The organism is Candidatus Poriferisodalis sp., assembly GCF_965215815.1.
In the GTDB taxonomy this organism is placed as follows: Bacteria; Actinomycetota; Acidimicrobiia; order Acidimicrobiales; family Poriferisodalaceae; genus Poriferisodalis.
In genome coordinates this window covers 1-56,448 of the sequence record NZ_CBDCEO010000012.1, presented here as the reverse complement: position 1 = coordinate 56,448, position 56,448 = coordinate 1, and the positions used below count along the sequence as shown (strand labels likewise).

The following is a 56,448-nucleotide window of genomic DNA, read 5'->3' as shown; positions in this document are numbered from 1 at the left end:
GGCCCGCTACCGCCGTGTGGCGGCTGATGTCGGCGAGCTGGTCAAGGTGGAGGTGTCGTTCACCGACAGCTTGGGCACCGTCGAGACTGTCACGAGCCTGCCGTTCGGCCCGCTTGCGGGAGTGCCGAGGCTGCCCTCGTCGACGCTGGTCGCCAACACGGCCCAGACGCACTCGGCCGACGCGACGATCACCGAGCAGTACGCGATGGGGTTCCGGCTGGGCGATCACGGTCAGGGCTATGAGATCTCGGGCGTGTCGATCGAGCTGGCCGCGGCGCCGTCGAGCCTGACCGTGTCGCTGTGGGCGGGCACCGCTCCCGGGCGGCCCGGCGTAGGCGCGGACACCAAGCTGTTCGATTTCGAGAACCCGGCGTCGCTCGCGGTCGGCCTGAACGACTTCACCGCCCCGGCGGGCACGTTCGCCTACCAGAACCACAATTACCACATCGTGCTGTCAGATTTCGGGTCGTCGCTGTCGATCAAGGAGACGACCTCCGATGCTGAGGACACCGGCGGCGAGACCGGAGCGACGCTCCAGGACAAGGGCACCCGCACCGGCGTGCTGCGCCTGGCCGTGAAGGGCTCGCAGCGCAAAAGCGGCATCCTGGTCTCGACCTACGCCCAAATCGGGGGCAACCAGGAAATCGTGTCGGTCGGCGACCAGAACGGTGTCGAGTTCACCGTCGGGACAGCGGACCGCTACCTCATCCGCGGCGTCACATTCAGCCTCGACGACACGACAACCCACAACGGGGGCTTCACCAACCCGTGGGAACTGCGCGACGGAGGCACCGAGCTGTTCCGGATGGTCAGCACACGCCAGATATTCGGCATCAACGAATTCACCGCCCCCCAAGGCGCGACCGTGACAGGAACCGACTCATACGAGCTCCTCCAAGACGTCGACTCCGTCGACCGGATGGGCGGCGTCACCCTGGGCCGCCACGCCTGCACCCCGTCCACTTCGGTGGACTCGCCGTCGGCGTCCGGGGTGACCCTCGACGGCAACAGCGGCAACGGCTTCACATGCGACCCGCCGCTGATGGCCATCTTCGGCGAACCGCTCACCGCAATGGTCCAGAACCTCGGCCAGACCCACAACAGCTACGCCTCCGCCGGGGGCACCAACAAAGTGCTCTCCCAAGGCTTCACCACCGGTTGCTGCGAAACCGACGATTCCGAGTCCGATGCCGCGTTGTACGGGTACCGGCTGCTGGGGATCGGCGTCGACATCGACGGCTCCGGCAGCCAGTTCCCCGACGGGCCGGTTTCGGTGTCGGTGGCGGTGCACGCCGATCTGGGCGGCAAGCCCGGCGCCAAGCTGTTCGACCTGCTCAGCCCCAGCGAATACGCGGCCGGCCACAGCTTTTTTGAGGCGCCGCCGGGAACGCATCTGGCTCCTGACACGCCCTATGTGCTGGTGTGGCGCCACCTCCGCGGCACCGTGCACCGGTTGGCGAAGACCTCCAGCAATTCCGAGGACTCGGGCGCTGTGTCGGGCGCCAGCGTGGCGGACGCGTTCTATCAGGGCGCGGGCCTGGCCAACATGGCGGTGGACTCGGGCGGCAATTCGCTGGAGCTCGCGGTGTACACCGTGGTCAACGACAAAGCCCCCTTCGTGGCCCGCGGTGTCCCGGTGACCACGAGCTGGCTCCACATCCCCGACGGTGCCGAGGTGGGGGACCAGTTCAGACTGGTGTTCGTCACCCAACGCGCAACGCTTCCCACGTCGGGGGACATAGAGGACTACAACAAATTCGTCCAGGAGGAGGCAGCGGGGACCCTTGTCCGGGGTAAACCTGTCCGGGGCAAACCAGCAGCCGAGCCGTACACCGATCCGGTCATCCACAGGGTCGCGTCGCAGTTCACAGCGGTGGTGTGCACCGCTGCGGTCGACGCGGTGACGAACACCAAGATCGCGGAAGCGGGCTCCATCGCGGTGCCGGTCCATTGGCTGGACGGCGGCTGGCAGGACCGTCCCACGCTGATTGTGGAGCAGTACTCCGATTTCTATGGCGACGAGTGGGTCAACACCGAATACGGCGCCTATGTCACCGGCAACTCCGCCCATTTCCACGAGAACGCGATGGTGTGGACCGGGTGCGACGCCTCTGGGGTCGCGGATCCGAAGTTTCCGATGGGTTCGAACAACATGGGGCTCGTCGCTGCGGGCTCGCCGAGAGACCCGGCCGACAACACCGCCCCTGTCGGCGCGGTCGATGTCACTGTGGGGCGCATCACGGGCAACGATGACGAGCACAGGCCGATCTACGCCATTTCGCCCATCTTCACGGTCGTCCCGTGAGCTGGGGTTGACGGGAGATGATGTCGATGAAGCGCATCCGCGTGAGCGGTCGTCGCAGGTTTGCAGATTTTCAAGTGTTTTCAATAAATGTCACAGGCTCGGCCGTGGCGGGTTTGGTACGGTTGCGACATGACGGCCGCGGCGCTCGCGCAGATCGCCACCATGGTGCTGGCCGCACTAGCAATCGTGTGGCACCAACAGCGCAGCACCGACAAGGTTCGTGCTGAGGTCGGCGCCGTGCGCATAGAGGTCGCTCTCAATGGGCAGCGACTCGCGCGCATTGAGGGCTATCTGGGGATCGGCATGCCCGCAGATGCTGCGGCCGGGGCCGCCGGTTCGGCAGGTTTGCCGCCGTCTCAGGCCGCGGAGCCTTCAACTGATCCATAGTGATCTGGAGTGCCTCGCCATCGGAACAGAGGCACTCCACGCACACACCGGCTGAGCTTGTGGTCCCAACGAACTACATCGCGCCGACAACTAGGAGACTGCTGATTTATTGGGCGCGATTTCCGCGTGCGGGGTGGGGGCGCGCGGGACAATGTCGGGGTGCAGGGCTCAGCGGTTCAGGATCGGGTGTTGTTGGACGCGGCGGCGGTGTGCGGGCATCTTGTGCCGCCGGGGTCGGTGTATGCGCTGTTGGCCGAGCATCGTGGCCGGCTGTTCGGTGACGAGTTGTTCGAGGATCTGTTCGGGTCGGGTCGGGGCCGTCCGTCGGTGCCGGGCGAGGTGATCGCTGCGGTGATGGTGCTGCAGGCTCTCGAGGGCCTGTCGGACCGTGAGGCGTGTCGGCGGTTGCAGACCGATGTGGCGTGGAAGGCCGCGGCAGGGCTGGCGCTGACCGAGGCGGCGTTCCATCCCACGGTTTTGACTCTGTGGCGCAACAAGCTGCGCGCGAGCGGCCGCCCGGATCGGGTGTTCGACGCGGTGCGGGAGCTGATTGCTGTGACGGGCGCTGTGGCTGGCAGTGCTCGGCGGGTGCTCGATTCCACGGTGCTCGACGACGCTGTGGCCCGTCAGGACACTGTGACGATGGTGACGAACCAGATCCGACGGGTCCGCAGGCTGGTTCCCGAACTGGGCGAGGTGCCGGTGCGCGAACGCAATCTGGACCCGGCGGGGCCGGTCGTGGACTGGTGCGATCCCGCCGACGCCGAGCGGCTGGTGTCCGAGCTGGTCGACGACGCTGTGGAACTGGCTGCGGCTGCGGCGGATCTCGATCTCGACGCTGCTCAGGCCGACGCGGTGGGCCTGTTGGGGCTGGTCGCGGGCCAGGACGTGGAGCCCGCCGGGGGGCCGGGACGGTGGCGGATCGCCCGCGGCACCGCGAAGGGCCGGGTGATCAGCGTGGTGGATCCCGAGTCGCGTCACACCCACAAGACCTCTCACAGCTACCGCGACGGCTACAAGGCCCACATCGCGGCCGAGCCCGACACCGGGCTGGTCACCGCTGCTGATCTCACCGGCGGCGACGCCGGCGACGCGGACGCAGCGATGGGGCTGCTCGACGGCGAGCCCGCCGGCACCACGGTGCTCGCCGACAGCGCTTATGGCACCGGGCAGCTTCGCGCCGATCTCGTCGAGCGCGCCATGGACGCGGTGATCAAGCCGCCGCCGCTGAGCGTCGCCGTCGAGGGCGGCTACAGCATCGACGACTTCGACATCGACTACAGCATCGACGCCGACACAGGCGAGTTCTCCGGCACCGTGGCCTGCCCCGAAGGCCACACCGTGCACATCACCCCCAAAGGCAACGCCCGCTTCGGCCGACACTGCGCCCGATGCCCCCAACGCGACCGCTGCACCACCGCGAAGAACGGACGCGTCATCAAGATCCACCCCCACCACGAACTGCTCAAAGCAGCACGCGTCCAAGCCCGCACCGACCGGTTCCAGCACCAATACCGCACCGTGCGGCCCATGGCCGAAAGAACCATCGCGTGGATCGTGCGCCGCAACCGAAGATGCCCCTACCTCGGCACCGCCAACAACCGGCACTGGCTGCGGCTGCGCGCCGCCGCGGTCAACCTCCAACGCCTCACCAGCCTCGGACTCCACCACAACGGCACCACCTGGGCCATCACCTGACCCAACCCCCACCGACAAGCCGAACCCGCAGCCCACAACCGAACCCCGCCGCGCCCCAACCCACGACCACAGCCCAACCAAGCCCAAAACACCGACACACCAACCGACTTACTCAGCAGTCTCCTAGTCTTTCAGGACCCCGGCGTCCGTTAGGAATCTGATGGTGAAGCCATTCCGCCTGTTGCTTGCAGGCCTGGCCGTAGCAACGATTGCCGTGACGCTCGCTGTTCCCGCCGGGGCGCAGGAGCCTGGTGTGTATCTCGACGGCGCTGAGCCGTGGGTTGCATCGGATTGCGATGGTGATGTGCCGATTGTGGTCGGCTCTGACGCGAGGGCGCAGTCGGACATCTACTCCGCTGTCACGCTTGCCGGGGTCGTCGACACAGACTGCATCGTTCTCGTCGGACCGCGCGACGGCCAGATGCCCGCCGCCCAGCTGGCACGGTTGGACGACGCTGCTGCGGGCGGTTATGTCCTGGGTGGTCTCGCAGCGGTACCAGCGGCGAAAGTCTCCAATCGAGGCATGACACGCATCGCCGGAGCGGACCGCTGGACGACTGCCCGCTTGGTAGGCAACGAAGCCCGCGCCCTCGCGGGGGGTGTATCCGGTACTGCCTCGCCTGGAAACTCGAGGTCAACACTTCCTGCCGATGTGCGTTCACCCGGGGTGTACCTCGACGGCGCTGAGCCGTGGATTGCTTCAGATTGCGTTGGCGACATCCCGATTGTGGTCGGCTCTGACGCGAAGGCGCAATCAGACATCTATTCGGCTGTCACGCTCGCGGGTGTCGTCGATACCGATTGCATTGTTCTTGCCGGGCCCCGCGACGGCCAGATGCCCACCACACAGCGTGCTCGTCTCGTTGCCGCAGCTGCGGGCGGGTGCGTGCTGGGAGGTCTTGCAGCGGTGCCAGCATCGAAGATCGCCGGTCGTGACATGACCCGCATCGCAGGAGCGGACCGCTGGACGACTGCCCGTTTGGTCGGCAACGAAGCCCGCGCCTTGACAACCTGCGAACCGCCGGACGACCCCGACCCCGACCCCGACCCATCTGACTCGTCAGCCAGCCTCGGATCCGACACCGTTTCACCGAGTTCGACCTCGCCTTGGTGGCGGCGTCCGAGAGGAGAATTGCAAGTCAAAGTACACATTTGCACTGAATCAGATTTCGATGAGTTCTTCACCCGGAAAACCAGAAGCAACCTTGTGGACGAGTTGAACGTACGAGTGGCTCCTTTCTATTCTTGGCAGTCATCGGAGATACTGAACATTCATTTTGAGGTTGGAGACGTAATCATCTCGGATACCTTGGCTGACGGATGGCATACTTCCACCGGCGACACCGTAGGTAGGCTTGGACCTAGTGATTGTCACCACACGACGCCGTCGGCTCACGTCGCAAACCATTACATCGTGTATGGAGACGATATCACTCCGTCCTTCCCAGACGGCGGTGCGCAATTCGCCAGCCACCTAAGCGCAACGATAGTACATCATGTTACTGGTTCTGATCCGGCGTCGCTCTTGCTTCGAGAACGCACACTATTCGTAGTCGGACACGAACTCGATCACAACATCGGCCTGGCCCACATAAACGGAACGCCTACCGGCAATACTCGACTTGGCCCCGATGCTCGATTGGGCCCCGAGAGGTTAGGATCGTTAGCCAACTACCCGGAAACAGTGCGGTCACTACGGGGACATGTGTATTATCCTTGTTACTACTTGACGCAACAGAGTTGGCCAGTGGGCGAGGAACACCCTGCATGCGCTCTCGTTCCTCTTCCAGCTCCAATCGAAGTATCCGCAGTCGCCACCACAGATGGGGCCGTTCGTTTGGTTTGGAAACCTCCTAACAATTTTGTCAATACCGAACCCGTAACTGGCTATGTGATCGAGCTGCGTGATCCGTGGCAAGGAGAAATTGTCGAATCCCATAGCGTTTCGGCTAGCACAACATCATTCACTCTGGCTCCTGCAACAGTTGCCTCCCTGAAGCGCGGTGTCGAATACGGCCTATACGTTGCGGCCAACTCAGCGGTTGGCATAGGAGATTGGGCAGATAGCGGGTCTATATCTCATCGGGACAATGACGTTCAGATCAGAGTTTCGCGGCGGCCGGGTACAGACCCGATCGTGTTTGGTTTGAGTTGGGAGCCTTATACCGGTGCCCGCAATTACAAGATCAGCGGCTTCCCCGGATGCACCAATCGCGAAAACTCAACGCAGTTCTGCTTCGAAACCACCCAAGACACATCGTTCGAGTTGCATGAATGGCGTGCGGGCCTTGTCCTCGGCAACACCTATGAGATTGCTGTTTTCGCTTGTGGTGTACCCACGGCCACTGTGCAACTGCCGCCTGCACCAAGTGGTTGTGTCCTGCACGGCACCGTCACGATTGTCGTCGGAGGAGACTCGGAGAACTCAATATACGTGAACCCCACACCAATCGAAGACTGCCAAGGGCTGAGCCCAAGCGGGACGCTGGTTTCATGTTATCGCGCGGAATGGCAGGCACATCCGGGAGAAACGCAGTATGTCTTGGAGGTACGACATTGCGAAGTCGATGAAGTGGCACGCACACATCGGTGCACTTCGTTCAGCGGATCCGATTATGAGATTTCGGGCACGACAGTCTCTGCAACACTCCGACTCGAAGAAGGCAAACACTACGAACTCTGGGCTTACTATGGATGCACGCCGGCCACGTTCGATTCTCTGGAGGGGTGCAGTGACGATCTTCGCTACATTCGATCCGGCGTCACCATTCCCGTTCGAGACAATTGATACCTTGCGGCCGCAGAGTTGACGCGATTGCCCTTCCGACTGAGTCTCGCAACGACGGCTACTCGTAGCCGGGAGGTGAGACGAAACCTCCGAGGGTTCGTTCGATGAGGGCTGCGTAGCGGATAGAGCGACGGTCCCCCAGGTGCGGGGCGACGATCTGGATGCCGACCGGCAGGTTCAGCCCGTCGGCGGTCAGCCCCGCAGGGGCAACGGTGCCTGGCAGGTACACGCTGCAGCTCCAACCTGCCCAGAAGAGCTGATCCACGCCCAGCTCCGGATGACCGTCGATGTCGATGGTGCGAGTCGGCCGGGTGCCCGTGTGGTCATGGACGAAGGCCGCCGACGCGGCGATCGGGCACAGCAGCAGGTCGTAGTCGTCGAAGTACCGCGCCCAGGCCTGCCGGTAGCCCTCACGCTTGTTGTGGTGAGCGAACCACTCGCGGTGGCTCATCGTCATCGCGTAGTCGACCAGCGATTGGTAGTCCCCGTCGCCGTCGTTGTACCGGTGGGCACGGGACTGTGCGTCGTTCCACATCGCGTCGTCGGCCAGCGCGCCCGTGGCGGCGCGCAGCAGCATCAAGTAGTTCTCGTTGAACTCGTGCTGGTCGATATCCGGTGTGGCCTCGCTGACGTCGGCTCCTGCGGCCGCCAGTGCATCCACCGCCCGCTGCAAGGTGTCGATCATGGCCGTCGAGTTCCGAATGACCGGCGTGTCCAACATGACGCCTACCCGGAACGCGCCCAGCGTGTCACGGTGTTCAGACTGCAGCGCCACGCGGTAACCGTTCGCATCGAAGCCAGACGGCCCGGCGAGCACATCGAGCGCCAGATCCAGATCGGCGGCGCTGCGCGCCAGCGGGCCGCACACCGCGATATCGCTGCCGACCAGCGCACCAGGCACCGCGTGACCCCCGTCGGGCACCAATCCGAACGTGGGCTTGTGGCCGAACACCCCGCAGTAGTGGGCCGGGTTGCGGATCGACGCACCGATGTCGGAACCCAGCTCCAGCGAGGCCATACCCGTCGCCAGTGCGACCGCCGAGCCTCCCGAGGACCCGCCGGGCACCCGGGTCAGATCCCAGGGGTTGTTGGTGCAGCCGTAGATGTCGTTGAAGCTTTGCCAGTCGCCCAGCATGAGCGGCACGTTGGTCTTGCCCCAGATGACCGCGCCCGCCTGCTGTAGCCGAGACACCGTGACGGCGTCGGTGTCAGCCACGTTGGCGGCCCAGGCTGGATTGCCCCACGTCGATGGCGTGTCGGCCCAGTCGAAGGCTTCCTTGATGGTCATCGGCACGCCATGCAGCGGCCCCCAGCACTCCCCCGCCGCCAGCGCAGCATCGGCTGCAGCCGCGCGTTCGCGCGCCTCGGACATCCGGGTGAGAATCACAGCATTCACCGCGGGGTTGAAGCGCTCGTAGCGCTCGATTGCACCCTCGAGCGCATCGGTCGCCGACACCTCCCCGTGGCGAATGAGCGACGCCAGCTCGGTGGCCGGCATGAGGTTCGGATCTGTGCTGTTCGAGCCTGTCATCGCGCCGAGACTAGGCACGAGTGGACCGGTGAGCCGTCGTTGCGCTTCATCCGGGCGCTGTGGAGAGGGGCGGGACCGGCTACAGGCGGAGTGCGTTTCGCAGTATCTCGTCGATCACCTCGAGCCCAAGTGCATCGAGTCGCCCAAGCCTCTCGACAAGGCGAGCGGTCGATACGGCTCGTACCTGCTCGACTTGGAACGCCGTCTCGGCGGTCAGGCCATTGTTGCTGTCCGGGGAGAACGCCGGATGCAATGGGATCCCACGAATCGCAGACGTTCCCGGGATCACGATGACCATCTGCAGATTTGGATGGTGCAGCCGGTCGTCCGACACGATGAGCGCCGGGCGCTTGAAGGACTGTTCGGGATCCTGTGGGTCCGTGCCGAAGTCGACCAGCCAGATATCGCCACGGATCAGGTGTCCCTCACGGACCATCGAGACCATCCGCCACCGCCGCGTCCAAGCCCGCACTCTCCGCCAGATACGAGGCCGTTTGCGCGGCGTCCAATCCATCAAGCGCGTCGCGAACCGACAACCACCATTCCTCCCGGCCGAGCCGACTCACCGCGTCGGTGACGACACCGAGCATCGTTGTGCCTCGCTGCTCAGCCAGTCGAGAGATCTCGTCCCGCAACTCCCTGGGAACCCGAAGGGTCGTAGTCTCCGAAAGCGCCATGAATGTAGCCTATCCAGGCTGCTACAAAGAAGCCCGCCTGCATAGATGCCCTGACGCTCTGATGAGTTGCCAACCGAGGCGTGCACGTTCGAACATCGACCGCGGGCCGGGATTCAGCTCGGCAGCGCGGCCGTGGCGGCTGCCAGGAGATGAGCGATGTCGTCGTCGGTGGTGGCCAGGCTGAGACAGCCGAAGCCACCGCCCGACAAGTACACACCGCCCGCCTGCATGGCGTGTTCGAATTGTTCAAGCTCCGCAGCTTCGTCGCTGCTGAGGTGCGCGTCCCGGTAGTTGCGGATATGTCGGGTATGGGGATGAACCTTGAACAGGCTCCCGCGGCCGGTGACCTGCCAGTCCACGCCGGTCTTGGAGATTGCTGAACGCAGACCGTTGCGCACCGCTTCGCCCATGTCATCCAAGCGGGCGAAAGCGGCGTGATCGAGTTGCTTCATGGTGGCGTATCCGGCCGCCATGGTGATGGGGTTCGCCGTGAACGTACCCCCGGACGGCACCTTTGCCCGGGCGCCGCCGACCCGTGCAAACGTCGACATCGGCCCTTCGCGCCCCGCAACACCGCCGACGGGGAAGCCGCCGCCGATGATCTTGGCCACTGCGGTGATGTCAGGGTCGATGCCGAGCAGCGTCTGGGCTCCGCTGTAGCCCAGCCGGAACGAGATCACCTCATCGAGCACCAGCAATGCGCCTACCTCGCGGGTTGCCTCGCGAACCGCCGCTATGAACTCCGGCTCGATGACCGGCAAACCGACCTGGCTCGGCATCACATCGAGCAGCACAGCCGCCAGACGGTCGCCCTGGCGCTCAATGGCCGCCCGAGCACCCGCGGCGTCGTTGAAATGGATGATGCCGACCTCTTCGATGACGGAGTCCGGCGTGCCAGATGCGAAGGGCACTGTGGCGGGCGCCGCGGCGTCGCCCCAATTGGTGGGATCGGACGCCAAGCTGGCTTCTGCGTGGTCGTAGGTGCCGTGGTAAGCGCCTTCCACCTTGATGACGTTGGGCCGACCGGTGAACGCTCGGGCCGCTTTCAGCGCACCCATCACGGCCTCGGTCCCCGAGTTGCAGAACCTGATGAGCTCGAAACTCTCGACCCGAGCGCACAGCAGCGAGGCCAGCTCGATCTCGATGTCGCACGCCAACGCAAACGCTGAGCCACGCTCCATCTGCGCACTCACCGCCTGGGCAATCGCGGGATCGGCGTGTCCCATGATGAGCGAGGTGAAGTTGTTGTTGCAGTCCAAGTAGCGATTGCCATCGACATCGGTCACCCAGGCGCCCTCGCCGTGATCGACATAGATCGGGTTCGGTCGCCGCAGCAGCGTCGCCCGGGACACGCCGTCGGGAATCCACTGCCGTGCGCGGGCATACAGCGCAGCGGACTGTGCCTCTGAGCGCTGGCCGCCGACCTGGGATCCGATTCGTTCCGCCATCGGCTCAGTGTCGCAGGCCCGATCACACAGCGGACGATCCACATGCCGCTCCGCCTGAGCGGCCCGTTCGCTTGTGAGAGCTAGGCGGCGCCAGCTCGGCGGTAGGCATCCAGCACGAGCCCATGGAAGTGGTGCAGCCCGTGCTCGGACAGGCCCGAGCCTCCTGGGTCGCACATGAGGCGGCCCTGGGTGAACGCCGGGGTGCGCATGCCTCGCTGAACGCTTTCGACCAGCGCAACTTGCTTGGGACCTGACCTGCGGAAATCCAGTGTGAGGGGGACTCGAGGCTCACTATGGTGAACGGCAATGACGATCCCATTCAACTTCGTCGTCGACGGCCCTCCAGTCTCCCAACAGGCAAACAAAGCCAGCCGCCGACGCACATGGAGAAGTGACGTGCAGGAAGCGGCGTCTCAACATTGGCGGAGCCAGAGGCCAGTGATCGACCCTGTCACCGTCACGATCGACTACTTCTGCTACGACGCATCTCCCGACCTAAGGCATGCGCTCGACGTGGACAACGTTCCCAAGCCGATACTTGATGCTCTCAAGGGTCTCGTCTATGCGGACGACAAGCAAGTGTGCGATCTCGTATGTCGTCGACGAAACTTGCATGAAACCTTGCGTGTGTCGAGTGCTCCGTCTCGGTTGCTTCCATTTCTCGAAGACACACTGGAGTTCGTGTATGTCTCTGTGACTCACTCGGACCCCACGGGAGTCGCTCTGTGAAGTACGAAGATCGTGACTTCCCTGAGCGTGTGCTCGTACTCAAGACGGCCGACGAATACCGGGATAAGGGCTACGACGTATCGCTTGAGTCAATTGTCGACATTCTTCCCGGCTATCGAGCCGACTTGGTCGCACGCAAGGACGATCAGGTGCGAGTCGTTGAAGTACGGCGGCGTTCGTCACTCAAGGGCGACCTGCGAATCCACGAGTTGGCACGTGCGGTTGAGGCCAAGCCTGGCTGGAGTCTTGACTTGGTGCTCGTGGCAGAGCCAGAGAAGTTGGATTCGCCAGCGGATGCTCGCCCAATCGATTCCGGCGGTGTCATGGGGCGAATCGCGGAGGCGGAGGCACTCGTCGAATCCGGTCACCCCGAGCCTGCGTTTCTTATCGCCTGGTCTGCTTGTGAGGCAGTAGTCCGCATGCTGATAGCAGACCAGGGAGTGTCCGATGACGGCATCACTCACGCAGGGTTTGTGTTGGACCTGGCAACGAAGCTCGGTGCCATCTCACGTGCGGAGCATCGGCAATTGACCGATTTTCAGCGCTGCAGGAATGCGATCGTCCATGGCTATAGCCACGACGAATTCAATGACGACATCGTTTCAGAACTCATCGGCACCGTACGAGGGATGGCCGCCAGCAAGACGTGACGGCGACAGCGGTACCAGCGCCACAACGCCGTGGCGTTCGGGCTCGCCCGCGAGCGCTAGACGGTGCCGGCTCGGCGGTAGGCATCCAGCACGAGCCCATGGAAATGGTGCAGCCCGTGCTCGGACAGGCCCGAGCCGCCTGGGTCGCACACGAGGCGGCCCTGGGTGAATGCCGGCGTGCTCATGCCTCGCTGCACGCTCTCGACGAGCCCGACATCCTCGGGCTGCAGCACCTCGTCGATGTAGCGCATCGACTCGATGTCGGCGGGGGTCAGCTCCGCCGTCTCGAAGTAGAAGTCGATGGTTTCGAGCGTGCGCCCGGGTCCGGCAGGCACGATGTGCAGGACGCTGAAGTTGCCACGGCCTGGGTAGCGCATCAGGCAGGTGTTGGGCCACAGCCACCAGACCGCAAGGTCTTTCACGCTCGAGCCATCGACGTCGTAGGCGGCATTGGCCGAGTGGCCGGCTCGGGCCATGTGGCTGGAGTAGATGCCGTGGGTATCGACGCGGTAGGTGTCCATCTCGACCAGGGTCACGAAGTCCGGGTGAGCGATGTGGCAGTGGTAGCACTCCAGGAAGTTGTCGACCACGTTCTTCCAGTTGGAGGCGATGTCGTAACCGAAGCGGCGGACGTGGGTGAGGCTTTCCACGTCTGGTGCCCAGTGAGCGATCTCGTTGCCGAGTCCTTCGGCCTGGGTGGCCAGCGGTGCGGCTGATGGGTCGAGATTGACGTACACAAAGCCGCCGAACTCCTCGACTTGCACTTCTGTCAGGCAGATCGTGGACGGATCGAAGCCTGCGATGTCGTCGGTGTGGCGTGCCCGGTGCAGACTGCCCGACAGGTCGTAGGCCCAGCCGTGGTACGGGCACACGATGCTGCCGGCGTGGCCCGTGCCCGTCAGCAGGGCATGAGCCCGGTGCTGGCAGACGTTGTAGAAGGCCCGGAGCACACCGTCATCGCCGCGCACTACGGCGATTGGCATGCCCGCGACGTCCAGTGCGGTGTAGTTGCCGGGTTCTCGCAGTGACTCGACGTGACCTACCCATTGCCAGTTGCGGGCGAACACCTCTCTCTGCTCGAGGTCGTGCCAGCGGGCATCGGTGTAGGCATCGGCGTGGAGCGACATCGACTCGGTGGGGTCGAGGTCGTACCCGGCGAAGACCCCGATGTCTGCGTCCTCAGTCATGTGGTCGGTCGGCATGTACGGAGAATTATGGGCTCGGCAGAGATGCTTCTGCGGCCACGAGGAAGTGTTCGACGTCGTCGTCGCTCGTGGCCAGGCTCAAACAGCCCAGGCTCTCGGCAATGAAATAGACACCGTGGGCCTGCATGCGAAGGCCGAACTGGGTGATCTCGGTCGCCTCGTCGCTCGACAGGTGCGAGTCGCGGTAGTTGCGGATGGTGCGGTTGTGCGGATGCACCCGGAACAGGCTGCCGGCACCGGTGACCTGCCAGTCGAGCCCCGCTGTGTCGAAGATCGACCGCAAACCTGACCGGACCGTCTCGCCGATCGTGTCCAGCCGCGCGAACGCCTCTCGGTCGAGCTGGACCATCGCAGCGTGGCCGGCGGTCATCGTGATGGGATTCGCAGCAAAGGTGCCGCTTGATGGAACCTTGGCCCGGTCGCCCGACACGCGAGTGAACATCGACATGGGGCCTTCGCGGCCCGCGATAGCACCCACGGGGAATCCTCCGCCGATGATCTTGGCCAGCGACGTGATGTCGGGGTCGATGTCGAGCTTGGTCTGTGCCCCGCCGTAGCCCAGCCGGAACGAGATCACCTCGTCGAGCACGAACAGCGCTCCCACCTCCCGGGTGGTCTCGCGAATCGCCCGAATGAACTCCGGTTCGATGGCGGGCATCCCCACACGGTTCGGCATGACATCGAGCAGCACACCAGCCAGCCGATCGCCGCCGCGTCGGATTGCTGCGCGGGCACCCTCGGCGTCGTTGAACGAGATGATGCCGACTTCGTCTTCGACCGACGCGGGCGTACCAACGGAGTAACGCACGGTGGCGGGTGCCGCAGCGTCGCCCCAGTTGGTGGGATCCGGCGACTGGCTGGCTTCTGCGTGGTCGTAGGTGCCGTGATATGCGCCTTCGACCTTGATGACATTCGGCCGTCCGGTGTAAGCGCGAGCGGCCTTGAGCGCACCCATGACGGCCTCGGTCCCTGAATTGCAAAAGCGGATCAGGTCGAAATTCTCCACCCGGCCGCACAGCAGCTCCGCCAGCTCAATCTCGGCGTCGTTGGGCAGCGAGAATGCTGTGCCCCGGGCCATCCGGGCCCCGACCGCAGCTGTAATCGCCGGGTCGGCGTGCCCGACGATGATCGATGCGAAGTTGTTGTTGCAGTCCAAGTAGCGGTTGCCGTCGACGTCAGTAACCCAAGCGCCCTCGCCATGATCGACATAGATGGGATGGCCCTTGCGCAGCAGCGTCGCCCGCGAGGTGCCGTCGGTGATCGACTGCTGCGCCCGGCGATACAGCGCGGCGGAGTGATCCGTGGACCACGGCCCGGCCCCCGTTGCCCGGACGGTCATCGGCACTGAGCCTGTTCAAACATCGGGCAAGTCTGGCATCGGACCCCCGAAGAAACCCGGCTTCGCCTGCCGCCGACGGTCTTTTGGCGTCATTGCGGAGCCTTGGATGCGAGACTGAGCAGATGACGACGCCCGCAGCTGACGTCAACCCCAGCGGCACGCAGGGCGCGCGGAGGCGACCCGCCGCGCCATGGCGGATCGGCGTGGACGTCGGCGGCACTTTCACCGACCTGGTCCTAGCCGATGCGCGAGGCGCAACGTGGGTGGCGAAGGTGCCTTCAGTGCCTGCCGATCCCAGCCGGGGAGTGCACGCGGCGCTCGCCCGCGTCGCCGTGGATCTCGGCATGCCGCTGGGCGATGTTCTCACCGGCTGCTCGCTGTTCGTCCACGGCTCCACCGTCGCCACCAACACCATGCTCGAGGGCACGGGCGCCGTCGTGGGGCTGATCGGAACTGAGGGATTTCGCGACACGCTGGAGATCCGCCGCGGGATGCGCGAGGACCAGTGGAACCACCGCGCCCCGTACGCGCCTGTGCTGGTGCCCCGGTACCTGCGCGCCACGGTTCCCGGGCGCATCGACTCCGACGGCACCGAGCACCAACCGGTGGACCTGAGCGGGCTCGACCCGGTGCTTGAGCACTTCGCCAGCCACGACGTCGAGGCGGTCGCCATCGCATTCATGAACTCGTTCGTGAACGACTCACACGAGCGCTCCGCTGCCGAAGCCGTGCGTGAGCAGTGGGACGGCAAGTGGGTGACGACCTCGGCTGCGGTCTCGCCGCTCATGGGCGAGTACGAGCGCACCTCCACCGCCGTCGTGAACGCCACGCTGTCACCCAAGATCGTGTCGTACCTGCGTTCGCTGAACGATGAGCTCGCGGCGGCTGGGTTGCGTCACGCGATCCTGCTGGTGCAGTCGAACGGCGGTGCTGCGTCGGTCGATCAGGTGTCGGGGCGGCCAGTGAACCTGCTGCTCAGCGGCCCCGCAGCCGCCGTCGGCGCGCTGAACCTCTACCGCGACGCCGTGGACGCCGCGTTGGTCAGCAATGCAGATGCGTCCACTGTTTCTCACGGCAAAAATGCCGCCTCAGGCGGCAAAAATGCACAGAGTGTGGTCTCCAATGGCAGAACTGCGCACAGTTCCGCCCTGCCCGGGAACCTCATCTCGATGGAGATCGGGGGAACCTCATGCGATGTGCTGCTCATGTCGGGCGGCGAGGTGGACACCCGCGACGACATCATGATCGCGGGCTATCACGTCTCCACCCCTGCCATCGACATCCACACGATCGGCGCAGGGGGCGGGACGATCGCGGGCGTCGACGAGGCCGGCCTGCTGTACGTAGGCCCCCAGGGCGCTGGCGCCGAACCCGGTCCCGCCTGCTATGGCCACGGCGGCACACTGCCGACCGTCACCGACGCACAGTTGGTCCTCGGCCGCCTTCGTCCGGGCAAATCCGCGGGCGGCACATTGGATCTCGACATCGACGCGGCACGCGAAGCAATCCGCACCCACGTGGCCGAACCGCTCGGCATGACCATCACCGAGGCAGCGGCGGGCATCGTCGAAGTCGTCGAGCAGCACCTGCTCAGCGCTACCGAGCACATCTCGATCGAGCGGGGACACTCGCCACGGCGCTTCACGATGGTGGCTGCGGGAGGCGCCGGACCGATGCACGGCGCCTCGGTCGCCGCGGGTCTTGGCTGCGATCGCGTCTATGTGCCACGCGATGCGGGTGCGCTGTGCGCCATCGGGATGCTGCACTCCGACGTGCGCCAGGACTTCACGCGATTCCTGATGGGTTCGCTCGATGAGATCGACCTCGCCGAGATCGACGCTGGATTCGAGGCCCTGCGCGCTCAAGCGCTCGGGGTGATGAGCGGCGAGGGCTTCGCTGCCGGCCAGGTGACGCTCGACTGCGAGCTGGAGCTGCACCACCCCGGCCAGCTCTGGTCCATTCGCGTTCCAGCTCACGATCAGCCCGGGCCGAGGGGAAGCGGGTCCACAGTCGACGCTGCCGCAGTCCGCGCAGCCTTCGAAGCCGAGTACCAGCGCCTGTACGGCCACGTCCAGCCCGACGGCACGATCATGGTGGCCTCGCTTCGCCTTGTGGCACGCGCCTCCACCGGCGACGTCGCAACAACCGAGACCCCCGCAGCGACCGGCGAGCCACAGCCCATCGAGACGCGTTCGGTATGGCATGGGCCGTTCGGCTGGTGCGACACGCCCGTCTTCGACGGCGACCTGCTCCAGCGCGGTCACATGATCGACGGTCCGGCGCTCGTCGAGGAACTCACCACAACAGTCGTCGCTCGTCCCGGGGACCGGTTGTGGGTGGACGCCAACGGAGATCTCTTCATCGACCTTGCCCCCGCCGACGAGGACGCGAACGAGTCGGAACCGGGAGACGCGTCGGTGTCTCGCAGCGTCCAGTCGGGCCGAAGCCGAAGCCAAGCCAACGCAGCGGCGGCGGCCGAACTGGACCCAATCGTGCTTGCGGTCATGCAGAACCGGCTCGATCAGATCAGCAAGCACATGGGCTGGGTCATGACGCGCACGGCGCGCAGCACCATCTTCAGCCAGAGCCACGACTTCTCGTGTTACGTGACGACACCCGACGGAACGCTTGTCGCCAACGCCGACGGCATCCCGATTCACACCGGGGGCGGCGGCTTCGCCGTGCGTGCTCTGCTGAAGCGCTTCGAGGGCCGCATCAACCCCGAGGATGTCTTCCTGCTGTCGGATCCCTACGTCGCCGGCGGCAACCACCTGCCCGACTGGGTCATCGCGAGGCCGGTCTTCGTCGCCCACGACGAGGCTGGCGCCGATGCCGGCGACCCGACACTCGTCGGCTTCTGCTGCAATCGCGCGCACCAGTCCGACATCGGCGGCGGGCTTGCAGGCACCTACAACCCTGAAGCGACCGAGATCTGGCAGGAAGGCATCCGGCTGCCGGTCATGAAGCTGATCGAATCCGGCAAGGTCCGCGACGACCTCTGGGAGCTGCTGCTCATCAACTGCCGGACGCCCGAGCTGCTCGACGGCGACTTGCTGGCAATGCTGGGATCGACCCGCATCGGGGCGGAGCGGGTGCTCGGCCTCGTGGCCGAACTGGGCGTCGAGCCCTACCTGGCCTACCTCGACGGTGTCCTCACGCACGGTGAACGACGAATGCGCACCGCCATCGCTGCGCTGCCCGACGGCACCTACTACGGCGAGGACCGCACCGACAACGACTGCTTCGGCCCCGCCGACATCGCCGTCCGGGTGCATCTCACCGTCGCGGGCGACCAGATGACGCTGGATTTCACCGGCACCGATCCCCAGATCGAGGGTTTCAAGAACAGCTCGGTGGCCAACACCTACTCGTCGGTGTACTTGGCCGTGTCGTCGTTCTTCGACACGTCCATCCCGCGCAACGAGGGCACCTACCGGTCCGTGGGAATCATCGCTCCCGAAGGCAGCATCGTGAACGCACTGCCGCCTGCTCCGATGACGATGAACACCGTGTTCGTCGCCCACGAGATCGTGATCGCGGTGTGGCAGGCGCTCGCGCAGGCCGATCCCGATCGGGCCTGTGCGGCGTGGTCCAAGACGATGCACGGTCACGTCACTGGGCGCCGCGATGACGGCACCACCTGGGTGATGTACCAGTGGCATGCGATGGCAACACCAGGAGCGACCGCCGAGCGCGACGGCTTCCCCCAGATGGGCCATCTCATCACGCTCGGCGGCCTCGACCTGCCGAATCTGGAGTTCCACGAGCAGATGTATCCCGTGCGCTACATCCGCCACGAACAGCGCTGCGACAACGCCGGCCCAGGCCAGAAGCGCGGCGGAACAGGCGTGCGCTACGAGGCCGACATTCTCAGACCGGCCATCTGGTCGTACAGGGCCGAAGGCCTCGACACGCCGTCTGGTCACGGCGTTCGCGGCGGCGGCACCGGCGGCGTCGGTCTGGAGTGGATCGTCCCCGTCGACACTGACGCCGACGGACCGACGTTTGTGCCGCCCAAGTACGGGGTCCAGCGTCTTGGTCCGGCACGCATGATCGCCGACACACCGGGCGGGGGCGGCTGGGGTCACGCACTCGAACGGGAGCCCGCCGCTGTGCTGCGAGACGTGATGGACGACGTCGTCAGCATCGAGGGTGCGCGTCGCGACTACGGCGTCGTCATTGGCGACGACGGCCGATCCATCGACATCGATGCCACCACGCAACTGCGTGCAAGCGGCCGCATTCCTGTACCGACCGCCTGAGCCCCACACCCAATCCCGCCGTCTGGACCCGACGGTCCGACATCACACTTCGAACACGGAGACGCTCACCATGACGCTCGTGCTGGTCCACGGCAATCCCGAGACGACCGCCATCTGGGACCGCATGCGGGTCGCTCTCGCGCGCCACGGCGTCGGCCCCGACAATGTTGTAGCTCTCTCGCCCCCGGGATTCGGTGTGCCGGCACCCGACAGCTTCGGCGCCACCATGAACGAATACCGGGATTGGCTCGTCACCGAACTGGAACAGCTGCAGGCGGGCGGCGCAGGGCCGATCGACCTGCTGGGCCACGACTGGGGCGGCGGGCACGTCATGCGCATCGCCATGGAGCGCCCGGACCTGATCCGCTCATGGTGCACCGATGTCATCGGACTGTTCGATCCCGACTACGAGTGGCACGGCGCTGCGCAGGTATGGCAGTCGCCTCGCGGGGAGGCCTCGATCGCGCGCACGACCGGCCGCCCCGACGACGAGAGCGTCGCCTTCTACGCCGGTTTAGGCATGGGCCCCGATGTGGCGGCAGCAGTCGTGCCGCACATCAACGCCGACATGGGGCGATGCATCCTGGCGCTCTACCGCGATGCCTCGCAGCCGGCCATGTCCGGCCTCGGCTTCAACATTGCCGCCGCTGGCCAGCGACCCGGGCTCTGCATCTTGGCGGCTGGCGACCACTTCACCGGTGGCGGTGTCATGCATCGCCGAGTCGCCAAGCGCGCGGGCGCGCGGGTCACCGAGCTGCTCGACGTAGGCCACTGGTGGATGTGCGAGAACCCGGGCTTCGCGGCGCACACCGTGGCGAGTTGGATGACATCGCTCGACAGGGCCAGCACCGCACCGTCGGGCACCTGAACCGGCCCGGTCGCGGCGCCCCCTCCGGCGCACAGTGCCGGTTCAACGTTGGGCTACTGTCGCGGCTGATGCCGGGCCGCGCGCGGCTGGGTACACAGTTCTGACCGCAATCTGTCGCCGCTCACGGGGCGTCGGACACAAGGGGGCAAGCGATGGCCGCATCGGGCTCGATCCTGGGGAATCCTGTACAGCGCCGGGAGGATCCCGGGCTGCTGACCGGGGCGAATCATTACGTCGACGATCTCGACATTGATGCGGCGAAGGTCGCGTTCGTGCGCTCGCCCGAGGCACATGCCGTAGTCACCTCGGTCGACACCTCTGACGCGGAGTCGATGCCGGGTGTGCTGGCGGTGTACACCGCCGACAACATGCCCATGGACGCCTTCCAGGGCTTCCCGATGATCGACCCTGCGTACAACCGGCCGCCGCTGGCAGCGGACAGAGTGCGTTACGTCGGCGACCTTGTGGCTGCGGTGGTAGCGGAGTCCCAGAGCGAAGCCAACGATGCGGCCGAGATGGTGAGCGTCGAGTACAGCTCGCTGCCGATCGTGTCCGACATCGAGGCTGCGCTGTCGCCGGACTCGCCGGTCGTGTGGGAAGGCCAGGACTCCAACGTCTGCTTCGCCCACATCGCACCCGATGCCGAAGTGCAGGATGCGGGTGACCCGTTCGAAGGCGCCGACGTGGTGGTGTCCGAGCGCATCGTGACCCAACGCCTCGCCGGCGTGCCCATGGAGCCGAACGGCTGCGTCGCCGTGCCCGGCGACGGCGACTCGATGACCCTGTACCTGTCCACGCAGGCGGCCCACTCGATGCGCGATGCGCTTGCGCCGGCGCTGGGTCTCGAAGCCGATCAACTGAGGGTCATTGCGCCGTGGGTTGGTGGCGGCTTCGGTCCCAAGGCGGCCTGCTACGTCGAATACATCGTGGCCGGCAAGGCAGCTCAGGCCCTCGGCCGACCAGTCCGCTGGACCGAGAGCCGCACCGAGAACATGCTTTCGATGGTGCAGGGCCGCGCCATGGTCATGAACACCGAGATGGGCGTGCGCAACGACGGCAGCATCGTGGGCCTGCGGGCAAATGTGGTTGCCGACGCAGGGGCGTACCCGGTCATCGGGGCGATCCTGCCGCTGCTCACCGGCATGCTCTCCCAGGCCGTGTACGACATGCCGATGATTCACTTCAAGGCATACACCGTCATCACCAACACCACCCCGATCGGCGCGTACCGGGGTGCGGGACGGCCAGAGGCCACCCAGATGGTCGAGCGCATCCTGGACAAGGCGGCCGCTGCGATCGGCATGGACCCGGCGGAGATGCGTCGCAAGAACTTCCTCCAGCCCGACGCCTTCCCTGCGACGTTGCAGACTGGGGTCGTCTACGACTCGGGCGAATACGAGCGGTCGCTGGATGCGGTGCTCGAAGCATCGGGCTATGCGGACCTTCGTGCCCAGCAGCGGGCGCGCCGCGAGGCCGGCGACTCGAAGCTGTTGGGCATCGGCGTCTCGTCGTATGTGGAGATCACCGCTCCGGTGGGTCTGCACGTGGAGTACGGCAGCACCGAAGTGCACGAGGACGGGACAGCGACGATCCGTGTCGGGACGTCCAGCCACGGCCAGGGCCACGCCACGACTTTCGCCCAGATTGTCGAGGGCGTGCTGGGCATTTCCATGGACGATGTCACCCACATCGACGCCGATACCGCTGAGGTGCCTTCGGGTGCTGGCACGCTGGGCTCGCGGTCGCTGCAGACCGCTGGCTCGGCGGTGTACCTGTCGAGTCAGGCCGTGCTGGAGAGGGGCAAGCAGCTTGCTGCTCACCTGCTCGAGGCTTCCGCCGACGACATCGTGATTGCCGAAGGCGGCCTGGCGGTAACCGGCGTGCCGACCAGCTCGGTGAGCTGGGCCGACATCGCCAAGCTGGCCAGCGACGACAGCGCCCGTCCTTCGGGCATCGAGGCGGGCCTGATGGCCGAGGAGAACTTCGACGGGACCGATGCCACGTTCCCATTCGGCTCCCACGTCTCCGTGGTCGAGATCGACAGCGACACCGGCGAGGTCGAGCTGCTTCGCCATATCGCCGTCGACGACTGCGGCACCATCATGAACCCGCTCATCGTCAATGGCCAGCAGCACGGCGGCATCGCGCAGGGAATCGCGCAAGCGCTGTTCGAGCACGTGGAATACGACGACGACGCGAACCCGCTGAATGCCAGCATGCTGGACTACCTGATCCCGTCGGCGGCGGAGCTGCCCAGCTTCGAAGTGTCCAACACCGAGACGGCCAGCCCCCGCAACCCGCTGGGTGCCAAGGGGATCGGCGAGTCGGGCACCATCGGCTCGACGCCTGCGGTGCACAACGCCGTGTGCGATGCGGTCGCCCACCTGGGCATCGACCACATCGACATGCCCTGCAGCCCCCAGAACGTCTGGCGAGCCCTGCAGAACGCCTGACCCTCGCCACAACACACGGTTTCTCGCTTGCGAGGTTGTTCGCGCTCGCCGGTGTACTCGGACGAAGTGCCTAGCAATGACGTAGCCTCTGGGCTCGCACACGCAGCGTGACCGGCCCAGCCGAGGGTGGGGCGCGCCAGAGAAGGGACACCTCATGAGCACAGATGCCGCGACCGATCCGGTCATTGTCGCTACCGCACGCAGTCCGATCGGCCGAGCATTCAAGGGCTCGCTGACCGAGATGCGGCCCGACGACATGACCGCACAGATCGTCACCAAGCTGCTCGACAAGGTGCCCGATCTCCCTCGCGACGAGATCGAAGACCTGATGCTGGGCTGCGGACAGCCGGGCGGCGAGGCCGGCTTCAACATCGCTCGGGCCTCGGCAATTCTTGCCGGACTTGAGAACGTACCCGGCACGACAGTCAACCGCTATTGCTCGTCGTCGCTGCAGACCATCCGCATGGCCGCACACGCCATCCGTGCCGGCGAAGGCGATGCATTCATCTCCGCAGGCGTCGAGTGCGTGAGCCGTTACACCAAGGGCAACTCCGACAGCCTGCCGGGCACGACGAACTCGCAGTTCCAGGCCCCCGGCGAGCGGACCAAGGTTCGCTCTGAGGGCGGCCATGGCGACTGGACGCCAGCAGAAGGAGTCCTGCCCGACTTGTACATCGCGATGGGCCAGACCGCCGAGAACGTCGCGGAGCACCGCAACGTCAGCCGCCAGGCCATGGACGAGTACGGCGTGATGAGCCAGAACAAGGCCGAGGCGGCCATCACTCGCGGCTTCTTCGAGATGGACATCACACCGCTCGAGCTGCCCGACGGCACGATCGTCAGCGCCGACGACGGACCGCGTGCGGGCGTGACCTACGACGCCGTGGCGCAGCTCAAGCCGGTGTTCCGGCCCGACGGTCGCGTCACCGCCGCCAATGCCTGCCCACTCAATGACGGAGCCGCAGCGGTTCTGGTGATGAGCCGCAAGCGTGCCGAGGAGTTGGGCATCACGCCGCTGGCACGCATCATTTCCTCCGCGGTCTCGGCGCTGAACCCCGAGATCATGGGCCTCGGCCCCATCGAGGCCTGCAAGAAGGCACTGGAGCGTGCGGGCATGACGATGAGTGACATCGACATGGTCGAGATCAACGAGGCATTCGCCGCCCAGGTGATTCCTTCGGCCGACGAGTTGGGCATCGACATGGTCGATCAGCTCAACCTCCACGGCGGTGCCATTGCCTTGGGTCACCCGTTCGGCATGACCGGCGCCCGCATCATGACCACGCTGCTGAACGGTCTCGCCGACCGCGACGAGACCTTCGGGCTCGAGTCGATGTGCGTCGGCGGCGGTCAGGGCATGGCCATGATCGTGGAGCGACTGAACTAAGTCGCCGCCGTTGGGGGCGTCTCCCCCGATAACTGCCGCGCCTGACGGGTTCGCGTCGGCAACACTGGCCGAGTGAACGTGAGCTCTACGTCGACACCGCGGCCCATCGAGATCGTCCCGTCGGTCCTGCCTGCTGACTTCGCGCGCCTCGGGGACGAGTGCACTGCGCTGGCCGAGGCCGGCGTCGACCGGATTCAGTGGGACGTCATGGACGGCGTGTTCGTGCCGAATCTCACGTTCGGCCCTGACGTCATCGCGGCCTGCCGTCCCCATGCAGACGTGCTCTTCGAAGCTCACCTCATGGTCGTCGACCCCGACCCGATGCTCGGTGCCTACGTAGATGCCGGCTGCGAAATGCTGATCATCCACGCCGAGTCGGTCACCCACCTGCACCGAACGTTGAGCCAGGTGGCCGAGCTGGGCGCCAGGCCCGCGGTGGCGATCAATCCATCGACGCCGATCGAGGCCGTGGCCCATGTGCTCGACCTCGTCGACATGGTGCTCGTGATGACCGTCAACCCCGGTTTCGGCGGTCAGGCGTACATCTCGACAATGGAGCCCAAGATCGCCGCGCTGCGCCAGCTCATCGATCAGCGTGGTTCAACGGGCGCATCGGGTTCGGGCATCGACATCGAGGTCGACGGCGGCATATCGGCAGACACCATCAGCGGCGCAGCGGCGGCAGGTGCCAACGTCCTCGTGTCGGGCAGTTCGCTGTACCGCTACGCCGAGGGGCTCGCGTACGGCGTCGCGGACCTGCGTTGCCGTGCCGAGGCTGCATCCCGAGCGTGATGGCCGTGGCAGCTCGCCGGCGCTGGCTCCTCGTTGTTGCCGCCGCCGTGGTGATCGTTCTTGCCGTGCGCGTGACGCTGTTGCGCGACAGCGGGGAACCCTCCGTCGAAGAGTTCTGCGAGGAGTTTGCGCACCTGCTGGTGGTCGACGAGCTGAGCCTGACGGTCAACCCGAATGACGACGCAAGCGCCCGCGACGCGATGGACCGCACCGCCCGCCAATTCGCCGACGCCGCAGAAGCCGCACCAGCGGAGATTCGCCCGGACGTGCAGTTGCTGGCCGACCTGACCGCCGCACTTCGAGATGCTGTCGCCGACACAGCCTCACGGGAGACCTTTGACCGCGCCGCTGCGCTGATAGCGGCTCAGGATCCGTTCCTCGAGACCCAGGACGCTGCTGCGCAGCGAGTCGTCGACTACGTCACCCGCCATTGCATTGCTGCGCCCGGCTAGACCGGACGCACGAGCATTGCTGCGCCCGGCTAAACCGGCCGCGATGAGGGCTTAGGTCATCTCGCCGCGCTTGACGATCACGTGATCGCACAAGCCGTAAGCCTGGGCTTCCTCTGCAGTGAACCAACGATCCCGCTCGGAGTCGATCAGGACCTGATCGACATCCTGGCCGCTGTGGTGGGCGACTCGCTCGGCCATCAACCGCTTGATGTAGGCCATCTGCTCTGCCTGGATGGCGATGTCAGACGCCTGGCCCCGAACGCCGCCAGATGGCTGGTGCATCATCACCCGGGCGTGCGGCAGGCAGTAGCGCTTGCCAGGCGCGCCGGCGGTCAGCAGGAACTGACCCATCGAGGCTCCAAGCCCCAGACAGACCGTGGCCACGTCGCACGCAACGAACTGCATCGTGTCGTAGATGGCCATGCCAGCAGTGACAGAACCGCCGGGGCTGTTGACGTACAACGAGATGTCCCGACCGCGATCCTGACCCTCCAGGTACAGCATCTGTGCACATACGACGTTGGCCAGATGGTCGTCGACCTCGTCGCCCAGGAACACGATGCGGTCATCCAGCAGCCGGTTCGAGATCTGGGTCCAGCCGGACACCCCGCCTGACTCGAATGCACGCTGCTCGAACCCACGCTCCGAAGCGGGGCTCGGGTGCTGGGCGGATGGAAGGTCGGTCATGCGGCGCAGGTTACCGACGAGGCCATCTTGCCCAGCAGGGTGACCGCAACCGGCTGCCACCGAAGCTGTCAGAGCTGGCTGGCCAGTGCACGCAGCGCCCGGCCCCGATGGCTGATCCGATTCTTCGCATCGGAAGTCATCTCTGCGAACGTCAGCGGAGCTGCCTCGTCGGGACCGAAGACGGGGTCGTAGCCGAAGCCATGGTCGCCGCGCGGTTCCATCACGATGGTCCCGTCTACGAGACCGTCGGCCAACACCTCGCGCCCGTCGCCGAATACGACAGCGACCACGGTACGAAAGCGGGCAGTGCGCCGCGGCGGGGGCACATCAACCAGTGCCGCCATGAGCTTGGCCAGGTTGGCGACCGGGTCCGCCTCGGGTCCCGCATAGCGGGCGCTGTGCACGCCGGGCGCGCCGCCGAGCGCGTCGACCTCAAGACCGGTGTCATCTGCGATGGCCGGCTCGCCGGTGGCTGCGTGCACGAACCGGGCCTTGATGAGCGCATTCTCTGCCAGGGTCTCGCCGTCTTCGGCCACTTCGCCGAGGTCGCCGGGCCGTGGCACGATCTCCGCTTCGGGCAATGCCTCACGCAGCACGTCGGCGATCTCGATCGCTTTATGCGGGTTGGCCGATGCCATTACGAGCCTCATGCCGTCGGGGCCCTCTCAGCGCATGTGTACGGAGTTGTTTGGCCTCAAGATGGCGGCGTGGCCAAGGCGGCTCGCTGCAAGTTGACAATCTCGCTGATGCCCGAACGGGCCAGTGCCATCATCGCCCCGAGCTGAGCATCGTCGAACGGGTCTCCCTCGGCGGTGCCTTGCACTTCGACAAAGCGGCCCCCACCGGTCATCACCACGTTCATGTCCACCTCGGCTCGGGAGTCCTCCTCGTAGGGGAGGTCCAGGCGGGCTTCGCCGTCCACGATGCCCACCGAGATGGCAGCGCATTCGTCGGTGAGCGGGTGTTGGCTGATTGCCCCACTGAGGACCAGGCGGGTGCAGGCATCGTGCAGGGCCACGTACCCACCGCAGATCGACGCAGTGCGCGTACCGCCGTCGGCCTGCAGGACGTCGCAGTCAACGGTGACCTCACGCTCTCCGAGCGCTGCCATGTCGCACACCGCCCGCAGTGCCCGGCCGATCAAACGCTCGATCTCGAGCGTGCGGCCTTTCTGCTTGCCGCGCTTGGCTTCACGGCCGACGCGTTCACCGCTGGAGCCCGGCAGCATCGCGTATTCGGCGGTGACCCAGCCCGTTCCTCGGCCGCGCATCCAGCGCGGCACGCCGTCGTCAATGGACACGGTGCACAGCACCCTGGTGCGGCCGAACGACACCAGCACCGAGCCGGGTGTCTGATCGGTGAAATCGCGTTCGAAAGTGACTGGGCGCAGCTCGTCAGGCGTCCGACCATCAGCGCGCGTCACCGCGGGGGTCCGGCCGTCGGTGCGCTCCACAGCGGGGGTCCGGCCATCACGCCCAGAAGGTCGCGCCGGTGCGGGCAACCGACACATCGCCGTAGAACACTTCGCCAGCCTCCGTGAGATGGTCCTGCGGATCCGAGCCAGGCGGCACATGGGTCACGACGAGTTTTCGTGCACCCACGTCGTTGGCATCGGCCGCCAACCACGCAGCACTGACGTGGGGGATGTCGGGGCTGTCAGTCGCTTGGAGCAGCGTTCCCTCCCCCACAACCAGGTCCGGTGCGGGCCGCCCGGCGTCGCGGCTGAGCGCAGCGAGCGCCCAACCCCGGCCGGTGTCGGAGGTGTACACGATGGACTTGCCGTCGGACTCGAAACGCATTGCAAGCGTCTCGACCGGATGATCGGTGCGGGAGAACAGCACGTCGATGTCGCCGACACGCGCTTTCGACGAGTCCTTCACCATCTCCCAGCCGAAGAGGTCCGAGCTGTCGCCGTAGGCCTCGGTGACCTCCCGAACGCCGCTGGTAGCAAGGACGCGAATGCGCTCAATGCCCATGTAGTACTTCGCGGCGTTGTAGACAACCGGCAGCTCGGCGCAGTGATCCGGGTGGTGATGGCTCACCAGCAGTGCATCCACGGCCTCGAGCGCCACGTGCTGCTGCAGGTTTGCGAACGTGCCAGGGCCGCAGTCCACCCACAGCGTCGTTGTGTCGCTGCGCACGAGGTAGCCGCTGCAGGACTCGCCAGCGGCGGCATAGCTGCCTGAACAACCCAAGACCGTCACCGAGAGCTCGCTCACGGAGGCCGATACTACGCAGGAAGGCGACGCGGCTCACATTGCGCCGGAGTCAGCGAACTTCAGCCCGTCTGACAGCGCGTGCCCGCTTCGAGCGACCGGAGGATTCCGGTGCCGTCCAAAATGCCGGTGAGCCTGCCGCCGCTGGTTGCGAGCACAACTGAGGCCGGTTCGCTGACGGTCGCGGGGCGGAACGTGGCAGCGGGGTATGCCTCGGCCACCTCGCTACGCGTCGCGCCGATGCCGATCCCTTCGGCGGTGCGCAGGAGGTACGGGTCGGGTCCGAACGATCCCAGCCGCCACGTCATGAAGTGCTCTTCGGCGGCATCGCGATGCTGGTACCGGTCTTCGGGATTCCCGAACAGGGCCAGCACGCCCGGCCATTCCACGACTCGCAGACGGCTGCCGGGACAGTCTCCGTAGATCGAGAACGTATCGATCCATCCGGTGTCGGTCAGCGGCTGGCCGAGCGAAGTGGTCAGGGCACCGAGGGCAGCCTGCACGCCGGCACCGAAGCTCACCAGACCGAGGCCGTCCCCGGCCAGGACCACCCCTTCAGGGTTCGGAACTGCCGCGGCCCCCAGCCGTTCGGATGCCGTTGTCTGTGCCGGCGCGTCGCCGGGTGTCGCAGCGGCACCGTCGGCATCGGACGGAACCGTCACCAGTACTGCAGCCGGCCGCTCCGATGACGGTTGTTCCGGCAGCAACGTCGTCTGGGTGATGTCGAGCGACAGCGCAGTCGTGGGCGGCGAGGTGGGGGCAACCAGGATCGGCGGGCTCGTGCACGCACCGGCCGACAGCGCCAGCGTGACAACGAGCGCCGCGGCTCTGCGACGGGAACCCATCTCGCCCATGTCGTCAACGGTACGACGGCGACCCAAGAGAACAGCAGCAGGAAATCAGGAACAGCGAATCAGAAATAGATGACGTGCTCGGCGTTGGCAGCCGCTGCATCGAGGTCGTCAGTCCAGGCACCGACGGAGAGGTACTTCCAGCCGTGGTCGCTCACCACGAACACGATGACGCCTTCGTCGATGTGGGCAGCGGCCTTACGGGCCCCGGCCAGCGCCGCTCCGCCCGAGATGCCCGAGAAGACGCCCTCTGTCGCCAGCATTCGTGTCGCTTCGATCGACTCACGTGGGCGGACGATCATCTTTCGATCGAGCAGGTCGGCACCGCCCCAGTTCTCAAAGATGGGAGGCACGTACCCGTCGTCGAGGCTGCGCAGCCCTTCGACCTGCTCGCCAGCGGGAGGCTCGACAGCCCACACCTGCACTCCGGGCGCACGCTCCTTCAGGTACCGCCCGACGCCCAGCAGCGTCCCGCTGGTGCCCAGCCCCGCCACGAAGTGGGTGATGCCAGGCACGTCGGCCAAGATTTCGGGACCCGTGGTTCGGTAGTGAATCTCGGGGTTCGCCTCATTTCCGTACTGGTAGAGCATCGTCCAGTCGGGGTTCGCTTCTGCCAGCTCCAGGGCGAGCCGCACGGCGCCGTTGGATCCCTGCTCGGCCGGGCTGTCGATGATCTCGGCACCGAAGATCTCGAGCATCTGGCGCCGTTCAGCAGTGACGTTGCCCGGCAGCACGATCATCACCCGGTAGCCGCGGCGCCGCCCGAGCATGGCCAGCGCAATGCCCGTGTTGCCCGAAGACGGCTCGATGATCACCGAACCGGGTGGGAGTTGGCCCTCAGCTTCGGCACGGTCCAGCATTGCCAGCGCCACTCGGTCCTTCACGGAGCCGGTCGGGTTCTGCCCTTCGAGCTTGGCGTACAGCGCAACTGACGGCTTGGGGCTGAGCCCGCTGACATCCAGCGTGGGAGTGCCGCCGATCAGCTCGTCGACGCAGCGATAGACGGCCACGAGCTAGCTCAGCGCCGGGGCCGGGGCGATGCCGGCTCAGCCGCCAGCGACGGCTGGCAGGATTGACAGCTCGTCACCATCGGCCAGCGCAGTGTCCATCTGAGAGAGGTACCGCACGTCCTCGTCATTGACGTAGAGGTTGACGAAACGGTGCAGGCTGCCGTCTTCGGCGAGCAGATTCGGGGCGATGCCGGGGAACTGGCCGACCAGCCACGACACTGCCTCGGCCACGGTGCTGGCTTCGGCGTCGACCCGCGACTGCCCGTTGGCGTGGGGACGCAGGACGGTGGGCAAGCGGACGGTGACAGCCATCGGAGCTCCCGGTTCGGCGGCGTTGGGGTAGACGAACTGTGGTCGGGGGAATCTGACCGCGCCACGGCAATTCCCGACCTGATCACTCAGGATTCTACGGGCCGCGACCGCTGCCGCCTACTACCGCTCTGGATGGGCGGCGCTGGTGCGACGACCGCCAGCCGTACCCTCGGGCTGATGGCGGAGGACCGGAACGTCGTGGCATCGAACCGGCGCGCACGACGCAACTACGAGGTGCTCGACACCTTCGAGTGCGGCATGGTCCTGCGCGGCACCGAAGTGAAGTCGCTGCGCGCCGGCGGGGCCCAGATGGGTGACGCATACGCCCGCGTGCGCAACGACGAGATGTGGCTGATGGGCATGCACATTGCCCCGTGGACCCACGCATCGCCCACCATGGGCCACGAAGTGGAACGCCCCCGCAAGCTGCTCATGCAGCGTGCCGAGATCAACCGTTTGCGAGCCCGCACGGAGCAGGACCGGTTGCAGCTGATCCCGCTGGAGATCTACTTCCGCGATGGGCGAGCCAAGCTGGAACTCGCCTTGGCTCGAGGCCGTCGCATGTACGACAAGCGCCAGGCGATCCGCAAGCGAGAGACCGATCGCGAGGCGCAGCGAGCGCTGAGACATGGGCCGCCTAACGGCAGCGAGACATCGGCCCGCTGACGGCCGCGAGACATCGGCCCGCCTGACGGCCGCGAGCCACCGGTCGGCGTAACTGGAGCCAGCCGGATCAGGCGAAGGCCGCGGCAGCGATCCGGGCGACCCCGGCGGGCTGATCGAAGTCGACCTGGTGGCCGGCATCGTCCACCAAGTGCGTGCCCACCACGTTCGGCAGCGCCTCGGCCCAGCGCCCCAGGTACGAGGCCGGGATGATCCGGTCCTTGGCCCCGTGCACCAACGTCACGGGGTTGGTCACCCGGTGCAGTCGGGCCGCCAGACCCCACTCGGGCAGCGGCCAGATCAACTGCGCCGCGGCCGTCCGTGTGAGGTAGCGGTGCACGCCGTGCTCCACCACCATGTCCGCCGGCAGATCGGCCGGATCGTCGAAGAACGCCGCTGAAGCTGATACGTCTTCGGTCAGCATGGCCCGCTGCACGCTCAGCGTGGTGCCGAAGGGATCGGCCACCGGGTCATCGTCATCCCACAAGCCGAACGGCGCGACGAGCACCATCGGCCCGAACGCCTCGGGCCGTATCGCCGCTAGCTCGAGCGCCAGCATGGCGCCCACACTGGAAGCCACCAGCGGGGCGCCCGTCAGCCCAGCCAGATCGACGACCTCGCTCGTGGCAACCACCCAGTCGTGCAGGTTGCGCAGGCCATCGGCCTCGCTGGAACCGGTGAATCCGGGCAGGCTCGGCGCCACCACGCGGTTCGGGGCTGCAGCCAACTCGTCCAGTACGGCATGTACTCCGGGATTGCCGAGCATCCCGTGCAAGTAGCCCACCGTGGGACCCTCGCCGAGCTCGACCAAACCGATGTGCCCGTCTCGGTACCGCAGCGTGGACGGCGCGAAATGGCCCGCCAGCGGCGAACTGACGCCTGTCAAATCAGGGCTCACTGGGCGCGGCTCCCCACGGGCGCCAGCTGATGGTCAGTCTTGGGCCACCAGTGGTCCTCGTAGTCGTCCTCAAAGAGACCCGCAACCTCAGGCATCACCTTGGTGGCGTACATCTCGGTGTTCATCTTCACCAGCTCGGGATCCATGTTGCCGAAATGGCTGAAGACCATGAGATGGCCGATGTTCATGGTGGTGGCCAGCTCGTGCACCTGCTCGGTGACCTGGGTGGGGTTGCCCAAGATGATGTAGCCCTTGGAGACCATCTCCTCGAACGTCAGCTTCTTGGAACCATACGACGCCTTGGCCGCACCCGCCTTGGCGGCATCGGCCGCCCTGGCCTCGCTGCGGGCGGTGGCCTCCCGTGCTGCTCGCTCGACCATGCCCTCCACACCGGCTCGCACGGTGTTGGGCGTCTTGTAGCCCGGCGGGTCGGCGAATCCGGCGTACACATGCAGGCAGGTGTTGAAGAAGTACTCGGCCGGCTCCCGGTACAGATCCCACGCCTCCGCCTCGGTGTCGGCCACGGCGATGAACTGGGCGAAGCCACCCTGGAACGGGTTGGTCTCCTTGCCCATCTCCTGGACCTTCTTCCAGAAACCCTGCATGGTCCGCAGCCCAGCCTTGTAGCCGAAGTAGCTCAGGTAGCAGTAGACGAGGTCCTCGGCGGCGCACCAGTCCCACGTGTCCACCGAACCGCCGCCGGGAATCCAAATTGGCGGGTGCGGCTTCTGCACCGGGCGGGGCCACACGTTGACGTAACGCAGCTTGTTGTAGTTCCCGTTGAAGCTGAACACCTCGTCGGCGGTCCACGCCTGGCGGATCAGGTCGACACCCTCGTGGTAGCGCTCCCGCAGCGTGGCCGGGTTCTGGCCGTATGCGTAGATCGTGTCCATCGGCGAACCCACCGGGAAGCCGGCGATCATCCGCCCGCCGGTGATCGCGTCGAGCATCGCGATCTCCTCGGCCACTCGCAGCGGCGGGTTGTACAGCGCCACGGAGTCACCCAGCACCACAATGTTGGTGTCAGGGCAGTTGCGTGACAGCGCCGCGGCGATGATGTTCGGGCTCGGCATCAACCCGTAGCCGTTGGAGTGATGCTCGTTGATGCCGACGGCGTCGAACCCGCATGTCGCCGCGAACTCGAGCTGGTCGAGATAGGTGTTGTAGGTCCGGTGCCCGACGGTCGGGTCGTAGAGCTTGGGGTCGATGTCAACCCACACCGATCGGTGCTCCTCGGGGAAATCCGGCGGGAGCTCCGGGTACGGCATCAGGTGGAAGAAGATCGACTTCACGACGTGCTCCTCGTAAGGCTCGACAGGCAGGCGAACGCGGCGGGCAGAAAAAATCTACTCCGCGTTCGACTCTGAGTTGTGACTGGCGTTACGGCTGGTCGAACGAGCGCGGCTCAGCCCAGATCGCGTCCGACGATCGACACGTCGTCGGGATTGAAGAAGCCGGGCATGGTCCAGCCGTCGAGGTCGTACTCGGACATGCACTGCTCGGCGAAGCCTTCGAGCATCTGGGTCATGGAGCCCATACCTGGCACCTCAAAGTCGGCCACCGCCAGATTCTCGAACCTGATCTGTTCGCTGTTTCCTGCGTAGTTCCGCTCGTACAACTCGTGGCGGCCGCCGAATTCGCTGGCAGTGGCGTCCCACAAGAGCTTCATGATCTTCATCCGGTCCAGCGCCGGGATGCCGTTCGACCCCCGCACGTACTTCTCGAGATACGGCCGAATCTCGTCGGATTTGAAGTCCGCCGCGTTGGAGTTCACGTAGATCAAGCCCGAGGCCACCACTGACTGGATGATCTCCTTGACCCGCGGATAGAAGTAGGGCGTGAAGGTCCGGTATGCCATGCCGTAGATCAGTGAGGGCTGCACCGCGCCGTTCTCCCACGGATCGGGGCTCTTGCACATGGCGTCGCTGAGCCCCCACATCAGGTTGCGGATGGCGATCACCTCGCCGAGATTCGCCTGCACGCCGCGGAAGTCGCGGGTGCCGGTAGCCCGAAGCGCCTTCGACAGCAGACCCGCAATGAAGTCGAGCTTCACGCACAGCCGAGCGAGGCCGTGGAACGTGAAGCGGGGAATGAAGCCTGACGCGGGAAAGAAGTTGTTGGCGGTCTCGAGATCGCCGTACAGGAAGACGTTCTCCCAAGGGATGAGCACCTTGTCGAACACCAGGATCGAGTCGTTCTCGTCGAGCCGGCTCGACAACGGGTAATCGAACACGCTGCCGGTCGCTGCGGCCTGCAGCTCGTAGGAGTTGCGGCAGATGAGCTTCACGCCTTCGCAGTCCATCGGCGTCGTGCAGACGATGGCGTACTCGGGCTTCTGGATTGGGACCGGGCCGAAGTGGGCGATGAAGTTGTAGTGCGTCAGTGCCGAACCGGTAGCAACCACCTTGGCGCCCGACACGATCAGGCCGTTGTCAGTCTCCCGCTCGACGTGCATGCACACCTCGCCGGCCTCGTCGGCGCCAAGGTGGCGGTCGACCGGTGGATGAACGATGGCGTGGTTCCAGTAGGACACCTCTTCTTGGGAGCGCTTGTACCAGTACTGGGCATTGTCGTAGTAGTCGCCGTAGAACTCAGGGAACGCTCCGAGCGTGCCCAGGAACGAGGCCTTGTAGTCGGGGCTGCGGCCCATCCACCCGTAAGTCAGGCGCTGCCAGCCCGCAATGGCGTCCCGGGCCCCCACAAGGTCGTCTGCGCTGTGGGGCACCCGGAAGAACTTGTGGGTCTTGCCGCCCGAACCGGTGTCCGTCTCGCACATCAGCACGTCCTGCTGGTCAGGATCGTGCAACGCGTCGTACAGGCGGGCAATCGAGCGCACGCTGTTGCGGAACGCCGGATGCGTCGTGACGTCGCGCACCTTGTCGCCGTGGAAGTAGACCGTGCGCCCGTCGCGCAGGCTTTCGACGTACTCGTCGCCGGTCATCGGAGACCATGTCTCGACTGAGTCGCTCATTGCTCCCCCTGTCAGGTTCCCCGAATGCGGCTCGACACTAACGCAGGACGCTGACAGGGAGTCTTGCTCAGCAACGAAACTGAGTCAACTCACTTTAGAACCACGATGGCGCCAGGATGAATCACCCCGGGTTGCGTAGAGACTCGGGTTGTTGAGTCACGGCCGGGGTGGCTGTGACGGTTTGACAGTAGAAGGCGGTTTCGTGGTCGGCGGGTGTGGTGTAGCTGCCGCGGCCGGCGAGCAGGGCGCTGTGGCTGCGTCGGTGGTTGTACCAGTCGATGTATTCGAGGATGGCGAACTCGACGTCGGGATCGTTCTGGCGTCGAGTCACCACAACGCCGGGTGGATTGAGTTGGTGTGGGCTCGGGCGCTGCTGACCGGCCCGTACTACACCGATCACACGCCTGAGGAGGATCGGTGGCGTCTCACAGACGTCGAGATGCGGCGCTCGGCGAGGGCTGTGGCGATCTGGGAGGACGACTACGACCGGGCGGTCGGTGCAGTTGACGTGGCTGCGCACTCGGCCGGAGTGAAGTCGCCCTACTTGCACATCGGGCGGCGCATGAGCGCAGCGGCGTTCGCGGCGGGGCCGCGCCCGGACGACACCGTGGTGTGCGTGTCGATCGAGATGCTCGATCCCGCACGCTCCGAGGACCTGTACTGAGTCCTGGTGGCCGATCTGGGGCTGGCTCGCCGGCGCGTGCCTCTGTGGGGCAGCGTTGCGGCCGCTGCGGCTGTGTGCGTGTGGACCGTCTTCGCTGCGAGCTGGGGCTGACCCCGAGGCGGGAACTTCAGGCGGTGGCGGGGACCAGGGCGACGCGCAGGTACAGGCGGTCGTCGAAGCTGTTGGCGCCGGGCTGGACACCTTTGGTCTGGGGGGTGCCGTCGATCCGGCCGGAGCCGAAGCCGTCCGCGAGCGTGTTCCACAGTTGGTGGCCGTCCTTGATGGCGGGCTCGATGCCGAGCCGGCCGGGATCGAGGGCTCGCATGGCCTCGACGGGGCACCCCAGGTCGAGGTAATTGCGCAGGACGCGGGCGCGTAGCGATCCCAGGTGGTCGTCGAGAGCGCGCTGGGGCGGGTGGGGGAACCCGTCGACGAGGACGTGGATGTCCCCGACGCGCACGACGCGGCCGGCTGCGGGATCGAGGACGGCGACCGCGCACGCCGGGGGCGTGCGGTCGCCTGCGTCGGACGCCAACGAGTCGACGGTGCGCACCGCTGCGTGCATGTGCCGCACCAAGTCCCCGGCAGAGGCGTCGGGCGGCGGCGCTGCTGTGGCGATGTCGGTCATGGACTGCGATGGTCCGGCAGGGTCCGCCACCGCTCCAGGGACGCTCATGCGTCGGGCCCGAACGCGACCGACAGCCAAAGAGGAAGGTCCTCGACGGCCGCTCCGGATCGGCACTGCGGAGCGGAGCGGGGGCTGTCGGTCACAGACTGATGCCGGGGTCGTCTGTGTGGCGGATCGGTCCGTCGAGGACCTCAGAGACACGCCAGACTCGGCGGTCCCAGCGGCTGAGTTCACGTCCGGAGATGCCCTGGCGGCGGCACTGGTCGGCGGCAACAGCAGCGATGTTCATCGCAGCCATGCAGTGCTCCCGCAGGCTGTCCTCGGAGGGCAGTTCGGGTCGGTTGTCGACGTAGGTCGATCCTTGCCGCCACTGGTCGAGATTGTCCAGGTCGACTGCGCTGCCCGCCAAGGTGGCGAAGGCGGAGCGGACCCCTTCGAGGTGGTGATGCTCGTCATCGTCGCCTTCGTCGGCAGCGTCGATCTCATCAATGTTGGGGCGCAGATTGGTCGTGAGGCGGGCCAGGGCGTTGGGCATGTCCTCGAAGCGGCTGGCCAGCTCGCCGGTGGGGTTGGAAGGCAATCCGATCTCCTTGTCCCAGTCGATCCCCCTATGGCGGCCGGTGTCGACCAGCTCGACCGCGTGGCCGGCTATGCGCGCCTCGACCGAGCACGGCACCTTGGTGGTGCGCACCGCCCACTCGGGGGCGTCGGTGACCATGACGTCCACGGGGCACCCCGCGGCGTCGCTGGCCTTGGACTCCAGCGCGCAGCGCCGCTTGGCCCGTCCGCTGTAGTCGCCCAAGTCGTCGTAGATCGCCACCAGGTCGATATCGCTGCGCTCGGTGGCGCGGCCCTTGGCTACCGAGCCGAACAACAGAACCCGGCCAGCGCCGACGCTCACCAGCTCGTCGGCTGCACGCTGGGCAGCAGCAATGTCCGGAGCGGCCATGTGCCGAGATTACCGGACCGCCCAATGTCAAAGACTGCGGTGCTTGGGCGTCAGACTTTGCCGCGGAGGATCCACCGAGGAATGAACCAAGTCTGATCGTGTTCTCGCTGACGCGTGAAGGAGCATCAGATGACGATCAGCGAGGGTCGGCGTCGACTGTGTCCCTCTCGGCTGCGATCCGTGACGCAGGAGCCGCCGCTTCGGTGCGCTCCGACCGAGCCACACTCTTTGCTGCACTCAACGATGTGAGTGCGTTCGATCGAGCTGAGGTCACCGGCGATCGAGCCCTGTTGCAGTCCCTGCTGGCAAACCTGACTGAGGCACCTCAGAAATGGGCCATCCTTGACAGCAGCACCGCTTGGGGGCGGCCTTCGGCGGTCGCCGCCCATCCCACAAGATCAGGCCGGGTTCCGAATAGGGCGATGACCTGTGCGTCCCGGTCGGGACCGGGCCGCATCCCTTCATCCACCCGCCAGCCCCGCGCCCCGCCGGGCTGCAACGCTGCCGAAGGCGCTGTGAGGCCGTCGGCGTTGCCTCGGTGCGTGCTTGCGAACTGCCTGCAAGTCGGCCACGTCGTCGGATCGCCCGTCATCGTCGCCAGCGGCAAGTCGGGCTGAAGTGATGGCGGCTCGCCGATCTCCACGGCCCATAGCGCACGCCGGATGGTGCCGATGTCGGCAGGGTCGCTGATCTCCTCGTGGCGCAGGAATTCTGCCCACGCGCCGTCGGGCGTGTCGCAGAAATAGTGGGTCAGATCGCCTTCGTCATTCCAGCGGCCGGCAGGCTGCGACGCGTCTTCTCGGAGGAACGGAAAGCGGGGATCGGCGTGACGGAAGGTGATCACGTCGCGGGCGACGACACAAGCGCACTGGCAAGCTCACGAACGCCAAGCGCTGCGGGGTCATCTGGGGACCACTCCTCGCCGAGCACCGCGGCGGGAGTGGCGCCGTTCAGCCGTGATCGCGGTCGGTCGAACCAACGCCTGACGCCGATGTCGTTGTACGCGCCGGCCAGATCGCCCGCAACGAGAGCCAGAAAGTGCACGCGGGCGGCCACCGGGTCAGGGGTAGCTCGCTCGCCCGAGTGATACCGCCGCGCACTCGACGGCGAGATTCCCAGGAGCCGGACCAGCAGCTCGAGACCGAGGACCTCCACCAGCGCGGGCCACTCGTGCCCCGGCGCAGGCGACTGCTCCAAGGCGTCAATGATCTTCGTCACCAGCGCCGAAAGCCGGGCAGGCTCACAAGTGCGCAACTGTTCGAGCTCGGCAACGAAAACGTCGCCGATGCCGGCTTCGGTCATCCCCGACTGAAGCTGTTCGAGCGCAGAAAAGTCCAGACAGGTGACCTGCCCGCGCAGCAGTCCCATTGCGTCAGCACGACTCAACGCCGCGGCTGTGAGAGACGCCAGCCCGAGTTCGTCGAATGGACTGTCAACGGAATCCATACGGAGATTGCGCACAGTCCGTAACATATCCGATATCCGGGATGCGCACGACGCTGTCAGCTGTGTGGGGTGCGATCGGAGATTTGCCAGGCTCTCGAAGTGTTCGATGCCCGACGCGGCCCGCCAGATGGGCCTGTCAAGGGGAACCGTCGCCAAGTGGTGGCATCGCTGCCGGTGCGAGGGCGAGGCGGGGCTGGTTGAGCGGTTCAGCCGGCCGCAACGATGCCGTGCGGCGTCGCTGGCCTTGGACTCCAGCGCGCAGCGCCGCTTGGCCCGTCCGCTGTAGTCGCCCAAGTCGTCGTAGATCGCCACCAGGTCGATATCGCTGCGCTCGGTGGCGCGGCCCTTGGCTACCGAGCCGCACAGCAGCACCCGGCCAGCGCCGGCGCTCACCAGCTCGTCGGCTGCACGCTGGGCAGCAGCAATGTCCGGAGCGGCCATGTGCCGAGATTACCGGACCGCCCAATGTCAAAGACTGCGGTGCTTGGGCGCCAGGAGCGGATCGGGTATCGGGCGTGGCCAGCCGCCGAGGTTCGGGAGAGGTTCTGCTCAGCTACGCCGACCGAGGGGATAGCTTCAGCGGAATGCTGACGGCCTACGCCAACACAGCCGGGGCGATGCTGCTACTTGGGGTCCTAGCGGCACTTTCGCAGATGGGGCCGCATCATCGGCTCCCGCGAATGGGGGGTGACTCTGGTGTACTTCGGGGTCGCCGGCCTGTTGTACCTCGGCGCAGCGCTCGTGATGGGTTCGAGGCCGCCCAACTGCTCCGGAGTGCGTTGGACAGCCAGCCGTGATGGATCGTCGCTCAGTCAGGTCGGCTACCAGCGCGGCGGCCCGCGAGATCAAGGCGTGTGCCACAAGCAGCATGACGGCAGTGCCCACGGGTACCGCGAACACCTCGGTCGATTCAGGCTGAGGGGATGAGCAGGACCTTCCCAGTCGTTGCCCGGCCCTGGAGGGCCTCATGGGCGCTGCGTGCGTCCGACAGTGCGAAGCGGGCGCCGATACGCACGTCGAGGCGACCATCGGCGATCCATCCGAAGAGGTCGCCCGCTCGGCCCTCGAGCTCGTCGCGGGTGAGCGTGTGATGAGCAAGCGTCGGCCGTGTCAGAAACAGCGATCCCCCGGTGGACAGCCGCAGCGGCGCCAGCGGCGGCACCGGTCCCGAGGCGTTGCCGAAGGTGGCCATCGTCCCCCGCGGCCGCAGGACCTCCAGGCCTCGCTCGAAGGTGTCAGCGCCCACCCCGTCAAAGACCACGTCAAGGGGCCGGGGGCCGGCGATCCGCTCCACGGCGTCGCCGAAATCCTCGTCGCGGTAGTTGATGACGTGATCGGCGCCGGCACCCGTCGCCAACTCGACCTTCTCCTGCGAGCCGACGGTCGTGAAGACCTCGGCGCCGCGGAGCTTGGCGATCTGGATGAGCAGCAGCCCGACGCCCCCAGCGCCGGCGTGGATGAGGCAGCGATGCCCAGGCTCCAGCGGGAACGTGGAGCAGGCCAGAAAGTGGGCCGTCATGCCCTGCAGCATCGTCGCGGCTCCCAGCTCGGTGCTGATGCCCTCGGGCAGCACGATCGCAGCAGCGGCGGGCACTCGCGCCTTGTGTGCATACGTACCCGTGTGTGACGTCCACGCCACCCGATCGCCGACCGCAAGCCCTACGACGCCGTCGCCTATCTCAGCAACGGTGCCTGCGCCCTCCACGCCCGCGATGAACGGCAACGGCTTGGGGTACAGACCGCTGCGGTGATAGGTGTCGATGTAGTTGACACCCGAAGCCTCGAGCTCGACGACGACCGTCCCCGCGTCAGCGACCGGGTCGTCCACCTCGGTCCAGACGAGCGCTTCGGGCCCGCCGGGTTCCGTTACCTGTATTGCTTGCATGTGGGCGGCAGGCTCAGGCGTTGCTGAAGTTCGTCTCGTACTCGGTGGTGTCGACCAGCAGGTCGTCTTCGGGCAGGATCTTGGCGTAGTTAAGCGCGCCGTTGATGTCGTGCTCCCAGACCTCGGCCGGCAGTTCGTAGAGCACTTCGACGCCATAGCCGTTGGGATCATTGATGTAGACGCTGTGCGTCATGCCATGGTCGACCCGCAGGTTCATCTTGACGTCGTTTTCCTTGAGGAACTGCACCTGCTCCAGCCAGGACTCCCGGTCGGGATAGGAGATGGCGATGTGGTTCACCGCGCATTCGCTGTCGAACATGTCCCACTCCTCGGGCGGCGCCGGAAGGTTCGGAAGCTCGACCAGGGCGACGTCGTGGTGGTTCACGTCGTCGACGACACCGCTGTAGAACTGCATCTTCACGGGAGGGACGTCATAGTTCTTCGGATCCAACGCCCCGACCTGCTTGAAGCCCAGCAGGTCGCACCAGAAGCGGTGCGACTCCTCCATGTTGCGGACGTTGAGCACGAGGTGGTTCACGCCCCGCGGCGTGACCGCCGTGCTGCGCTTCTTGATGATTTCGCTCATGGGCTACCCCCTGGACATGCGACCGATGCCTACGGCCGACCGCAGCTTCCTTGCGCCGAGCCTAGCCTCACTCACCTGTTGACCGAGAAACTGACTGCGCTCAGAACGCCTCCAGCCGAGGCTTGACCTCTGCAGCGATCCACTCCGGAATCGTGTCGTCCTCATGGCAGAAGTGCTCGAACACCACCTCGTCGAGGCCGAGATCTCGCAGCTGCCCGACGTGATCGACAAGCTGCTCCACCGATCCGCGCCACGGGCCGTGGCCGGCCGCGATGGCGTCTTCGAGGCTGATGCTCGAGCCCTCGGGAGCCATCATGTCCAAGAAGCGTTGCAGCGCCATCCCTTCTTGGTGCTCGGCGGCAATGCGCAGCGTGCGCCGAGGCCCATGACGAACACCGCTCCCATCCCAGCGGTGTGGCCTCTCCGATGATGATGCCGACATCCACGGCTCGCTCCCCCAGCTGGCAAGCGCCTCTGCCCTCACCCCGATCAGTCACCCCGATCAGTCACTCCGATCGGGCGATGCGCAGCGGTGCGTGTGCGTGCCGGAGCGTAGTCTCGGCGCGATTGCCGACCCGGAGCCGAAGAACAGCATGGCTGACGACTCAGACACAGCGCCAGGACACTCACTGACACTCGCAGGCGCCCGCAAGGCGCTCGATGCTGCGCTGGCCAAGGCCGAGGCCATGGGCAAGCGGTTCTGCATTGCGGTGACCGACCCCTCGGGCGAGTCGATTGCCACTGCCCGCATGGACGGCGCGCCTCGGCTGTCGGCTGGCATCGCCCTCAACAAGGCCTACACGGTGGCCGGCTTTGGCGGCATGCCCAGCGGCAACTGGTGGAATCTCATCAAGGACGAACCCGCGCTGGTGCACGGCATCACCCACACGCCGCGGCTCATCGTGTTCGGCGGTGGTGTCGGAATCTTCGTGGACGGCACCTTGGTGGGTGCCATCGGTGCCTCAGGCGGTTCGGCCGACGAGGACACCGAGGTGGCCCAAGCCGGCGCAGACGCAGTCGCCGGCTAGCTGCCGTAGTTCATCGGTGCCCGGTCATCCCGGGTCCCGGAACTCAACTCTGGCGCTTTGCCAGCCACTCCTCGAATTCGGGGCGCCGGTCCTTCGCAATAGGGAAGGTGCCGATCGAGCTCTCGCCGGCAGCGACCCGCTCGATGGCCCATTCCTCTTCGATCTCCTGGGCGTAGGAGTCGTTGGCGACCTCTTCGGCGAGCAGCGCCGGGATCACTAAGGCCCCTTCGCCGTCGCCCACGATGATGTCGCCGGGGAACACGGTGACGCCGGCGCAGGCGATCGGCACCTGGTGTTCGAGCGGCGTGTGCAGCCGCCCGAGCGTCGCTGCGTGAGATGACTGGTGGTACACGGGCAGGCCGACGTCAGCCACGGCGGGCGTGTCACGCAGGGCGCCGTCGGTGATGAAGCCTGAGGCGCCGAGGTGCTTGATGCGCATGGTGAAGATGTCGCCAATGGTGCCGGCGTGCGGCTCGCCCCGGGCTTCCACGATGAGCACCTCTTCGGGCTCGACCGATTCGACAGCTCGACGCTGTGCGTTCGGACCCTGCAGCCGACGCTCGAAATCCTCACGCTTGGGCACGAAACGCAGCGTGTGGGCGTAGCCGAGCATCCGCTGCCCGTCGTTGAGTGGCCGCAGGCCGTTCAGGAAGCTGTTCTGCATTCCGCGACGCTGCATCTGGCCCGCCAGCGTGGCAGTGGACACGGCGTTGAACTTCATGCGCATGTCGTCTGTGAGCTCCACCGGGCGGTGTGCGTCGTCAGCCATGGTTTCTCCCATGCTCGGCCCGAATGGGCACCAGGTACAGCGCTCTGAACGGTCTCGCGCCGCCAGCAATGTAACCACGCTCAGCCAGAAGACGAAGTCGATGGAGAAGAGGGATTTGCTCACGTGACCGAGACCACCGGTCTGAGCGCGCAGTTCGGCGGGGTCCTTACGCTTGACCGCATGTCGATCCCGTTCCCGAATGGGACGATGCAGGCTGGTTGGTCCGAATGGCTTCGGCCCGACGTGCTGCTCTCGACTCACCTGCTGCGTAACTGAGCCGTCAGTGTCGGCGGCGAATGTCGGTACTGGCAAGGCCGAAGCCACATCACTGCGCAGACTCAGTCTCGAACCGGAAGGATCCGTCATGGCACCGACCAAGACCATCGACCCGATCGAGCTGTCGAGCCGGGTGATCGACACGGGCGTAGCCGACGAGCGCATCGTGCGAGTCGACAGCGCACTGAGCGAGGTCGACGACAACGTCGCCGTCATCGAAGCCTTCAGCAACATGGTCACGTTCGGCACCGACGACGGGCTCGTGTGTCTCGATGCCAGCGGTCCGCTGAACGCAGCTGCGGTCGTGGATTCGCTGCGGGGATGGTCGACCGACCGTGTGAATACCTTGCTGTACACGCACGGCCACATCGACCATGTGGGCGGCAGCGGCGCGCTGGCCGCCGATGCCAGCGAGCGGGGCCAGCCAGCACCAGACGTGGTGAGTCACGACAACGTGATCCCGCGCTTCGAGCGCTACAACGCCACCAACGGTTACAACCTCATCATCAACCGGCGCCAGTTCGGGCTTGCACTGGAGCGTCGAGGAGTCGGCATCGCCGGAACGGGATCGAAGTTCCTGCCCCAAGACGCGCTCTGGCCGACACGCACCTACAGCGAGCACGACTCGCTGTCGGTCGGTGGCCTCGACCTGGAGCTTCACCACGACAAGGGCGAGACGGACGATCACACCTGGGCGTGGGTGCCCTCGCATCGGGCGATCTGCCCTGGCGATCTGGTGGTGTGGGTGTTCCCCAATGCCGGCAACCCTCAGAAGGTGCAGCGCTACCCGCTCGAGTGGGCTCGGGCGCTTCGCCGCATGGACGCCCTCGAGCCCGAGCTCTTGCTGCCCGCACACGGTCTGCCGGTACGCGGCCGAGAGCGGATCCGCACGGTTCTGCTGACGCTCGCCGAGTCGCTGGAGTCGCTCGTGAGCCAGACGATCGACCTGATGAACGAGGGCGCATCGCTGGACCAGGTGCTCCAGACGGTGTCACTGCCGGCCGAGTGGCTGGAACGCCCGTGGATGCGGCCGGTCTACGACGAACCCGAGTTCGTGATCCGCAACATCTGGCGCCTGTACGGCGGTTGGTGGGATCTGGACCCGGCGTACCTCAAGCCCTCGCCCAAGGGTGAGCTTGCGGGTGAGCTGGTGCGCCTCGGCGGCGGTGCCGGAGTGTTTGTGTCGCGGGCGCAGGAACTGGTCGAAGCCGGTGATCTCAAGCTGGCGTGTCACCTGATCGAGCTGGCAGTGGCCGCTGACCCGACATCCGCGAGTTTGCACGGCGTGCGTGCCGAGATCTACGAGGCTCGCCGTGCGGCCGAGCAGTCGCTGATGTCGATCGGCATCTTCAGCTCAGCAGCCGCCGAGTCCCACGATATCGCCGAAGAGAGCGCCGACACCAACTCCGAGCGGTAGCAGCTTGCCGCTGCTGATCCTCGCCCCGGGGCTCAGTGGTTGAGGAGCACCCTCACGATGCTGTCCACCTGAGCGCTGACATCACCGCTTACGGTGCCAAGCCGGTGCACGAGACGGTGGCGGTGAATCGAGCGCAGCAGCTCACATTGGACGTAGCTCGTGTCATCGAGGCCGTTCGATTCGTCAGCTTCGACCTCGACGTGGAGCGAAAGACCTCGCCATGTCGTCGTGAGCGGCGCCACGATGACCAGCGGAAAGTCGGAGCCAAAAATGTTCGGCGGCCCTAGGACCAGCGCCGGATGGCTGAAGGCGGGCTCCCCAGGGTGTGGCTCACCGAAATCGATCAACCAAAGTTCGTCAACCGATGCCATCGCCGACTTCGGTTGCCGCGGCTTCAGTCAGGTACCCGGCCCAGTCCTCAGGGCGTTGGCGCAGCGCTTCAAACTCGAACTGCACCTGCTCGGCGAAGCGAACTCTTCGCAGGGCCTCGGCGGCGTCCCGCAACGTCTCGGTGAGCGAGCGGCCCGAGGCCTTGCTCAACTCCAAGAAGCGCGCGTGCGTCGCCCGATCCACTCGAATCGTCGTCGTATCCACTCGCGCATTCTAGGCCATCGTGTAGACACTTCGTCTACACGAACTTGCGGCCCTGGTGATCAACCGCAGGGAATCATCGACGACGGAATTCGACCAGTGTCGGCTACGGGCTTCGTTCGATCCGAGATGCGGCCATGACTTCGCAGAGTTGTTGTGGGGTGATAGGGGTGGTGAGGTGGCGGATGCCAAGGTGTGACACCGCATCGACGACAGCGTTGTAGACGGCGGGGATAGCGCCGATGGTGCCCGACTCCCCCACGGCGCCGACGTGCACCGGCCTGGTCATCAACGAGTAGGTCGAACCGCGACAGCGAGCTCAGCTGCCGGACCCTCAGGCGCACAATCCCACAAGACTGCGACCGCTCACAAAATCCCACGTCGATCTCCAGGCTGTTGTGGCAGATTTGCGGGACTGCAGGACTCCCAGAATTTGAAGCTGAGACCCCAGAGGGCCGGATGTTGAGGCGACTTTTCCGTTGGGCATCGAGTTGGCGCGACAGCGCTTCTCGGCCGAATGCACGGCTCGTCCACGCTGGACCCGCTGTGGGCCACGGCGAGCGACAAGAGTCAGCGTTCTTTGACCTGTCTGGAGAATTGAGCCTGACGTACGCGCTGTTGGACAACACTCGCACGTGGCGCGAGCGCGCTGTCCACGAGATCTTGCTTCGTGACAGCGATCACGTCGACGCTTCCATTTCGTATCAGATTCGTCTGCCTCTCGAGCTCGTGCGCCGATACGAGCCCGCAGCGCAGGTAGGCGATCGTGCGCGACTGCTCCTGCCGTTGACCTTGCGTCCGAAACGGCTGCTACTCAACGTTGGTCTTGTCGGCCCCGAGGGCAATCCCGCGTCACTGATCCTCAGGCGGGATGCCGCCTACATACAGGCTGGATACATGTCGTTTGTCGACGAGAGGCCCCTGGATGAACAACCGCTCAGGGGAGCGCTGTGGGCAGGCGTGTCGGACTACACAGCATGGGCGTGGCGAGAGAAGTATCTCGGCGTCGCGAAACGACCGCGAGGGTATCGAAGGACTGAGTCGGACCATGCTTGGCGAGCGAGGACGCTCGCTACCTATCTCAACGCAGATCTTGACTTCGATATCAGTGCCCAAGAAGTCGCCAGGTGGCTGCGCCGAATGGACGATGCTCGAAACGATTTGATTGACGCTCTCAGCGAAGGTGAGGATCCTGAGTCTTCCTCGGAGTGCATTCTGTTGGCTATCCCGTTCATGCCGGTCTCACCTGGCGACATCACCGACATCGACGCTCTAGTGGAGGAGTTCTGTGCTGCCGTCGATGACATGAGTGACCGTGCCAAGCGCACCCTTGCAGAACTCGGCCGCCGATGGCATTTGATCATCGACACGATCGTGCCCATCGGCAGGCCGTGCATCATCAAGCTGACCGAGCAGCGTCCGTGGCCCAATTCTCCTTCACCCGACTTGGAACAAGAGATCGCGATTGGTGATGCGGCGACAACGCATATCGAGATTCGCGCCGCCGACCCCGGCGTCGTGCTCGACCGATTGCGCGTCGTCAACCTTGAGGGAAAGCGCGTCGACGTCACGGTGGGCCACGATGCTCGAACAACAGCCGACGCCGTTGCGCTGTACGCCGATACCAGCATCCCGCCTCGCGTTGTCCGGGTTGGACTGCGCGCACGGCCTCGCCGCGGGTACCGACGCCCCATCGCGTGGTTGCAACTGCTGATTGCTTTGGCAGGCGTCACCATGCTCTGCCTGCCGGGGACACTCAAGCCGATGGTCGAGAGCTTGGCGCTCCTCACGTTTCCGCTCACTCTTGCGGGAGCTGTCGTCCTCACACGCGACGCCACTTCGCTCGCTGAGAGGCTGCTGCGGCGCAGCCGCACGCGGTTGATGGTCTCGATCGCGGCACTCTGGACCGTGGCCATGTGTCGATTGCTGCTGCATGCCGATGTGGAGTGGGCCGTATCGGCCTGGTCCCGGACGCGGTGCATCTTCGGCTTGATCTGCTGAGCACTACATTCAACGTCAAGGAGGCGAGCGTCACTATGGCCGAGAACAACGCTAAGGACAGCCGTGTCGGCGCCGTGTCGGAGCTCATCGAATTCCCGCTTCCGAAGACCGGAAACTGGACTAGGCGCGACCGTTCCGCCGGCCGGTTCAAGGCTATGAGGGAAGCCGGCGGCCCGTTCAGAGGCGTCCAGCTCGAGGCCTGAGCCACACAAGGCTCGTCAACGTGATACGACGCGTCCATGACGGTCGCCTCGTGCCCAATGAGTGCTGCCGGAGCATCTGAATGCTGAAGGAGGCCTCGGATAGTCTTCAGGACCTCCAGCGGATGTAGTCCAATAAGCAGAACGGCCTGCCTCCCATCAAGCCGACGCGAGATCAAGTCCCGCCATCCCGCCGTGTCAATTCACGCCGAACGGCTCAGAGCATCTCAAGCACTGCATCTGGAGCGTCGGGTCGAAGCCCGAGCTTGTGCTTGAGAAGCTCGCCGGTGGCGTCGCGTGTTGACGTTCTGGTGATGATGCTGTTGCCGAGGATGCAGATGCCTTCCCATTCGGGGTTGTCCTTGCGCCAGTCCACGTCGGCGAGGACGCTGAGGGCGTCGAGGCTCATGCCTCGTTCACGCAGCACAGCGCCGACTCGTCCGAGCGCCCACAGCACCAGTGTGTATGAGGACAGGTAGTCCTGGCGTGCTTCGATCGAGGTCATCGTGCCAACCGCAATCTCCGACCACGGCTCGACGAACTGCGTCGCTCGGTTCCAGAAGTCGATGGCGTAGCCGCGTGCTTCTGCGACGGTCGCGTCGTTGGCGTCCTCGGGGATGTCGCAGCAGTTGGGAGTTGGCGCGTTGCAGCCCTGAGAGCGTCGCGAAGTTCCGGTTCCGGACCGACAGCGATACGCGCTCTTTGTCGGTGCGTCCCCGAAACAGCGGCACAGCGTTCACGCACTCCATCGTGATCTGGTTGATCGGCAGCCGATGGTCATAGAGGATGTCGAGCGACTTGGAGGTCTTGTGGACTGTGCGGTTCAGGTCGCTGAAGATCTGCTGGCTGCGCTGAGTCCCGCCGTCGGGCAGCACGACCACTGAGATCGAGTCGTTCTTGAGTGTGGGGTCTTCGAGCAACGCTTGTTCGATCCCGGCGATGCGGTGCTGACCGTCGTTGACGATGTAGTCGGCTTCCGCAGGCAAGTGCAGCCAACCGATGTCGCTGTCCCCGCCAATCGGCTCGCCCTTCTTGTGGCCTGTCACTCGAAGTGGAACCGAACCGGGTGTCACGACCTTCAGGTTCTGGTCCTCGTCAGCTTCAGTCCGCCCTTCCAGGGCATCAGTACGCTTGGGGTTATGGCTGCCACGCTGGAGCAACTCAGATTGCCAGCGTTCAAGAGCCTGCGGAAGGCGCACGTCCGGCTCGGGCCACTGACGCTGCTCGTCGGGCGCAATGGCAGCGGCAAGTCGAACGTCATCGACGCTGCAGCGGTGCTGTCTGCCCTCGCGAGCGGCATGACCGTCCGAGATGCGCTCGATGGCGGTCGTGACGGGCCATTGATTCGAGGCGGATCCGAAGGGTGCGCGCCAGTCGGCGATGACGTATTCAAGATCGGCTGTGCTGCCAAGATCGACGGCAAGATCTACTACTTGGCTGTGGATGTGTCTGTTCGGCCGAGCGTGCAGATTGTGCGGGAGCGGCTCTGGACGCAGCGCAGCGGCGGCTCGCGCCATGGCGAGATGCAAGACCTGCTCAGGACAGAAGCGCCCCGGAAGGACTCGGGCGACATCGATGCCCGCTGGGACAATCGCAAGCAGGGCCCGAACCCGGCAGTGACGTTTCGGGCGACGCAGCTGCTGACGTCGCAGGTGGCGACTCGAGTGCCTGCGACATCGCAGGCGGGTCGGCACATTCACAGTGTTGCTGAACACATGCTCGCGGCCCTTCGCGGGATCTTCATTCTCGACCCCATTCCGCAGCAGATGCGCGAGTACGTACCCGAGAAGGACACCCGCCTTCGCAGGAACGCCGAGAACCTTTCTGCAGTGCTCGCGAGCCTGATGCGAAACCAAGATGCACGACGGACCTTGTTCGAGATGACGCGGTCCCTCTCGGAAGCTCAAGTTGCCGATCTGGGCGTCGTCAGCAGCGATCTCGGGGACGTAATGACGACGATGCAAGAACAGCTCGGCGATTCGAAGCGTTCCATCCCGGCGCGCCTCATGAGCGACGGCACCCTGCGTTTTCTTGCCATTGCAGCGGCGCTGCTCGAGGCTCGGCCTGTTGACGATGGGTCGGCAGGCTCGACACCGGTTTCTCGACTGCTTGTTGTCGAAGAGCTCGAGAACGGCCTGCACCCGTCGCAAGTCGAGTTGCTGCTTGATCGCCTCAAGTCGGCTGCTACCGAGGGTGCACGGACCTTGGCGACGACCCACAGCCCTGCCATTCTCGATGCGTTGGAGGGCGAAGATCACGAAGGCGTCATTGTCTGCAGCCGCGACTCGGATGGGTGGACGCAGTCCACGCGTCTCACCGACTTTCCTGACTACTTCGAGGTGATCGGCGGTGGGCCGCTGGGGACCTCGGCAATTCGGGACCGACTTCGACCGCGTGAACACGCGCCAGCGAGGCAGCGTTCGCTGGTCGATGTACTTGGGCTCTGATCGGGGCCCATACGTGAGAGCCGAAGTTTGGAGCCTCGACCAGGAACTGACGGCCTACAGCTGATTTCGGGCACGCGCTGTGGCGTGCATCCCGGGTGGGACGTCAGCCAATTCGTACGTGCTGGTCAGCGGACCTGACCAAGGGGCTCCGGCCGAGAGCCCTTAAAAGGCGTAACCCCGGCCGTTTGCCGAAGCAGTGACGGTTCCGGGGTCTTCGAAAACCACTCTAGGGGTTGGGAAAAGAGTGTCGAGCATCAACTTCCAAGAGGTTGCCGTCCGACAGCGCGAAACCCGAGGAGGCCGGCACGCAGAAGTGCGCGGCCAGGTCATCGCCGCCCCCCTTGAATGGTGAGGACGATGCTCGGCCTCTATGCCTCGGCAATGGCGTCGCGCAGCCGCTGCGGGGTGATCGGTGTGATCAGGTGCCGTACGCCGAGGTGTGACACCCGCAACGTATGTTCCTGCGTGATGATTGAACTGAGCGCGACCACGAGTCTGCGAGGCACAGCAGAAAGCTCTCTGGGCTGTGCTGAGATCGAAGACGCTGGAGCGGTGTCTGCTCGCTCGGCTGGTGGCACCGCTGCCTACGCTGGCGATGTGGTGCTGCTAGCGACCGACGAGGATCGTGCGGGCATCTCGATGCAGGCGCTGGTGCGGCTCGCGGGCGACCACGGAGTGCACATTACGCGCACCAAAGTCGTCAAGCTGCTGTATCTGGCAGACCTCCGGTCAGTCGCATCAGACGGGAAGGCCCGTTCAGGGATTTTGTGGCGCTGGTGGCACTACGGTCCCTACTGCCAATCGCTGCGCAAGGTCGAGGACCGGCTCGTAGTCGACGGTGTGATCGAGCGCAACACCAGCCGTCTCTCAACAGACATTGAAGAAGCAGTGCTGAGCGCCTCTCGCACTTCTGCGGACGTTTCTGCGCGGGCAGGTGATTTCCTGGCGCATCTCGAAGCCGTGCTCGAAGACTACGGTCGCGAGACCGCTCGCTCACTGACGGACATGGCATACGACACTGTTCCGATGCTCGAAGCTCGGCGTGTAGGGGAGAGAGGCGTTCTGTTGGACATGCATGAGGCACGAACTGATATCGCTGACGTTGATGCCGTCATGTCCGCACTAGCTGATCGGCCCGATCTCGTTGCCATGCCTCAGATCGATGTCAGTGCTTTGGGTACCCCAGACGCAGCAGAAATAGTCGGGTTTTTTCGCGGCAACAGAGTTCGGGCCAATCGCAGGTTGCTGGCTGATTGAGGTGTCGCAAATCCGACTAGGCGACGTCTACCCGCTCGGCTGCTAGCCGAAGTGAGAGGAAGCATTCTCTACTATCTGGGACTCAAGATCCCATAGCCCGATCATCACGGCTAGCTGAGCGCCGATGCCTCTGCGATGGCTTCGCAGAGATGTTGCGGGGTGATCGGCGTGATCAGGTGCCGGACGACGGCGTTGCCGAGAATGCTCATGTTCAGTCCCCGTGGTGGGTTGCTGCCCGCACGCTACTTATGAGCGCGCTCATTTCGCCTGAGCTACGGCCCTCGAACAACTGCACTCCCCGATTCCAGTAGGCGTAGTCTTCCGACGTCGGCTCGGTTTGCCCGCGGCCGAGGGGGGCGGGGCTATGGCCGAGACACCGGGCGCGCCGAGCGACCCATACGGCGGCCGTGGCCTGCCGGACGCCCCCGAGCGTGCGCTGGGCATCCCCGCGGCAGCCGTCGCAATGGTGGGCTGGGCAGCATCGGGGGTCATCGCCAAAGGGCTCTCTGAAATCGGCCCGCTGGCCGTCGTGTTCTGGCGGATGTGGCTCTACACGGCCGTCGTGCTGCTGTTCCTGTGGGCGAACGGCACGCCGTTGAAATGGAACTCGATCAAGATCTCGGCCTGGGGCGGCGTCTCGCTGGCCTTCGACATCATGCTGTTCTTCACGGCGCTGCGGCTCACCACCGTGGCCAACGCAACGGTCGTCGCGTCGCTGCAGCCGCTGTTGATGCTGTTCCTGGCACCGAGGCTGTTCGGCGAGCATCCGCGGGGGCGCCATTGGGGCATGGCGGGGGTGGCCATCGGCGGAATCGCCATCGTTGTATTCGGATCGTCAGGGATTCCCGAGTGGAGCGTGTGGGGCGACCTGCTGGCGCTGCTGACGCTGTTCGCGTGGACCGGCTATTTCGTCTTTTCGAAGCTGAGCACCCAGAAGATCAGCTCGGCGCAGTACACCGGCGGCAGTGCCTTGGTGTGCTCGTTGGTGTGCTCGCCGTTCGCCATCGGCTCGGGGCAGGCGTTCGACATCCCGTCGTCCGGTGCCTGGCTGTGGCTGGTAATACTGGCGATCGGGCCGGGTTTCGCCTCTCACATGCTCATGAATTGGTCGCTGACGCGCATCCCGGCGTGGGTGGGCTCGACGATGACGCTGGCCATTCCGGTCACAAGCACGCTGATGGCGTGGGCCTTCCTCGGCGACGAGGTGTCGCTGTGGCAGTTCGTCGGCATGACCGTGGTGATGTTCTCCCTCGTCGTGGTGGTCCTCGACCAGTCACGCGGCGCCCGCGCGTAGGAGTGCGCTCTGCGCTTCCGCTTGACCTCTCAGCATTGCGGAACGGGTCGCGCGGACTAGCGGTTCGCCCAGCGCGGGGGACGGCCCTCAGTGAACGCGCGAGGGCCCTCGGCGGCGTCGTCGGAGGCGAGCATGGCTTCATAGGCGGCGAGCTGGCCCGAGCGCAGCAATTCGAAGGCTTCGGGCAGCGGGAGATGTGCGGTTCGACGGCCGATCTCGCTGATCGCTGCCACCGACATCGGCGCTGACTGGACGACCCGCTCGGCCAAGGCGCGGGCCTCAGCCATCAGATCGTCGCCGGCGACCACGGCGTTGACAAGCCCCCAGCGCAGCGCTTCGACGGCATCGAGGCGGCGGCCGGCGTAGAGCACCTCGTTGGCCACAACCGGCGGCAGCATTCTGGGAAGGCGCACCGAGGCCGTGTCGGCGATGATGCCCAGGCCGGCTTCGGGCAGCCAGAAACGGGCGGTCTCGGCTGCGACCACCAGGTCGGCCGCCAAGACGATCTCGAAGCCGCCGCCCACCGCCATGCCGTTCACGGCGCAGATCACCGGCTTTGCCAGCCCCGGCAACTCGCCGAAACCGCCGAAGCCCCCCTCGCCATAGTCGGCCTCGAATTCCTCGCCCGCGGCGGCGGCGTTCAGGTCCCAGCCAGCGGAGAAGAAGCGGTCGCCCGCGGCGCTGAAGATGGCGACGCGCAGCTCTGGCGTGTCACGGAACTCGGCGAACACGGCACTGAGCTCGCGGCTGGTGGCGGCGTCGATGGCGTTGGCCCTCGGTCGGTCGAGGGTGACCTCGAGCACTGGCCCGTCGACGACGCTGACGACGGCAGGATGTGCAGCTTCGGCACTGGCCTCGGTGGAGCTGGTCATGGTCGGTCAGGCCTCGGTTGGACAGGTTCGATCTCAGCATCGCCGAATTGGGTGACGGTCATCAGCGCGTCGACGGCGACTGCGGTCTCTTCGGTGACCAGCAGCGGGTTGATCTCCACTTCAGTGATGCTGCGATCGGTGCTCACCAGTAGGGCGAGAGCCGACACCGCCTCGACAACCGCATCCACTGCTGCGGGCGGCCTGCCGCGGTGGCCGGTCAGCAGTGGCCAGACGCGCAAGCTGCGCAACGCAGAGCGGACATCGGCCGGGCGGGTGGGCAGCAACAACGTGGCAGTGTCTTCGAGCAATTCGACCAGCGTGCCTCCCGCGCCCAACGTCAGCAGCATTCCCACCGGCGGCTCAGAACGGACGCTCACCAGCAGTTCCGCCACGGCATCGGCGACACACTCCTCAACCGTCACCGTTCCGTCGCCGAGTGCGCCGAGGCGCGCAGCCGCAGCGGCCACTTCGTCGAGGTCGTCCAAGCCGACCGTCACTGCGCCCACATCGGACTTGTGTGCCACACCGGTGGCCTTCACCACTACTGGCAGACCGATCTCAACGGCGGCTGCAGCGGCTTCGGCCGCTGTCACCAGCAACCCGCGAGGCACCGAGATGCCCACTGCGGCCAGCCGCTCCTTGGCCTCAGACTCCGTGAGGACAGTCTCCGTGAGGACAGTCTCGGTCATCACCACCGCCGCGAGTACCGCTGTGTCCCCGTCGCTAGAAGCGCGCTGCGGCCGGGGCTCAGCTGCCGGTCGGGCGCTGTGGGCTGGAGCGAGCAGCGGTGGCGGCGGCGCGCTCGCAACGGCGGCGAGCGACCGTCCGAACGCAGCCGCAGCCTCCAAAGCACCCAGAGCGGAGTCGATGTCGCCGCAGGCGCACAGTCCGAGCTCACCGGCGCGCGTACGCGCCTCGTCGGGGAGGTTCTCTGCCAGCGAGGCCGCGACCACGCCGGGAGTGCCGCTGGCGGCGCACGCCGCACCGAAGGCGTCCAGCGTGGGCCACCATCGCGATCTGTCGAGTCCCGCAGCGGGCAGGTCCAGCAACAACACAGCGGCATCGAACGGAGAGTCCGCGGGTGACCCCTCAAACGGCCTAGTGGACGGTTCGACGGGCGAGTCGCCGACAGAGCGCCCGTCGCGCAGCACGGCGGTAAAGCACTTGGTCAGTCGGGCCGTGTCGCCCCAGATGAAGGTGTGATAGTCGAGCGGGTTGGTGACCGCGACGCGGTGTTCCAACGCAGCGGCCACCCGGTCCCGGTGCTCGGGTGAGAACGCCGGAAAGGACAGGTTGCGGCCACGGCTGCGGTCCGCCATCAACGCCGCCTCGCCACCCGAGCAGCTCAGCGACACCAGTCGGTTGCCCCGCAGCGGACCGGTGGCGACCAGCACCGACAGCGTGTCGAGCAGCTCCGGCACCGTGTGCGCTCGGCGCACGCCCAGTCGGCGAAACAGGGCGTCGTAGGCGGTGTCGTTGCCCACCAGCGAGGCGGTGTGGGGTAACGGCGATGGCGCCCGATGCCTCGGTGGCACCCAACTTGAGCGCCACGACCGGCAGTCTCCGCTGGTGCGCCACGTCCATGGCGGCAGCGAACCGGTCGATGTCGTCCACCGCCTCCAGATAGAGGCCCACCCCGGTGACGGCCGGATCGGCCACCAACGTCTCGGTTGACTCGGCCAGGCCCACATCGGCCTGGTTGCCCAGTGCCAGCACATGGGCGACCGCAAGGCCACGCCGCGCCATCGTGAGGTTCACCGCGACGTTGCCGCTCTGGCTGACTAAGGCGACGCCGCGCTCGCACCGGGCCAGCCCGTGCACGTCGGGCCACAGCGCAGCGCCGGTGACCGCCGACAGCGTGCCGTAGCAGTTGGGGCCTACCAGCGGCATGCCAGCGGCAGCTTCGACCAGTTCGCGTTGTGCCGCCGCTCCGGTGTCGCCGGTTTCGGCAAAGCCCGAGGCGTAGCACACGGCCGCGCCTGTCCCTGCGGCGGCCAGCTCTCGCACGACGTCTGTGGCGGTGTCGCGGGCCACGGCCACGAAGGCAGCGTCAGCGACACCGGGCAACTCGGCGACCGACCCAACCGTGAGTGCGCCGCGCAGCTCGCGGCGGGGATTGACCCCCCACATCTCGCCGTCGAAGCCGAACGAACGGCTGGCTTCGATGGCCAATTCGGCCGCGGCTCCGCCGATGAATGCCAGCGACCGCGGTCGCAGCAGCCGGTCGAGCCGTTCGCTCACCGCTTGCTCACTGCCCGCATTCGGTCCGCAGGCCAAGTACTCACCGCCCGCATTCTGTCCCTATTCCGCCCGCCCAGCGGACGCATTCCGCCCGCCGGCCGCTCGGCCACGGTTCAGGAGCCCAGCGGGCGCAGCATGTCGCGGGACACGATGTGTCGCTGGATCTCGCTGGTCCCGTCCCAGATCCGATCGACGCGAGCGTCGCGCCAGACGCGCTCCAGCGGCAGCTCGTCCATCAAGCCCATGCCGCCGAGGATCTGGATCGCCTCATCAGAGACGAACTGCAACATCTCGGTGGCCGACAGCTTGGCCATTGCGGCGTCGGCGTCGGTCATCTCGCCTCTCGCCGACAGCCAGGCGGCCCGGTAGGTCATGAGCTCGGCCTCGGCCAAGCGCAGACGCATGTCCGCGAGCTTGAACGACACCCCCTGGAAGCGGCCGATGCGCTGCCCGAACTGCTTCCGGTTGGCGGCCCAGTCCAGCGCAACTGCGAGTGCTCGGTCGGCTCGCCCCAAACACGTGGACGCCACCTGCAGGCGAGTACTGCCGAGCCATTCGTTGGCAACGTCGAAGCCCCGATGCTCGGAGCCCAGCAGGTTGGCTGCGGGCACCCGGGCGTCATCGAAGTTCAAGATGAGGTTGTGGTAGCCCCGATTGGACACGCTGTTGTAGCCCGGCAACCGTTCCACGCTAGGAGTGTCGAAGTCCACCAGCAGCGACGAGATCAGCTTGCGGGGCGCACGACCATCTGCTCCGGCCTCGGTGCCGGTGGCCGCGAACAGGATCACGTAGTCCGCCAAGTCGGCGTGGCTGATGAAGTGCTTGGTGCCGTTCACCACGTAGTCGTCGCCTCGGCGCTCGGCCCGGCAGGTCATGCCCCGCAGGTCGGAGCCGGCGCCCGGTTCGCTCATCGCCAGGCATTCCACCCGCTCGCCGCGCACGGTCGGCAGCAGGTATTCCTCCACCTGGTCTCCGGCGCAGGCCCGCAGGATGTTCGACGGTCGCGCCACGATGTACTGCAGCGCGTAGCCGGTCCAGCCGAAGACCCGCTCGGCCATGGACAACGTCAGGTCGTCCAGTCCCCCGCCGCCCAGGTCTTCGGGCATGTTGGCCGCATAGATGCCAGCCGCCAGGGACCGTTCGCGAATCTGTTGCACTAACTCGGGGCGCACTTGTCCGGTGCGTTCCACCTCGTCCTCATGCGGCGCCAGCTCGCGGTTCACGAAGGCGCGCACGGTGTCGACCACCATCTGCTGGTCGTCGTCGATGGAGAAATCCAAGGGGTGCTCCTGTTGTCGTGGTCGTGCCGGCGTGGTTT

General features: G+C 65.8%; 54 protein-coding genes and 3 pseudogenes (1 of these 57 only partly in view). 23 read left to right on the top strand and 34 right to left on the bottom strand.

Features of this window, described 5'->3' with window-relative positions:
- The 4 genes from ACOOHB_RS02285 to ACOOHB_RS02270 form a co-directional block, all read left to right on the top strand.
- On the top strand, positions 1-2,305 hold the 3' portion of the coding sequence (locus ACOOHB_RS02285) for a choice-of-anchor R domain-containing protein (RefSeq protein ID WP_420443208.1). 2,114 nt of this gene lie to the left of the window's left edge; the window shows 2,305 of its 4,419 coding nt (coding positions 2,115-4,419); its start codon lies off the left edge, out of view; the stop codon is at positions 2,303-2,305.
- A 129-nt stretch (positions 2,306-2,434) separates the two neighbouring features.
- Entirely contained in the window at positions 2,435-2,692 is a 258-nt protein-coding gene (locus ACOOHB_RS02280; protein WP_420443207.1) for a hypothetical protein, read from the top strand.
- Between the two features lie 159 nt (positions 2,693-2,851).
- Entirely contained in the window at positions 2,852-4,390 is a 1,539-nt protein-coding gene (locus ACOOHB_RS02275; protein WP_420443206.1) for an IS1182 family transposase, read from the top strand.
- Between the two features lie 160 nt (positions 4,391-4,550).
- Entirely contained in the window at positions 4,551-7,178 is a 2,628-nt protein-coding gene (locus tag ACOOHB_RS02270) for a fibronectin type III domain-containing protein (protein WP_420443205.1), read from the top strand.
- A gap of 58 nt (positions 7,179-7,236) precedes the next feature.
- Here ACOOHB_RS02270 and ACOOHB_RS02265 read toward each other — a convergent pair whose 3' ends face one another.
- The 5 genes and pseudogenes from ACOOHB_RS02265 to ACOOHB_RS02245 form a co-directional block, all read right to left on the bottom strand.
- Positions 7,237-8,709 (bottom strand): amidase, encoded by a 1,473-nt coding sequence (locus ACOOHB_RS02265; RefSeq protein WP_420443204.1) that lies wholly within the window; start codon positions 8,707-8,709, stop codon positions 7,237-7,239.
- A 79-nt stretch (positions 8,710-8,788) separates the two neighbouring features.
- Positions 8,789-9,145: a type II toxin-antitoxin system PemK/MazF family toxin gene (locus ACOOHB_RS02260; protein WP_420443203.1), complete on the bottom strand. Its 357-nt coding sequence runs from the start codon at positions 9,143-9,145 to the stop codon at positions 8,789-8,791.
- The gene (locus tag ACOOHB_RS02255; protein ID WP_420443202.1) at positions 9,135-9,386 is read right to left on the bottom strand and encodes a hypothetical protein; all 252 of its coding nucleotides are present in this window, start codon (positions 9,384-9,386) and stop codon (positions 9,135-9,137) included. The genes ACOOHB_RS02260 and ACOOHB_RS02255 overlap by 11 nt, the downstream gene beginning before the upstream one ends.
- 113 nt (positions 9,387-9,499) lie before the next feature.
- Complete coding sequence (locus tag ACOOHB_RS02250) at positions 9,500-10,834, bottom strand: aspartate aminotransferase family protein (protein ID WP_420443201.1); 1,335 nt, start codon at positions 10,832-10,834, stop codon at positions 9,500-9,502.
- An 80-nt stretch (positions 10,835-10,914) separates the two neighbouring features.
- Positions 10,915-11,079: pseudogene (locus ACOOHB_RS02245) on the bottom strand (aromatic ring-hydroxylating dioxygenase subunit alpha); the annotation flags it as partial.
- Positions 11,080-11,140: 61 nt separating this feature from the next.
- On the opposite strand from ACOOHB_RS02245, the gene ACOOHB_RS02240 reads away from it, so the two are divergent.
- Together ACOOHB_RS02240 and ACOOHB_RS02235 are read left to right on the top strand one after the other, a co-directional pair.
- Positions 11,141-11,563: a RusA family crossover junction endodeoxyribonuclease gene (locus ACOOHB_RS02240; RefSeq protein WP_420443200.1), complete on the top strand. Its 423-nt coding sequence runs from the start codon at positions 11,141-11,143 to the stop codon at positions 11,561-11,563.
- Positions 11,560-12,213, top strand: a complete 654-nt coding sequence (locus ACOOHB_RS02235; protein ID WP_420443199.1) for a hypothetical protein — start codon at positions 11,560-11,562, stop codon at positions 12,211-12,213. Before ACOOHB_RS02240 ends, ACOOHB_RS02235 begins: the two co-directional genes overlap by 4 nt.
- A gap of 56 nt (positions 12,214-12,269) precedes the next feature.
- On the opposite strand, the gene ACOOHB_RS02230 is transcribed toward ACOOHB_RS02235, so the two are convergent.
- The gene (locus ACOOHB_RS02230) at positions 12,270-13,415 is read right to left on the bottom strand and encodes an aromatic ring-hydroxylating oxygenase subunit alpha (RefSeq protein WP_420443198.1); all 1,146 of its coding nucleotides are present in this window, start codon (positions 13,413-13,415) and stop codon (positions 12,270-12,272) included.
- Between the two features lie 10 nt (positions 13,416-13,425).
- Positions 13,426-14,757: an aspartate aminotransferase family protein gene (locus tag ACOOHB_RS02225; protein ID WP_420443197.1), complete on the bottom strand. Its 1,332-nt coding sequence runs from the start codon at positions 14,755-14,757 to the stop codon at positions 13,426-13,428.
- Positions 14,758-14,879: 122 nt separating this feature from the next.
- Between ACOOHB_RS02225 and ACOOHB_RS02220 the strand changes: the two genes are divergently transcribed.
- The 6 genes from ACOOHB_RS02220 to ACOOHB_RS02195 all read left to right on the top strand — a co-directional run bounded on the left by ACOOHB_RS02220 (position 14,880) and on the right by ACOOHB_RS02195 (position 24,971).
- Positions 14,880-19,019 (top strand): hydantoinase B/oxoprolinase family protein, encoded by a 4,140-nt coding sequence (locus ACOOHB_RS02220; protein WP_420443196.1) that lies wholly within the window; start codon positions 14,880-14,882, stop codon positions 19,017-19,019.
- A 70-nt stretch (positions 19,020-19,089) separates the two neighbouring features.
- Positions 19,090-19,887, top strand: coding sequence for an alpha/beta fold hydrolase (locus ACOOHB_RS02215; protein ID WP_420443195.1), 798 nt, complete (start codon positions 19,090-19,092; stop codon positions 19,885-19,887).
- A 152-nt stretch (positions 19,888-20,039) separates the two neighbouring features.
- Complete coding sequence (locus ACOOHB_RS02210; RefSeq protein WP_420443194.1) at positions 20,040-22,340, top strand: xanthine dehydrogenase family protein molybdopterin-binding subunit; 2,301 nt, start codon at positions 20,040-20,042, stop codon at positions 22,338-22,340.
- Between the two features lie 154 nt (positions 22,341-22,494).
- Positions 22,495-23,727, top strand: coding sequence for an acetyl-CoA C-acetyltransferase (locus ACOOHB_RS02205; protein ID WP_420443193.1), 1,233 nt, complete (start codon positions 22,495-22,497; stop codon positions 23,725-23,727).
- A 72-nt stretch (positions 23,728-23,799) separates the two neighbouring features.
- On the top strand, positions 23,800-24,519 hold the full coding sequence (gene rpe / locus ACOOHB_RS02200) for a ribulose-phosphate 3-epimerase (RefSeq protein ID WP_420443192.1): 720 nt from the start codon (positions 23,800-23,802) through the stop codon (positions 24,517-24,519).
- Between the two features lie 5 nt (positions 24,520-24,524).
- Positions 24,525-24,971, top strand: a complete 447-nt coding sequence (locus ACOOHB_RS02195) for a hypothetical protein (RefSeq protein WP_420443191.1) — start codon at positions 24,525-24,527, stop codon at positions 24,969-24,971.
- A gap of 51 nt (positions 24,972-25,022) precedes the next feature.
- On the opposite strand, the gene ACOOHB_RS02190 is transcribed toward ACOOHB_RS02195, so the two are convergent.
- From ACOOHB_RS02190 to ACOOHB_RS02160, 7 genes are all read right to left on the bottom strand, one after another.
- A complete protein-coding gene (locus tag ACOOHB_RS02190; RefSeq protein ID WP_420443190.1) occupies positions 25,023-25,658 on the bottom strand; it encodes an ATP-dependent Clp protease proteolytic subunit in 636 nt (211 codons plus the stop codon).
- 68 nt (positions 25,659-25,726) lie between these two features.
- A complete protein-coding gene (gene rdgB, locus ACOOHB_RS02185) occupies positions 25,727-26,296 on the bottom strand; it encodes an RdgB/HAM1 family non-canonical purine NTP pyrophosphatase (protein WP_420443189.1) in 570 nt (189 codons plus the stop codon).
- Positions 26,297-26,352: 56 nt separating this feature from the next.
- Positions 26,353-27,111 (bottom strand): ribonuclease PH, encoded by a 759-nt coding sequence (gene rph, locus ACOOHB_RS02180; protein WP_420443188.1) that lies wholly within the window; start codon positions 27,109-27,111, stop codon positions 26,353-26,355.
- A 16-nt stretch (positions 27,112-27,127) separates the two neighbouring features.
- Entirely contained in the window at positions 27,128-27,877 is a 750-nt protein-coding gene (locus ACOOHB_RS02175; RefSeq protein ID WP_420443187.1) for an MBL fold metallo-hydrolase, read from the bottom strand.
- A 59-nt stretch (positions 27,878-27,936) separates the two neighbouring features.
- Positions 27,937-28,728, bottom strand: coding sequence for a hypothetical protein (locus tag ACOOHB_RS02170; RefSeq protein ID WP_420443186.1), 792 nt, complete (start codon positions 28,726-28,728; stop codon positions 27,937-27,939).
- A 59-nt stretch (positions 28,729-28,787) separates the two neighbouring features.
- The gene (locus ACOOHB_RS02165; RefSeq protein WP_420443185.1) at positions 28,788-29,735 is read right to left on the bottom strand and encodes a PLP-dependent cysteine synthase family protein; all 948 of its coding nucleotides are present in this window, start codon (positions 29,733-29,735) and stop codon (positions 28,788-28,790) included.
- 36 nt (positions 29,736-29,771) lie between these two features.
- Entirely contained in the window at positions 29,772-30,047 is a 276-nt protein-coding gene (locus tag ACOOHB_RS02160) for a MoaD/ThiS family protein (RefSeq protein ID WP_420443184.1), read from the bottom strand.
- Between the two features lie 177 nt (positions 30,048-30,224).
- Here ACOOHB_RS02160 and smpB point away from each other — a divergent pair, with 177 nt between their 5' ends.
- Entirely contained in the window at positions 30,225-30,713 is a 489-nt protein-coding gene (gene smpB, locus ACOOHB_RS02155; RefSeq protein ID WP_420443183.1) for an SsrA-binding protein SmpB, read from the top strand.
- A gap of 67 nt (positions 30,714-30,780) precedes the next feature.
- On the opposite strand, the gene ACOOHB_RS02150 is transcribed toward smpB, so the two are convergent.
- The 3 genes from ACOOHB_RS02150 to ACOOHB_RS02140 form a co-directional block, all read right to left on the bottom strand.
- The gene (locus ACOOHB_RS02150) at positions 30,781-31,608 is read right to left on the bottom strand and encodes an alpha/beta fold hydrolase (RefSeq protein WP_420443182.1); all 828 of its coding nucleotides are present in this window, start codon (positions 31,606-31,608) and stop codon (positions 30,781-30,783) included.
- A complete protein-coding gene (locus ACOOHB_RS02145; protein WP_420443181.1) occupies positions 31,605-32,900 on the bottom strand; it encodes an LLM class flavin-dependent oxidoreductase in 1,296 nt (431 codons plus the stop codon). The genes ACOOHB_RS02150 and ACOOHB_RS02145 overlap by 4 nt, the downstream gene beginning before the upstream one ends.
- Before the next feature lie 113 nt (positions 32,901-33,013).
- Positions 33,014-34,579 carry a 4-hydroxyphenylacetate 3-hydroxylase N-terminal domain-containing protein gene (locus ACOOHB_RS02140; protein ID WP_420443180.1) on the bottom strand — a complete coding sequence of 522 codons (1,566 nt, stop codon included), beginning with the start codon at positions 34,577-34,579 and terminating at the stop codon, positions 33,014-33,016.
- A gap of 181 nt (positions 34,580-34,760) precedes the next feature.
- On the opposite strand from ACOOHB_RS02140, the gene ACOOHB_RS02135 reads away from it, so the two are divergent.
- Complete coding sequence (locus ACOOHB_RS02135) at positions 34,761-35,243, top strand: hypothetical protein (protein WP_420443179.1); 483 nt, start codon at positions 34,761-34,763, stop codon at positions 35,241-35,243.
- A 127-nt stretch (positions 35,244-35,370) separates the two neighbouring features.
- Here ACOOHB_RS02135 and ACOOHB_RS02130 read toward each other — a convergent pair whose 3' ends face one another.
- The 3 genes from ACOOHB_RS02130 to ACOOHB_RS02120 all read right to left on the bottom strand — a co-directional run bounded on the left by ACOOHB_RS02130 (position 35,371) and on the right by ACOOHB_RS02120 (position 37,664).
- Positions 35,371-35,871, bottom strand: a complete 501-nt coding sequence (locus tag ACOOHB_RS02130; protein WP_420443178.1) for a hypothetical protein — start codon at positions 35,869-35,871, stop codon at positions 35,371-35,373.
- A 139-nt stretch (positions 35,872-36,010) separates the two neighbouring features.
- Positions 36,011-36,820, bottom strand: a complete 810-nt coding sequence (locus ACOOHB_RS02125; protein WP_420443177.1) for a nucleotidyltransferase domain-containing protein — start codon at positions 36,818-36,820, stop codon at positions 36,011-36,013.
- Between the two features lie 325 nt (positions 36,821-37,145).
- Positions 37,146-37,664 (bottom strand): RES domain-containing protein, encoded by a 519-nt coding sequence (locus ACOOHB_RS02120; RefSeq protein WP_420443176.1) that lies wholly within the window; start codon positions 37,662-37,664, stop codon positions 37,146-37,148.
- Positions 37,665-38,372: 708 nt separating this feature from the next.
- On the opposite strand from ACOOHB_RS02120, the gene ACOOHB_RS02115 reads away from it, so the two are divergent.
- Positions 38,373-38,552: a helix-turn-helix domain-containing protein gene (locus ACOOHB_RS02115; RefSeq protein WP_420444637.1), complete on the top strand. Its 180-nt coding sequence runs from the start codon at positions 38,373-38,375 to the stop codon at positions 38,550-38,552.
- A 17-nt stretch (positions 38,553-38,569) separates the two neighbouring features.
- Here ACOOHB_RS02115 and ACOOHB_RS02110 read toward each other — a convergent pair.
- From ACOOHB_RS02110 to ACOOHB_RS02095, 4 genes and pseudogenes are all read right to left on the bottom strand, one after another.
- A pseudogene (locus ACOOHB_RS02110) lies at positions 38,570-38,707 on the bottom strand (nucleotidyltransferase domain-containing protein); the annotation flags it as partial.
- Between the two features lie 469 nt (positions 38,708-39,176).
- On the bottom strand, positions 39,177-40,151 hold the full coding sequence (locus ACOOHB_RS02105; RefSeq protein WP_420443175.1) for a quinone oxidoreductase family protein: 975 nt from the start codon (positions 40,149-40,151) through the stop codon (positions 39,177-39,179).
- 13 nt (positions 40,152-40,164) lie between these two features.
- Complete coding sequence (locus ACOOHB_RS02100; RefSeq protein WP_420443174.1) at positions 40,165-40,737, bottom strand: VOC family protein; 573 nt, start codon at positions 40,735-40,737, stop codon at positions 40,165-40,167.
- A 100-nt stretch (positions 40,738-40,837) separates the two neighbouring features.
- Positions 40,838-41,179, bottom strand: a complete 342-nt coding sequence (locus tag ACOOHB_RS02095; RefSeq protein ID WP_420443173.1) for a hypothetical protein — start codon at positions 41,177-41,179, stop codon at positions 40,838-40,840.
- Between the two features lie 151 nt (positions 41,180-41,330).
- On the opposite strand from ACOOHB_RS02095, the gene ACOOHB_RS02090 reads away from it, so the two are divergent.
- The gene (locus ACOOHB_RS02090) at positions 41,331-41,765 is read left to right on the top strand and encodes a GlcG/HbpS family heme-binding protein (RefSeq protein WP_420443172.1); all 435 of its coding nucleotides are present in this window, start codon (positions 41,331-41,333) and stop codon (positions 41,763-41,765) included.
- A gap of 43 nt (positions 41,766-41,808) precedes the next feature.
- Here ACOOHB_RS02090 and ACOOHB_RS02085 read toward each other — a convergent pair whose 3' ends face one another.
- Positions 41,809-42,534, bottom strand: coding sequence for a hypothetical protein (locus tag ACOOHB_RS02085; RefSeq protein ID WP_420443171.1), 726 nt, complete (start codon positions 42,532-42,534; stop codon positions 41,809-41,811).
- A 123-nt stretch (positions 42,535-42,657) separates the two neighbouring features.
- Here ACOOHB_RS02085 and ACOOHB_RS02080 point away from each other — a divergent pair, with 123 nt between their 5' ends.
- Both ACOOHB_RS02080 and ACOOHB_RS02075 read left to right on the top strand, forming a co-directional pair.
- Entirely contained in the window at positions 42,658-42,810 is a 153-nt protein-coding gene (locus ACOOHB_RS02080; protein WP_420443170.1) for a hypothetical protein, read from the top strand.
- A gap of 88 nt (positions 42,811-42,898) precedes the next feature.
- Entirely contained in the window at positions 42,899-44,227 is a 1,329-nt protein-coding gene (locus ACOOHB_RS02075; protein WP_420443169.1) for an alkyl sulfatase dimerization domain-containing protein, read from the top strand.
- Between the two features lie 32 nt (positions 44,228-44,259).
- On the opposite strand, the gene ACOOHB_RS02070 is transcribed toward ACOOHB_RS02075, so the two are convergent.
- The 3 genes from ACOOHB_RS02070 to ACOOHB_RS02060 all read right to left on the bottom strand — a co-directional run bounded on the left by ACOOHB_RS02070 (position 44,260) and on the right by ACOOHB_RS02060 (position 45,107).
- A complete protein-coding gene (locus ACOOHB_RS02070) occupies positions 44,260-44,598 on the bottom strand; it encodes a type II toxin-antitoxin system PemK/MazF family toxin (RefSeq protein WP_420443168.1) in 339 nt (112 codons plus the stop codon).
- The gene (locus ACOOHB_RS02065) at positions 44,585-44,821 is read right to left on the bottom strand and encodes a hypothetical protein (RefSeq protein ID WP_420443167.1); all 237 of its coding nucleotides are present in this window, start codon (positions 44,819-44,821) and stop codon (positions 44,585-44,587) included. Before ACOOHB_RS02065 ends, ACOOHB_RS02070 begins: the two co-directional genes overlap by 14 nt.
- Positions 44,822-44,924: 103 nt before the next feature.
- Entirely contained in the window at positions 44,925-45,107 is a 183-nt protein-coding gene (locus ACOOHB_RS02060; RefSeq protein WP_420443166.1) for a hypothetical protein, read from the bottom strand.
- A gap of 257 nt (positions 45,108-45,364) precedes the next feature.
- Between ACOOHB_RS02060 and ACOOHB_RS02055 the strand changes: the two genes are divergently transcribed.
- Together ACOOHB_RS02055 and ACOOHB_RS02050 are read left to right on the top strand one after the other, a co-directional pair.
- Positions 45,365-46,819 (top strand): hypothetical protein, encoded by a 1,455-nt coding sequence (locus ACOOHB_RS02055; RefSeq protein ID WP_420443165.1) that lies wholly within the window; start codon positions 45,365-45,367, stop codon positions 46,817-46,819.
- 35 nt (positions 46,820-46,854) lie between these two features.
- Positions 46,855-47,022: a hypothetical protein gene (locus ACOOHB_RS02050; RefSeq protein WP_420443164.1), complete on the top strand. Its 168-nt coding sequence runs from the start codon at positions 46,855-46,857 to the stop codon at positions 47,020-47,022.
- A 214-nt stretch (positions 47,023-47,236) separates the two neighbouring features.
- On the opposite strand, the gene ACOOHB_RS02045 is transcribed toward ACOOHB_RS02050, so the two are convergent.
- Both ACOOHB_RS02045 and ACOOHB_RS02040 read right to left on the bottom strand, forming a co-directional pair.
- The gene (locus ACOOHB_RS02045; RefSeq protein ID WP_420444636.1) at positions 47,237-47,587 is read right to left on the bottom strand and encodes a DNA sulfur modification protein DndB; all 351 of its coding nucleotides are present in this window, start codon (positions 47,585-47,587) and stop codon (positions 47,237-47,239) included.
- 46 nt (positions 47,588-47,633) lie between these two features.
- A pseudogene (locus ACOOHB_RS02040) lies at positions 47,634-48,065 on the bottom strand (DNA sulfur modification protein DndB); the annotation flags it as partial.
- A gap of 93 nt (positions 48,066-48,158) precedes the next feature.
- On the opposite strand from ACOOHB_RS02040, the gene ACOOHB_RS02035 reads away from it, so the two are divergent.
- The 3 genes from ACOOHB_RS02035 to ACOOHB_RS02025 all read left to right on the top strand — a co-directional run bounded on the left by ACOOHB_RS02035 (position 48,159) and on the right by ACOOHB_RS02025 (position 52,017).
- Entirely contained in the window at positions 48,159-49,466 is a 1,308-nt protein-coding gene (locus tag ACOOHB_RS02035; RefSeq protein WP_420443163.1) for an AAA family ATPase, read from the top strand.
- Between the two features lie 468 nt (positions 49,467-49,934).
- Positions 49,935-50,723 (top strand): type II toxin-antitoxin system antitoxin SocA domain-containing protein, encoded by a 789-nt coding sequence (locus ACOOHB_RS02030; RefSeq protein ID WP_420443162.1) that lies wholly within the window; start codon positions 49,935-49,937, stop codon positions 50,721-50,723.
- A gap of 364 nt (positions 50,724-51,087) precedes the next feature.
- Positions 51,088-52,017, top strand: a complete 930-nt coding sequence (locus ACOOHB_RS02025; RefSeq protein ID WP_420443161.1) for a DMT family transporter — start codon at positions 51,088-51,090, stop codon at positions 52,015-52,017.
- A gap of 56 nt (positions 52,018-52,073) precedes the next feature.
- Here ACOOHB_RS02025 and ACOOHB_RS02020 read toward each other — a convergent pair whose 3' ends face one another.
- From ACOOHB_RS02020 to ACOOHB_RS02005, 4 genes are all read right to left on the bottom strand, one after another.
- Positions 52,074-52,889, bottom strand: coding sequence for an enoyl-CoA hydratase-related protein (locus ACOOHB_RS02020; protein ID WP_420443160.1), 816 nt, complete (start codon positions 52,887-52,889; stop codon positions 52,074-52,076).
- A complete protein-coding gene (locus ACOOHB_RS02015; RefSeq protein WP_420444635.1) occupies positions 52,886-53,578 on the bottom strand; it encodes an acetate--CoA ligase family protein in 693 nt (230 codons plus the stop codon). Before ACOOHB_RS02015 ends, ACOOHB_RS02020 begins: the two co-directional genes overlap by 4 nt.
- 409 nt (positions 53,579-53,987) lie before the next feature.
- Entirely contained in the window at positions 53,988-55,130 is a 1,143-nt protein-coding gene (locus ACOOHB_RS02010; protein ID WP_420443159.1) for a CoA-binding protein, read from the bottom strand.
- A 113-nt stretch (positions 55,131-55,243) separates the two neighbouring features.
- Positions 55,244-56,410 carry an acyl-CoA dehydrogenase family protein gene (locus ACOOHB_RS02005; RefSeq protein ID WP_420444634.1) on the bottom strand — a complete coding sequence of 389 codons (1,167 nt, stop codon included), beginning with the start codon at positions 56,408-56,410 and terminating at the stop codon, positions 55,244-55,246.
- Between the last annotated feature and the right edge of the window lie 38 nt (positions 56,411-56,448).

Bases quoted from the DNA above. Each gene is read 5' to 3' on its own strand.
- ACOOHB_RS02280 (WP_420443207.1), top strand. From the start codon at position 2,435: ATGACGGCCGCGGCGCTCGCGCAGATCGCCACCATGGTGCTGGCCGCA.
- ACOOHB_RS02270 (WP_420443205.1), top strand. From the start codon at position 4,551: ATGGTGAAGCCATTCCGCCTGTTGCTTGCAGGCCTGGCCGTAGCAACG.
- ACOOHB_RS02265 (WP_420443204.1), bottom strand. From the start codon at position 8,709: ATGACAGGCTCGAACAGCACAGATCCGAACCTCATGCCGGCCACCGAG.
- ACOOHB_RS02260 (WP_420443203.1), bottom strand. From the start codon at position 9,145: ATGGTCCGTGAGGGACACCTGATCCGTGGCGATATCTGGCTGGTCGAC.
- ACOOHB_RS02255 (WP_420443202.1), bottom strand. From the start codon at position 9,386: ATGGCGCTTTCGGAGACTACGACCCTTCGGGTTCCCAGGGAGTTGCGG.
- ACOOHB_RS02250 (WP_420443201.1), bottom strand. From the start codon at position 10,834: ATGGCGGAACGAATCGGATCCCAGGTCGGCGGCCAGCGCTCAGAGGCA.
- ACOOHB_RS02240 (WP_420443200.1), top strand. From the start codon at position 11,141: ATGACGATCCCATTCAACTTCGTCGTCGACGGCCCTCCAGTCTCCCAA.
- ACOOHB_RS02230 (WP_420443198.1), bottom strand. From the start codon at position 13,415: ATGCCGACCGACCACATGACTGAGGACGCAGACATCGGGGTCTTCGCC.
- ACOOHB_RS02225 (WP_420443197.1), bottom strand. From the start codon at position 14,757: ATGACCGTCCGGGCAACGGGGGCCGGGCCGTGGTCCACGGATCACTCC.
- ACOOHB_RS02220 (WP_420443196.1), top strand. From the start codon at position 14,880: ATGACGACGCCCGCAGCTGACGTCAACCCCAGCGGCACGCAGGGCGCG.
- ACOOHB_RS02215 (WP_420443195.1), top strand. From the start codon at position 19,090: ATGACGCTCGTGCTGGTCCACGGCAATCCCGAGACGACCGCCATCTGG.
- ACOOHB_RS02210 (WP_420443194.1), top strand. From the start codon at position 20,040: ATGGCCGCATCGGGCTCGATCCTGGGGAATCCTGTACAGCGCCGGGAG.
- ACOOHB_RS02205 (WP_420443193.1), top strand. From the start codon at position 22,495: ATGAGCACAGATGCCGCGACCGATCCGGTCATTGTCGCTACCGCACGC.
- ACOOHB_RS02190 (WP_420443190.1), bottom strand. From the start codon at position 25,658: ATGACCGACCTTCCATCCGCCCAGCACCCGAGCCCCGCTTCGGAGCGT.
- rdgB (WP_420443189.1), bottom strand. From the start codon at position 26,296: ATGGCATCGGCCAACCCGCATAAAGCGATCGAGATCGCCGACGTGCTG.
- ACOOHB_RS02170 (WP_420443186.1), bottom strand. From the start codon at position 28,728: ATGGGCGAGATGGGTTCCCGTCGCAGAGCCGCGGCGCTCGTTGTCACG.
- ACOOHB_RS02160 (WP_420443184.1), bottom strand. From the start codon at position 30,047: ATGGCTGTCACCGTCCGCTTGCCCACCGTCCTGCGTCCCCACGCCAAC.
- smpB (WP_420443183.1), top strand. From the start codon at position 30,225: ATGGCGGAGGACCGGAACGTCGTGGCATCGAACCGGCGCGCACGACGC.
- ACOOHB_RS02140 (WP_420443180.1), bottom strand. From the start codon at position 34,579: ATGAGCGACTCAGTCGAGACATGGTCTCCGATGACCGGCGACGAGTAC.
- ACOOHB_RS02130 (WP_420443178.1), bottom strand. From the start codon at position 35,871: ATGACCGACATCGCCACAGCAGCGCCGCCGCCCGACGCCTCTGCCGGG.
- ACOOHB_RS02125 (WP_420443177.1), bottom strand. From the start codon at position 36,820: ATGGCCGCTCCGGACATTGCTGCTGCCCAGCGTGCAGCCGACGAGCTG.
- ACOOHB_RS02115 (WP_420444637.1), top strand. From the start codon at position 38,373: ATGCCCGACGCGGCCCGCCAGATGGGCCTGTCAAGGGGAACCGTCGCC.
- ACOOHB_RS02105 (WP_420443175.1), bottom strand. From the start codon at position 40,151: ATGCAAGCAATACAGGTAACGGAACCCGGCGGGCCCGAAGCGCTCGTC.
- ACOOHB_RS02100 (WP_420443174.1), bottom strand. From the start codon at position 40,737: ATGAGCGAAATCATCAAGAAGCGCAGCACGGCGGTCACGCCGCGGGGC.
- ACOOHB_RS02095 (WP_420443173.1), bottom strand. From the start codon at position 41,179: ATGTCGGCATCATCATCGGAGAGGCCACACCGCTGGGATGGGAGCGGT.
- ACOOHB_RS02090 (WP_420443172.1), top strand. From the start codon at position 41,331: ATGGCTGACGACTCAGACACAGCGCCAGGACACTCACTGACACTCGCA.
- ACOOHB_RS02085 (WP_420443171.1), bottom strand. From the start codon at position 42,534: ATGGCTGACGACGCACACCGCCCGGTGGAGCTCACAGACGACATGCGC.
- ACOOHB_RS02075 (WP_420443169.1), top strand. From the start codon at position 42,899: ATGGCACCGACCAAGACCATCGACCCGATCGAGCTGTCGAGCCGGGTG.
- ACOOHB_RS02070 (WP_420443168.1), bottom strand. From the start codon at position 44,598: ATGGCATCGGTTGACGAACTTTGGTTGATCGATTTCGGTGAGCCACAC.
- ACOOHB_RS02060 (WP_420443166.1), bottom strand. From the start codon at position 45,107: ATGACCAGGCCGGTGCACGTCGGCGCCGTGGGGGAGTCGGGCACCATC.
- ACOOHB_RS02050 (WP_420443164.1), top strand. From the start codon at position 46,855: ATGGCCGAGAACAACGCTAAGGACAGCCGTGTCGGCGCCGTGTCGGAG.
- ACOOHB_RS02035 (WP_420443163.1), top strand. From the start codon at position 48,159: ATGGCTGCCACGCTGGAGCAACTCAGATTGCCAGCGTTCAAGAGCCTG.
- ACOOHB_RS02030 (WP_420443162.1), top strand. From the start codon at position 49,935: ATGATTGAACTGAGCGCGACCACGAGTCTGCGAGGCACAGCAGAAAGC.
- ACOOHB_RS02025 (WP_420443161.1), top strand. From the start codon at position 51,088: ATGGCCGAGACACCGGGCGCGCCGAGCGACCCATACGGCGGCCGTGGC.
- ACOOHB_RS02020 (WP_420443160.1), bottom strand. From the start codon at position 52,889: ATGACCAGCTCCACCGAGGCCAGTGCCGAAGCTGCACATCCTGCCGTC.
- ACOOHB_RS02015 (WP_420444635.1), bottom strand. From the start codon at position 53,578: ATGACCGAGACTGTCCTCACGGAGACTGTCCTCACGGAGTCTGAGGCC.